General features: G+C 65.4%; 52 protein-coding genes (2 of these 52 running past the window's edge). 28 read left to right on the top strand and 24 right to left on the bottom strand.

Going from position 1 to position 56764, the window contains the following annotated elements; genetic code table 11:
- Together ABIB99_RS28770 and ABIB99_RS28765 are read right to left on the bottom strand one after the other, a co-directional pair.
- On the bottom strand, positions 1–323 hold the 5' portion of the coding sequence (locus ABIB99_RS28770; protein ID WP_063985415.1) for a hypothetical protein. It extends 208 nt beyond the left edge of the window; the window shows 323 of its 531 coding nt (coding positions 1–323); its start codon is at positions 321–323; its stop codon lies off the left edge, out of view.
- Between the two features lie 38 nt (positions 324–361).
- Complete coding sequence (locus tag ABIB99_RS28765) at positions 362–1909, bottom strand: acetolactate synthase large subunit (RefSeq protein ID WP_028151250.1); 1548 nt, start codon at positions 1907–1909, stop codon at positions 362–364.
- Between the two features lie 269 nt (positions 1910–2178).
- Between ABIB99_RS28765 and ABIB99_RS28760 the strand changes: the two genes are divergently transcribed.
- Positions 2179–2757: a L,D-transpeptidase gene (locus tag ABIB99_RS28760; protein ID WP_063985416.1), complete on the top strand. Its 579-nt coding sequence runs from the start codon at positions 2179–2181 to the stop codon at positions 2755–2757.
- An 84-nt stretch (positions 2758–2841) separates the two neighbouring features.
- The gene (locus ABIB99_RS28755; RefSeq protein ID WP_063985417.1) at positions 2842–3657 is read left to right on the top strand and encodes a DUF2927 domain-containing protein; all 816 of its coding nucleotides are present in this window, start codon (positions 2842–2844) and stop codon (positions 3655–3657) included.
- Between the two features lie 49 nt (positions 3658–3706).
- Here ABIB99_RS28755 and ABIB99_RS28750 read toward each other — a convergent pair whose 3' ends face one another.
- Positions 3707–4834 carry a threonine synthase gene (locus ABIB99_RS28750; protein ID WP_063985418.1) on the bottom strand — a complete coding sequence of 376 codons (1128 nt, stop codon included), beginning with the start codon at positions 4832–4834 and terminating at the stop codon, positions 3707–3709.
- Between the two features lie 383 nt (positions 4835–5217).
- On the opposite strand from ABIB99_RS28750, the gene ABIB99_RS28745 reads away from it, so the two are divergent.
- The 3 genes from ABIB99_RS28745 to upp are packed head-to-tail and all read left to right on the top strand — an operon-like array spanning position 5218 to position 8407.
- A complete protein-coding gene (locus ABIB99_RS28745; RefSeq protein ID WP_354178658.1) occupies positions 5218–6474 on the top strand; it encodes a GTP cyclohydrolase II in 1257 nt (418 codons plus the stop codon).
- A gap of 7 nt (positions 6475–6481) precedes the next feature.
- A complete protein-coding gene (locus ABIB99_RS28740; protein WP_354178656.1) occupies positions 6482–7720 on the top strand; it encodes a URC4/urg3 family protein in 1239 nt (412 codons plus the stop codon).
- 57 nt (positions 7721–7777) lie between these two features.
- On the top strand, positions 7778–8407 hold the full coding sequence (gene upp, locus ABIB99_RS28735) for a uracil phosphoribosyltransferase (RefSeq protein WP_014492299.1): 630 nt from the start codon (positions 7778–7780) through the stop codon (positions 8405–8407).
- Positions 8408–8473: 66 nt separating this feature from the next.
- On the opposite strand, the gene ABIB99_RS28730 is transcribed toward upp, so the two are convergent.
- Together ABIB99_RS28730 and ABIB99_RS28725 are read right to left on the bottom strand one after the other, a co-directional pair.
- A complete protein-coding gene (locus ABIB99_RS28730) occupies positions 8474–9586 on the bottom strand; it encodes a M48 family metallopeptidase (RefSeq protein WP_354121227.1) in 1113 nt (370 codons plus the stop codon).
- A 3-nt stretch (positions 9587–9589) separates the two neighbouring features.
- Positions 9590–10744 (bottom strand): YjgN family protein, encoded by a 1155-nt coding sequence (locus tag ABIB99_RS28725; RefSeq protein ID WP_502917516.1) that lies wholly within the window; start codon positions 10742–10744, stop codon positions 9590–9592.
- Positions 10745–11134: 390 nt separating this feature from the next.
- Here ABIB99_RS28725 and ABIB99_RS28720 point away from each other — a divergent pair, with 390 nt between their 5' ends.
- Both ABIB99_RS28720 and ABIB99_RS28715 read left to right on the top strand, forming a co-directional pair.
- Positions 11135–12400, top strand: a complete 1266-nt coding sequence (locus ABIB99_RS28720; RefSeq protein ID WP_354178653.1) for a cytochrome P450 — start codon at positions 11135–11137, stop codon at positions 12398–12400.
- Positions 12401–12454: 54 nt separating this feature from the next.
- A complete protein-coding gene (locus tag ABIB99_RS28715) occupies positions 12455–13729 on the top strand; it encodes a cytochrome P450 (protein WP_354178651.1) in 1275 nt (424 codons plus the stop codon).
- Between the two features lie 234 nt (positions 13730–13963).
- Here ABIB99_RS28715 and ABIB99_RS28710 read toward each other — a convergent pair whose 3' ends face one another.
- Entirely contained in the window at positions 13964–14884 is a 921-nt protein-coding gene (locus ABIB99_RS28710) for a LysR substrate-binding domain-containing protein (RefSeq protein ID WP_354178649.1), read from the bottom strand.
- Positions 14885–15009: 125 nt separating this feature from the next.
- Between ABIB99_RS28710 and ABIB99_RS28705 the strand changes: the two genes are divergently transcribed.
- From ABIB99_RS28705 to mdlC, 4 genes are all read left to right on the top strand, one after another.
- Complete coding sequence (locus ABIB99_RS28705; protein ID WP_354178647.1) at positions 15010–16179, top strand: acyl-CoA dehydrogenase family protein; 1170 nt, start codon at positions 15010–15012, stop codon at positions 16177–16179.
- A 9-nt stretch (positions 16180–16188) separates the two neighbouring features.
- Positions 16189–17292 (top strand): CaiB/BaiF CoA transferase family protein, encoded by a 1104-nt coding sequence (locus ABIB99_RS28700; protein ID WP_354178645.1) that lies wholly within the window; start codon positions 16189–16191, stop codon positions 17290–17292.
- Between the two features lie 15 nt (positions 17293–17307).
- Positions 17308–18159 (top strand): HTD2 family dehydratase, encoded by an 852-nt coding sequence (locus tag ABIB99_RS28695; RefSeq protein WP_354178643.1) that lies wholly within the window; start codon positions 17308–17310, stop codon positions 18157–18159.
- Positions 18160–18328: 169 nt separating this feature from the next.
- Positions 18329–19951 carry a benzoylformate decarboxylase gene (gene mdlC, locus ABIB99_RS28690; RefSeq protein WP_354178641.1) on the top strand — a complete coding sequence of 541 codons (1623 nt, stop codon included), beginning with the start codon at positions 18329–18331 and terminating at the stop codon, positions 19949–19951.
- 172 nt (positions 19952–20123) lie between these two features.
- Here mdlC and ABIB99_RS28685 read toward each other — a convergent pair whose 3' ends face one another.
- Positions 20124–20900 carry an SDR family NAD(P)-dependent oxidoreductase gene (locus ABIB99_RS28685; protein ID WP_354178639.1) on the bottom strand — a complete coding sequence of 259 codons (777 nt, stop codon included), beginning with the start codon at positions 20898–20900 and terminating at the stop codon, positions 20124–20126.
- 75 nt (positions 20901–20975) lie between these two features.
- Here ABIB99_RS28685 and ABIB99_RS28680 point away from each other — a divergent pair, with 75 nt between their 5' ends.
- On the top strand, positions 20976–21437 hold the full coding sequence (locus ABIB99_RS28680; protein WP_084795397.1) for a MarR family winged helix-turn-helix transcriptional regulator: 462 nt from the start codon (positions 20976–20978) through the stop codon (positions 21435–21437).
- A 139-nt stretch (positions 21438–21576) separates the two neighbouring features.
- Here the strand turns inward: ABIB99_RS28680 and ABIB99_RS28675 are convergent, their stop codons facing one another.
- Together ABIB99_RS28675 and trhA are read right to left on the bottom strand one after the other, a co-directional pair.
- The gene (locus ABIB99_RS28675; protein WP_028151266.1) at positions 21577–22371 is read right to left on the bottom strand and encodes an SDR family oxidoreductase; all 795 of its coding nucleotides are present in this window, start codon (positions 22369–22371) and stop codon (positions 21577–21579) included.
- Between the two features lie 93 nt (positions 22372–22464).
- Entirely contained in the window at positions 22465–23160 is a 696-nt protein-coding gene (gene trhA, locus ABIB99_RS28670; RefSeq protein WP_028151267.1) for a PAQR family membrane homeostasis protein TrhA, read from the bottom strand.
- 179 nt (positions 23161–23339) lie between these two features.
- On the opposite strand from trhA, the gene ABIB99_RS28665 reads away from it, so the two are divergent.
- The 4 genes from ABIB99_RS28665 to ABIB99_RS28650 all read left to right on the top strand — a co-directional run bounded on the left by ABIB99_RS28665 (position 23340) and on the right by ABIB99_RS28650 (position 27070).
- Entirely contained in the window at positions 23340–24809 is a 1470-nt protein-coding gene (locus ABIB99_RS28665; RefSeq protein ID WP_354178635.1) for a YcjX family GTP-binding protein, read from the top strand.
- Entirely contained in the window at positions 24806–25831 is a 1026-nt protein-coding gene (locus ABIB99_RS28660; protein WP_354178633.1) for a YcjF family protein, read from the top strand. Before ABIB99_RS28665 ends, ABIB99_RS28660 begins: the two co-directional genes overlap by 4 nt.
- A gap of 587 nt (positions 25832–26418) precedes the next feature.
- Positions 26419–26553, top strand: a complete 135-nt coding sequence (locus ABIB99_RS28655) for a hypothetical protein (RefSeq protein WP_256376432.1) — start codon at positions 26419–26421, stop codon at positions 26551–26553.
- 313 nt (positions 26554–26866) lie between these two features.
- Positions 26867–27070 (top strand): hypothetical protein, encoded by a 204-nt coding sequence (locus ABIB99_RS28650; RefSeq protein WP_354178631.1) that lies wholly within the window; start codon positions 26867–26869, stop codon positions 27068–27070.
- Positions 27071–27082: 12 nt separating this feature from the next.
- On the opposite strand, the gene ABIB99_RS28645 is transcribed toward ABIB99_RS28650, so the two are convergent.
- On the bottom strand, positions 27083–27325 hold the full coding sequence (locus ABIB99_RS28645; protein ID WP_166081584.1) for a hypothetical protein: 243 nt from the start codon (positions 27323–27325) through the stop codon (positions 27083–27085).
- Positions 27326–27581: 256 nt separating this feature from the next.
- Positions 27582–29111 (bottom strand): glycosyltransferase family 39 protein, encoded by a 1530-nt coding sequence (locus ABIB99_RS28640; RefSeq protein WP_354178629.1) that lies wholly within the window; start codon positions 29109–29111, stop codon positions 27582–27584.
- Positions 29112–29528: 417 nt separating this feature from the next.
- Between ABIB99_RS28640 and ABIB99_RS28635 the strand changes: the two genes are divergently transcribed.
- The 4 genes from ABIB99_RS28635 to ABIB99_RS28620 all read left to right on the top strand — a co-directional run bounded on the left by ABIB99_RS28635 (position 29529) and on the right by ABIB99_RS28620 (position 33658).
- On the top strand, positions 29529–31259 hold the full coding sequence (locus tag ABIB99_RS28635; RefSeq protein WP_354178627.1) for an adenylate/guanylate cyclase domain-containing protein: 1731 nt from the start codon (positions 29529–29531) through the stop codon (positions 31257–31259).
- A 469-nt stretch (positions 31260–31728) separates the two neighbouring features.
- Positions 31729–32928 (top strand): SorA family sulfite dehydrogenase catalytic subunit, encoded by a 1200-nt coding sequence (gene sorA, locus ABIB99_RS28630; protein ID WP_085399821.1) that lies wholly within the window; start codon positions 31729–31731, stop codon positions 32926–32928.
- Positions 32929–32940: 12 nt separating this feature from the next.
- Positions 32941–33249, top strand: a complete 309-nt coding sequence (sorB, locus tag ABIB99_RS28625; RefSeq protein ID WP_354178624.1) for a SorB family sulfite dehydrogenase c-type cytochrome subunit — start codon at positions 32941–32943, stop codon at positions 33247–33249.
- A gap of 208 nt (positions 33250–33457) precedes the next feature.
- Positions 33458–33658 (top strand): cold-shock protein, encoded by a 201-nt coding sequence (locus tag ABIB99_RS28620; RefSeq protein WP_008134691.1) that lies wholly within the window; start codon positions 33458–33460, stop codon positions 33656–33658.
- Between the two features lie 170 nt (positions 33659–33828).
- On the opposite strand, the gene ABIB99_RS28615 is transcribed toward ABIB99_RS28620, so the two are convergent.
- Positions 33829–34290 (bottom strand): Lrp/AsnC ligand binding domain-containing protein, encoded by a 462-nt coding sequence (locus ABIB99_RS28615; protein WP_038954741.1) that lies wholly within the window; start codon positions 34288–34290, stop codon positions 33829–33831.
- A 114-nt stretch (positions 34291–34404) separates the two neighbouring features.
- Here ABIB99_RS28615 and putA point away from each other — a divergent pair, with 114 nt between their 5' ends.
- The 3 genes from putA (at position 34405) to ABIB99_RS28600 (ending at position 39532) form a co-directional block, all read left to right on the top strand.
- Entirely contained in the window at positions 34405–37404 is a 3000-nt protein-coding gene (gene putA, locus ABIB99_RS28610) for a bifunctional proline dehydrogenase/L-glutamate gamma-semialdehyde dehydrogenase PutA (protein WP_354178621.1), read from the top strand.
- 116 nt (positions 37405–37520) lie between these two features.
- Entirely contained in the window at positions 37521–38726 is a 1206-nt protein-coding gene (locus ABIB99_RS28605) for a CaiB/BaiF CoA transferase family protein (RefSeq protein ID WP_354178619.1), read from the top strand.
- A gap of 158 nt (positions 38727–38884) precedes the next feature.
- Entirely contained in the window at positions 38885–39532 is a 648-nt protein-coding gene (locus ABIB99_RS28600) for a glutathione S-transferase family protein (protein ID WP_354178617.1), read from the top strand.
- A gap of 11 nt (positions 39533–39543) precedes the next feature.
- Here the strand turns inward: ABIB99_RS28600 and ABIB99_RS28595 are convergent, their stop codons facing one another.
- The 6 genes from ABIB99_RS28595 to ABIB99_RS28570 all read right to left on the bottom strand — a co-directional run bounded on the left by ABIB99_RS28595 (position 39544) and on the right by ABIB99_RS28570 (position 44904).
- Positions 39544–39711 (bottom strand): hypothetical protein, encoded by a 168-nt coding sequence (locus ABIB99_RS28595; RefSeq protein ID WP_014492272.1) that lies wholly within the window; start codon positions 39709–39711, stop codon positions 39544–39546.
- An 80-nt stretch (positions 39712–39791) separates the two neighbouring features.
- On the bottom strand, positions 39792–41342 hold the full coding sequence (locus tag ABIB99_RS28590; protein ID WP_354178614.1) for a hypothetical protein: 1551 nt from the start codon (positions 41340–41342) through the stop codon (positions 39792–39794).
- 93 nt (positions 41343–41435) lie between these two features.
- The gene (locus ABIB99_RS28585) at positions 41436–42407 is read right to left on the bottom strand and encodes a hypothetical protein (RefSeq protein ID WP_354178612.1); all 972 of its coding nucleotides are present in this window, start codon (positions 42405–42407) and stop codon (positions 41436–41438) included.
- A gap of 350 nt (positions 42408–42757) precedes the next feature.
- Positions 42758–43255: a TPM domain-containing protein gene (locus ABIB99_RS28580; protein ID WP_354178610.1), complete on the bottom strand. Its 498-nt coding sequence runs from the start codon at positions 43253–43255 to the stop codon at positions 42758–42760.
- 5 nt (positions 43256–43260) lie between these two features.
- On the bottom strand, positions 43261–44157 hold the full coding sequence (locus ABIB99_RS28575) for a TPM domain-containing protein (protein ID WP_354178607.1): 897 nt from the start codon (positions 44155–44157) through the stop codon (positions 43261–43263).
- 138 nt (positions 44158–44295) lie between these two features.
- Positions 44296–44904 carry a LemA family protein gene (locus tag ABIB99_RS28570; protein WP_071909659.1) on the bottom strand — a complete coding sequence of 203 codons (609 nt, stop codon included), beginning with the start codon at positions 44902–44904 and terminating at the stop codon, positions 44296–44298.
- Positions 44905–45075: 171 nt separating this feature from the next.
- Between ABIB99_RS28570 and ABIB99_RS28565 the strand changes: the two genes are divergently transcribed.
- The 3 genes from ABIB99_RS28565 to ABIB99_RS28555 are packed head-to-tail and all read left to right on the top strand — an operon-like array spanning position 45076 to position 48286.
- Positions 45076–45930, top strand: a complete 855-nt coding sequence (locus ABIB99_RS28565) for an enoyl-CoA hydratase (protein WP_354178605.1) — start codon at positions 45076–45078, stop codon at positions 45928–45930.
- Positions 45931–45934: 4 nt separating this feature from the next.
- Positions 45935–47074, top strand: a complete 1140-nt coding sequence (locus ABIB99_RS28560; RefSeq protein WP_354178603.1) for an acyl-CoA dehydrogenase family protein — start codon at positions 45935–45937, stop codon at positions 47072–47074.
- A gap of 15 nt (positions 47075–47089) precedes the next feature.
- On the top strand, positions 47090–48286 hold the full coding sequence (locus ABIB99_RS28555; protein WP_354178601.1) for an acyl-CoA dehydrogenase family protein: 1197 nt from the start codon (positions 47090–47092) through the stop codon (positions 48284–48286).
- 211 nt (positions 48287–48497) lie between these two features.
- On the opposite strand, the gene ABIB99_RS28550 is transcribed toward ABIB99_RS28555, so the two are convergent.
- The 3 genes from ABIB99_RS28550 to ABIB99_RS28540 all read right to left on the bottom strand — a co-directional run bounded on the left by ABIB99_RS28550 (position 48498) and on the right by ABIB99_RS28540 (position 52960).
- Positions 48498–50822, bottom strand: coding sequence for a xanthine dehydrogenase family protein molybdopterin-binding subunit (locus ABIB99_RS28550; protein ID WP_354178599.1), 2325 nt, complete (start codon positions 50820–50822; stop codon positions 48498–48500).
- A 229-nt stretch (positions 50823–51051) separates the two neighbouring features.
- Positions 51052–51930: a dihydrodipicolinate synthase family protein gene (locus ABIB99_RS28545; protein WP_354178597.1), complete on the bottom strand. Its 879-nt coding sequence runs from the start codon at positions 51928–51930 to the stop codon at positions 51052–51054.
- A 64-nt stretch (positions 51931–51994) separates the two neighbouring features.
- On the bottom strand, positions 51995–52960 hold the full coding sequence (locus ABIB99_RS28540; protein WP_063985453.1) for a VOC family protein: 966 nt from the start codon (positions 52958–52960) through the stop codon (positions 51995–51997).
- 200 nt (positions 52961–53160) lie between these two features.
- On the opposite strand from ABIB99_RS28540, the gene ABIB99_RS28535 reads away from it, so the two are divergent.
- On the top strand, positions 53161–54027 hold the full coding sequence (locus ABIB99_RS28535) for a S1C family serine protease (protein ID WP_063985454.1): 867 nt from the start codon (positions 53161–53163) through the stop codon (positions 54025–54027).
- A complete protein-coding gene (locus ABIB99_RS28530) occupies positions 54024–54395 on the top strand; it encodes a response regulator transcription factor (RefSeq protein WP_063985455.1) in 372 nt (123 codons plus the stop codon). The genes ABIB99_RS28535 and ABIB99_RS28530 overlap by 4 nt, the downstream gene beginning before the upstream one ends.
- A gap of 12 nt (positions 54396–54407) precedes the next feature.
- Here the strand turns inward: ABIB99_RS28530 and ABIB99_RS28525 are convergent, their stop codons facing one another.
- The 3 genes from ABIB99_RS28525 to ABIB99_RS28515 all read right to left on the bottom strand — a co-directional run.
- Positions 54408–55484, bottom strand: a complete 1077-nt coding sequence (locus ABIB99_RS28525) for a sensor histidine kinase (protein ID WP_354178594.1) — start codon at positions 55482–55484, stop codon at positions 54408–54410.
- A complete protein-coding gene (locus ABIB99_RS28520; protein WP_063985457.1) occupies positions 55471–56163 on the bottom strand; it encodes a response regulator transcription factor in 693 nt (230 codons plus the stop codon). The genes ABIB99_RS28525 and ABIB99_RS28520 overlap by 14 nt, the downstream gene beginning before the upstream one ends.
- A gap of 100 nt (positions 56164–56263) precedes the next feature.
- Positions 56264–56764, bottom strand: partial view of a hypothetical protein gene (locus ABIB99_RS28515; RefSeq protein ID WP_354178592.1) — the 3' portion only. 69 nt of this gene lie beyond the right edge of the window; 501 of the gene's 570 nt are visible here — the last part of the coding sequence; its start codon lies beyond the right edge, outside the window; it ends in the stop codon at positions 56264–56266.

Genomic DNA, 56764 nt, shown 5'->3' with positions numbered 1-56764 from the left:
AGCGAGGTGTGATTGCTCGCCTTGCGGATCTCGACGGCGAGCAGGTTGTTCGGGATCTCGCGCTGATGCACGACGACGTCGGGGTAGATCGATTTTCCCAGATGATCGTCGGTGGAGACGATGGTGCCGTGCGGCAGATGCAGCGTGCGCTCGCCGAGGCGGTCGTAGTTGCAATCGACTGACCAGCCGGCGAATTGCCGCTCCAGATAGACGGCGAAGCGGTGCGTCACCGCCCGCTCGCCGACGTCCTTTTCGAACAAGAATCCTTCGTGAGCGTAGAAGTCCCGGAGCGCCGCGATCACCTTGTTCAGCTCGGTCTGCATCTTGCCCCCCGGCCCTCGGCGCTCCCTGATGCTGCGCCCTACATCTGGACTTCGATCAGCCGCGGCCCGGGCTCGGCGACGGCTTCGGCCAGAGCCTTGTTGAACTCTTCGGCATTGGTGACGGCCCGGCCGGGGACGCCCATGCCCTTCGCCAGCGCGACGAAGTCCAGCGTCGGACGGTCAAGCCGCAGCATGTCGTTGGCGCGCTGGCCGGGCTCGCCGGCGCCGACATTGTCGAACTCGCCGCGCAGGATCTGGTAGATGCGGTTGGCGAACACGATGGTGACGATGTTGAGGTTCTCACGGGCCTGCGTCCACAGCGACTGGATCGTGTACATCGCGCTGCCGTCGCCGACCATGGTGATCACCTTGCGGTCCGGACATGCGATCGCGGCGCCGATCGACAGCGGCGTGGAGAAGCCGATCGAACCTCCCATGTTCTGGAGCCAGTCGTGCGGAGCGGCCGCCGCCGTCGGCGGGAAGAAGCCGCGGCCGGTGGTCAGGGATTCGTCGACCATGATTGCGTTCTCGGGGATGGCGCATGCGATCGCCTGCGCGATCGAGGCAAAAGTCAGCGCGCCGGTCGGCTTCACCAGCTCAGCCAAGGCCTGCGGCTTGACGTCCTTCGCGCTCGCCTTCACCGCGCCGGCCAGTGCTTCGAGCGCCGCGACCGAATTCTCGCCCCAGGAGGTCATGCGATGCACCTCGCAGCCCTCGGGCTTGAGCATGCTCGGCTTGTTCGGATAGGCGAAGAACGCCACCGGATCATCGGACTCGACTAGCACGATGTGCCGGAACTTCGCCAGCATCGGCAGCGCGTTCTCGATCACGTAATGAATGCGGTCGATCGAATAGCGGCCGCGGCCGCGCGCCATCTTGGGACGGAAGGTCGGGCCCATCACCGTGCAGCCGGTCTTGCCGGCGATACGCTCGGCCAGCGCCAAGCCCTGTTCGCTCAGCGCGCTGCCGGTCATCAACAGCAGCGTACCCTCGCCGTCGCCGTGCAGGATCTTCGCGGCCCGCTCGACCGCCTGCGGCGAATAGCTGGCGCGCTGCTGCTCGGCCGGTACCTCGGCGATGCCATCGGCCTCGTTCCAGGCGGTGTCGGCGGGCAGGATCAGGGTCGCGATCTGTGGCGGTGCGCTCTTGGCGGCGGCGATCGCCGCGGCGCCGTCAGCTGCAACCGATTTGGAGTCCGGCGAAGTGCGGACCCAGGACGACATCGGCCGGGCCAGGCCCTCGATGTCGGAGGTCAGCGGCGCGTTGTAGTCGATGTGGTAGACCGCATGCTGGCCGACGATGTTGACGATGCCGGAATTCGCCTTCTTGGCGTTGTGCAGATTGGCCAGGCCATTGGCCAGGCCGGGGCCGAGATGCAGCAGCGTCGAGGCGGGCGTGCCCTTCATGCGGAAATAGCCGTCAGCGGCGCCGGTCACCACGCCTTCGAACAGGCCGAGCACGCAGCGCATGCCCGGCACGCGGTCGAGCGCCGCGACAAAATGCATCTCGGAGGTGCCTGGGTTGGTGAAGCAGACATCCACCCCACCCTTGACCATCGTCCGCACCAGGCTTTCCGCACCGTTCATCCCAAAGCTCCCTGCAACCGGCAATATTCAAATGTCCGCTCGATCAATCATTGTTCGCCGCCTCCGTCAAAGCAATAGCCGGCATCGCTGGCCTGCTCCGCGCGACGATGCGCTTGTTTGGCTAATGCTTTCAGGCAAATTAGCGTGGTTGCCGGTTTGGTAACGCCAAACGTTAAGGATGATCTCCCTCACGGGGCCGTGGCTTGCGAAAAGCCCGCAAATATGGCCTGTAACTTCAGTTGAATCCGATTTTTTTGCTGGGGGAAACAATGATCCGATTTTTTGCCGCGCCGATTGCCGCCATCGCACTGCTGTCGGCCACCGCCGGCGGCGCATTCGCCGAGGGGTTCGACTCGCGCGAGATCATGGGCTTCGGCCCGAGCTTCTTCCGCGGCGGCTCTAGCCCGATCCCCCGCACCACCATCATGTACAACGGCAATTACGCCCCCGGCACGATCGTGGTGAACACGAGCGAGCGCCGCCTGTATCTGGTGCTCCAGAACGGCCAGGCGCTGCGCTACGGCATCGGCGTCGGCCGCGACGGCTTCCGCTGGGGCGGAGTGCACAGGATCACCGCCAAGAAGGAATGGCCGGACTGGACGCCGCCGTCGCAGATGCTGGCCCGCCGGCCCGACCTGCCGCGCCACATGAAGGGCGGCATCGAGAATCCGCTCGGCGCGCGCGCGATGTATCTGGGCTCGACGCTCTACCGCATCCACGGCTCCAACGAGCCGGAGACGATCGGCCAGGCCGTGTCCTCGGGCTGCTTCCGCATGACCAACGAGGACGTCAGCGATCTCTACAGCCGCGTCTCGGTCGGCACCAAGGTGGTCGTGCTCAACAACTAGCCGTCGGCGAACTGCGGGAACCCGCAGGGCGCGTGAATATGCGGTCTTGTGCGTCGCTGCCGAATACGGCAGCGTCGGGACGCAATGAGCGCATTGGCCCCGCCTTCGTCAGGCTTTCGCATCGCCCTGCTGGCGCTCGCCACTTTCGCGTTCGCCCCTGACACCGCTACCATCGCCGTCGCGGGCGAATTGCCCGCGATCGCCTCGCGCCAGCGCGCCGAGAAGAAGAGCTTCACCGACGGCGAGATCGTCGAAGGCTTTCTGAAGACGGCGTTCGGCGCCGAATACCACCTCGCCGGCCGCGTCGACCGCATCCGGAAATTCGACGGGCCGGTGCGCGTCTACGCCGAGAGCGAGCGCGCCGACCGCAAGACGCAGCTCGCCAAGGTCGTGGCCGACATCGGCAGGCGCGTGCAGCATCTCGACATCGCCATGATCGACACCAGCGAAGCCGCGAACGTGCGGGTGAAGCTGGTTCGCGACCGCGACCTGTTTCGGACGATTTCCAGCTTCTACGGCGCGGAGAAGGCGCGCGAGATCCGCACCTCGCTCGATCCGCAATGCCTGTCCGGCTTCCGCAAGAACGACAATTTCGAGATCGAGCATTCCGACGTGATCCTCACCGTCGACAACGGCGATTTCACCTTCCTCGACTGCGCCTATGAGGAACTGCTGCAATCGCTCGGCCCAATCAACGACACCGCGAGCGTGCCGTGGACCATGTTCAACGACAATGTGTCGATGGGCTATTTCGACGTCTACGACCAGTACATCCTCAACCTGCTCTACGATCCCCGCATCAAGGCCGGCATGACCGTGCAGGAGGTCAGGGCGGTGCTGCCCCAAGTGCTCGCCGATGTGCGCGCCTGGGTGAAGCGCGTGAATGATTTGAAGGAGTGAGGTACTGCTTACCCTCCCCTGGAGGGTAAGCGGCGCGCCTCCTCCGCCCCTACTGCACGAGATCGGCGACGGTGGTCGCGGCTTTCAGGCCGGTGCCGGTGAGGACCGCGACCGTGGTCTCGTTCGCCTTGATCGATCCGGCGCCGGAGAGTTTCTCAAGCGCAGCGGCCGCGCTGGCGCTGGTCGGTTCGGCAAACAATCCCTGCCGCGCAAGACGCCGCAACGCGGCGACGATCTCGTCCTCGGTCAGCGCAACGGTGCCGCCGCCGCTCTCGCGCAAGCTCCCGATGATCTCGCGCAGGCGCAGCGGATTCTTGATGGCGGTGCCTTCGGCGACGGTCTTGTTCACCTCGCGGGCGACCGGCGTGTCGACACCCGCCTTGAAGCTGGCATCGATCGGCGAGCAGTTCAGCGGCTGCGCCGCGAACAGGCGCGGCAGCTTCGCGATCTGCCCGGCTTTCAGCAGCTCGCGGAAGCCGAAGGCGCAACCGAGGAGGCTGCTGCCTGCGCCAACGGGAACGATGACGTTGTCGGGTGCGCGAAAACCGAGGTCTTCCCAGATTTCATAGGCGAGCGACTTGGTGCCTTCGAGGAAGAACGGCTGCCAGTTGTGGCTGGCATAGAAGGTCTGGCTCGACTGGCGGATGGCTTCGGCTTCCGACTCCTCGCGCGGGCCCTCGACGAGCTGAACCGTCGCGCCATAGGCGCGCACCTGCGCGATCTTGGCCGGCGACGTCGAGGCCGGCGCCAGGATCTTCACGCGCATGCCGCCGGCGGCACCCAACCCCGCCATCGACGAGCCGCCATTGCCCGAAGAATCCTCCAGTATCGCGTCGACGCCGATCTGCCGCAGGAACGACAGCATCACCGAAGAGCCCCGGTCCTTGAAGCTGCCGGTCGGGTTGAACCATTCGAGCTTGAAGAACGGACGCAAATCGCCCCAGTCCTGCTGGACCAGCGGTGTGCAGCCTTCGCCGAGCGTGATCGGCTTCTTGATCTCGACCGGCAGCGCCGCCCGGTAGCGCCAGAGCGAGCGCGTGGCGCCGTCAATGTCCGCGCGCGATATGCCTGGTCCCGGCGTCACCAGCAGCGGCGTGCGCTCATCCGAGCACCAGCGCGGCTGGTCCAGCGGATAGAGCTGTCCGTTGCGGGGGTCGATGTAGCTGGCGGTGGGCATGGCAGTCTCCAAGCGAGAGGCGACCTATTTGTCCGATTATGTGGGTCCGGTCCAGCCCAAGGCACCGCGGTGGCGCAACTTGCAGGACACCCTCTTGAAAACATAAAAAATAAAACTATTTCAAATCCTTAGACCTATCGCGCGGATCGAATAGCAGGGTTCGGCCGGGGCGAAGGCGCGGCATCCAGGCGAGCCCGACCGGCCCGTCGATGACGGGAATTTGGCCATGATCGCCTGCCCGGCGCGGTACCATTAACTTGTCTGTCGTCGCCAGCCGCTACAATATGTTGGATTGAGCTTGCATCGCCGGTGTTCGGCACCGGCAACGCAGGTGAGCCAGGCCCGTCCGAGCGGCGGGCCGTCGGCTTTTTGGGAGCCTGGACATGAGCCGCGCGAACCGTACCGATCACATCCGCCTGACCTCCCACCCGGAGCCGGGCAAAAAGGCCGCGTTTCCGATTCACTGGGGCGCAGCCGACGCGCGCGCCCGGGGGCCGATCATCGGCACGGTGTCGCGCGCTGGGGATCGCAACGTGATCGGCAGCCATGGCGGCTCCTACGCGATGTACCGGGCGCTCGCGGTGTCCGCAGGCGCGCTCGATCCGATCCGCCGGCCCGACCTCACCAACACCTTTCCGGCCGCGACCATCGGACCGTTCGAGCAATGGCGCGATCCCGACAAGATCGTCGCGCTCGATCCCTGGGGGCATCTCGTCGCGGAGAATTTCGGCAAGGACATCGCCGAGGGCGTCGACATCCGTCCAAGCATCGCGGTGACGCGCGCGCGGCTCGACCTGCCGGAGATCCGCGAGGCGCTCGCCGCAAAACGGCTGCGCGCCGACGGCGAGGTCGTGCACGCCAATGGCAGCGTGTCGGTGGTGAAGATCGCGATCGACCCGGTCTGGTACCTGCCGGGCCTTGCGACGCGCTTCGGCACCGGCGAGACCGAGCTGCGGCGCACGCTGTTCGAGCAGACCGCCGGCATGTTCCCCGAGCTCGTGACGCGGCCGGACATGAAGGTATTCCTGCCGCCGATCGGCGGCACCACCGTCTACATGTTCGGCGATGTGACAAAACTGCCGGACCACCGCACCAAGATCACCTGCCGCGTGCATGACGAGTGCAACGGCTCCGACGTGTTCGGCTCCGACATCTGCACCTGCCGTCCGTATCTGATCCACGGCATCGAGGAATCCGCGCGCGGCGCGCAGGAGGGCGGGCTCGGGCTCGTCATCTACAACCGCAAGGAAGGCCGCGCGCTCGGCGAGGTCACCAAATTCCTGGTCTACAATGCGCGCAAGCGCCAGGAGGACGGCGACGCGGCCGCCGCCTATTTCGAGCGCACCGAATGCGTCGCCGGCGTCCAGGACGCGCGCTTCCAGCAATTGATGCCGGATACGATCCACTGGCTCGGCCTGAAGCGCATCGATCGCTTCCTGTCGATGAGCGACATGAAATACGACGCGCTGACCTCGCAAGGCATCGACATCGTCGAGCGCGTGCCGATCCCGTTGGAGCTGATCCCGGCCGACGCCCATGTCGAGATCGCCGCGAAGAAGGCCGCCGGCTACTACACCACCGACATCGCGCCGGAGAAGGACGTGGACGGCGTGGTCGGGCGCTCGCTGGAAAAATACTGATCGCGCGATGGCGGACGTTTTGGAACAACAGGCCCGCTCGCTGCTCAGTGCAGCAGCGGTTCGCGCGCGTGCCGCAAAAATGCTCGAGATCGGCCTCGCCGGCGGGCTCCGGCACTTCACGATCGACCTCGACCGCATGGATGGCGTGGCGGAGGCCGTGATCGCGGTCACGCGCAAGGCCTATCCGACGTTGGACATCCCCTTCCATGCCCGCTGGCGGCATTTCGTGCTCGGCGGCGTCGATCGCTGGGCGGGCCTTGCCGACGAAGTATCGTGGCCGGATCGCGCGGCACGTGCGCGCGCGGAGTTCGACCTCGCCATCGTCAGCGTGCTGCTCGACGCAGGCGCGGGAGCCACGTGGCGCTATCGCGATGCCGTGACCGGCGAAAGTATCGGCCGATCGGAGGGGCTTGCCATCGCAAGCCTCGACATGTTTGCAGGCGGCCTGTTCTCCGGCGATGCGCGTGCGCCGTTCAGGGCCGATGCAGACGTGCTGGCGAAACTACCGCTCGCCTCCCTCACCTCGGCCTTTCAGGTGAGCGATGTCAATCCGCTGCTCGGTCTCGACGGACGCACTGATCTGCTGCGACGTCTGGGCAAGCTGGTTGCCGAGCGCGCGGACATCTTCGGCCTGCACGATACGCCGCGGCCAGGCGGCTTGTTCGATCACATCGCGGCACAGGCTGTGGGCGGCGCGGTCGCCGCGCCCGCCATCCTGTCCGCAGTGCTGAACCAGCTTGGACCGATCTGGCCGTCACGGCTCGAGCTCGCCGGGATTCCGCTCGGCGATTGCTGGCGTCATCCGGCGATCGGGGCGGACGACGGAACGGCAGGCCTCGTACCCCTGCACAAGCTGTCGCAATGGCTGAGCTATTCGCTGATCGAACCGCTGCAGCGCGCCGGCTTTGACGTCACCGACATCGACGGCCTGACCGGGCTCGCCGAATACCGCAATGGCGGCCTGTTCGTCGATCACGAGGTACTGCGCCTGCGCGATCGCGGCGATGCCGAGCGCGCGCATGCGGTGGATTCCCTGCTCGTCGTAGAATGGCGCGCGCTCACCGTTGCGCTGCTCGACCGGCTTGCGGGCAGCATCCGCGCCAGGCTCGGCCGCACGCCCGAGACCCTGCCCCTCGCGAGCATTCTCGAAGGTGGCAGCTGGGCTGCCGGCCGCGCCATCGCCTTCGCGCGCCGGCCGGACGGCGCACCGCCGCTCAAGGTGATCAGCGACGGCACGGTTTTTTAATCCATTCGTCCGCAGCGTAACCCATTGCGTATCGATGAATTTCAGGAGCATCCCATCATGGAAGGCGTCACGATCGTCGATCATCCGCTGGTGCAGCACAAGCTGACGCTGGTGCGGGACAAGTCCATCTCGACCAAGTCCTTCCGCGAGCTGATCAAGGAGATCGGCATGCTGCTGTGCTACGAGATCACGCGGGATCTGCCGCTCGCCGATACCGTCATCGAGACGCCGCTGGCGACGATGCATTCGGCCAAGATCGCCGGCAAGAAGCTGGTGTTCGTGCCGATGCTGCGCGCCGGCACGACCTTCGTCGACGGCATGATGGATCTGGTGCCGACCGCGCGCGTCGCCCATATCGGCCTCTACCGCGAGCCGCACAGTTTTGCCGCGGTCGAATATTTCTTCAAATCGCCGTCCGATCTCAGCGAGCGCCTGGCGATCGTGGTGACCCCGGTGGTCGCCACCGCCAACACGGCCGTCGCCGCAATCGACCGGCTGAAGGAGCGCGGCGCCAGGGACATCCGCCTCGCCTGCCTGATCGCGGCCCCTGAGGGGCTCGAACGGCTGCGCGGACTGCATCCCGACGTTCCGATCTGGACGGCTGCGGTGGATGAAGGTCTCGACGAGAACGGCTTTATCCTGCCGGGCCTCGGCGATGCCGGCGACCGCGCTTACGGGACGCGGTAGGCGCGGAGCTCTTTTTTTGCCGCGTTTTCTTCACGCGAACCGGTCGCCACTTCGCTCGAAAACGCTCTAGATCTTCCCGCTGCCGCAAATCAGCTTGAGCGACTGCCATTCCTTGTCCGTCAGCAGCGGCGGGCCGCTGGCGGGACGATCTTCCTTCGTCATGCGCGCGAGGCGGTCTTCGGTGAGCGGGTGGCTCGCCAGGATCGTGGTGAGGCCGGAGCCGCCTTCCTTGCCGGTGATGCGGAACATCAATTCGGCCGCGGGCTTCGGCGAGCGGCCGAGCTTGTGCATGATCTCGATCGCGAACGTATCCGCGGCGGTCTCGGCCTCGCGCGAATAGGAGGCTTCGACCACGCTGCGCGAGGCGAAGATCACGGCGGAGGAGCCGGTGACGTCGCCGAACAGCAGGCCGATCAGGAACGATGTGCCGCCGTTGTAGATCAGCCCGCGCATGTTGTCGTAATGCTTGAGATGGCCGAGCTCGTGGGCAAGGATGCCGGCGAGCTCGTCGGGGTTTTCGGCCTTGTCGACCAGGCCCCTCAGCACGTACACCTTGCCGCCGGGCAGCGCGAATGCATTCGGCACCGAGGTCGGCAGTACACCGGCCGTCATGGAATCGTCGTCGAGGCCGGCGGCATCGCGCAGACGATTGACCAGTTTTGTGAACGCGGCCTTGCCCGCGGGGTCTTCGCACGCCTTGCGGCCGAAGATGGTTTTCACCTGGACTTCGGAGGCGTCGCCGATGCGCCGTTCGATCGGCTTGGGCACCAGCGGCGCGAGCCGGTCGGCAGCGAGCGGCACACCGAACAGCACGACGCAAACGATGGAGACGGCGGCGGCCACCGACCAGCCGACGATCTTTGCGACACCGCGGCGCGACGTCTGGTGCTCGTCGAGACGCATGCAGCGGGCGGTCACGTCGGCGGCGAGCGCGGCGTCGCGAATTTCAAGCCGCGCCAGCGGCGGCGCGGATGTCGAGGCCAGGCGCAATATCCCGGCCGGACTGTCGGCGCGGCGAATGTCGGCATAGGTCCAGCGAACCGGCGCTCCGCCGTCCTCGACGATGTCGAGCGCGTCACCGAGCGCCAGCGACACCTCCCGCCTGCGGCTCGACACGCCGTCGAAGAAGATCGTCGGCTTGGCGGACTGCGCCGGAACCTCGGTGGACAACTCACTCACAGATCAGAATCCCGCGACATCGAGCCCATCGGCGAAGCCTTCGCCGAGCGCGCTGGCAAGCTCACCGCTGCCGCATACATCCGCCGCGGCTCCGATGTTGTGCACCTCGACGGTTTCCAGCACCTTGGCCCAGAGATCGCGCTGCAGATAGACCCGCATGACGATGTTGATCGCAAGGGCCACGGCGAAGTAGCCGATCACCATCATGACCAGCATCGGGATGCTCTTGCCGGCATTTCCGGGGCCGAAGACCTGATCAGCCGGAACGCCACTCAGCTGGACGACGAGTAAGGCGCCACCGCCCATATAGGCGGCGAAAATGGTCGAAAGCAGCATCCACCAGCCGATCACTTTCCAGTACAGGCCGTAGAACGCGTTGTGCGGCAACTCCGAGGACAGGCTGACACCGCCGATGCGGATGCCGTCGAGCCACCAGCGCCATTCACGCGCCTTGAATTCAGCATAGAAGAACGGGGCGAGCGGGAAGATCACGATTGCGATCGGGCTCAAGAGCCACAGCCACCAGCCGCGCTTGAAGAAGGTCCAGCCGTCGCCTTCGAAATCGCCGGGGAGATCGCCGTAATGGGTGTGCCGCATCTTGTAGCGTTCGAGCGACGCCTCGCGCCAGGGCAGCGCCAGGCCGAGGGTGAGGAACACCAGCAGGCCCCACGCCATGGCGCGGAACGAATAGGCCCAGCCCGAGCCGTCCATCCAGAACCGGACGCCGCGCCAGACCGTACGCGTCAGGCGATAGCGCCGCGCGCGAAAAATCGCGAACTGGCCGAAGGCATAGAAGCTGATGAACAGCGGCGTCGAGGCAAAGCCCTGCCAGCGCTCGAACTCGATGCCGATGAGAAAATAAGCGAGGTAGATCGGCACCAGGATCGCGAGCGCGAACAGGAAGCCGACCAGCAGCTCCTTGGCCCGGCCGGTGTATTCGGTCGCATCGCCGTCGACCGCGGTGTTCGTCCACAAATGACGGCGGATGTCGGTGACCAGCCAGAACCGGAAGAAGCCGAAGGTGACGAGCTCAAGCATGGCACCCTTGGTGACCATTTTGCGGAACTCGGAGCGGTTGCCGGTGAAGTCGACCCGCGTGGGCGGCAGCGGCGGGGGTAAGGGTTCGGACCCGATGGGGGCCCATTGCATGTCGTTCACGGCGGCAACCTCGGGGTGCGGACCTGATACGGTCAAACTATAGATCAGAGATTTGGTCGATCCCCAAGATGGCTGGGTTCGATTTACCTCGATTTCTCGCATGATTCCGCAGGCGCGGGGGTGCGGGAGATCACGTTGACACATCTGCGTGACGGTTGCTGATCCGTAGCCCGGATGGAGCGGAGCGTAATCCGGGACAGCGCCAATGGCGGCCCGAATCCCGGATTTCGCTCCGCTCCATCCGGGCTACGCATCTAGCCACCTCTCGCAAAGGTTGGATGTGGCAAAAGTCTCCCTTGCTCCGACGCAGACAACCGGCTGTAATTGCAAATCAAATACCGCAGCGCAGAATTCAACGAGAACGCGCGGTTCATGTCAGGGAGAGCGGTCATGCATGGGACCATCGAGAGCGCGGCGAAGCTCGACGAGCTACGCGCGCGCGCCACGTCACTGCCGCTGGAGCAGTTCGATCCGGGCGATCCCGAGTTGTTCAGGACCGATACGTTCTGGCCGTATTTCGATCGGCTGCGCCGCGAGGATCCCGTGCACTATTGCAAGGACTCGATGTTCGGGCCGTACTGGTCGGTGACGCGCTACAACGACATCATGGAGATCGAGACCAACCATTCGGTGTTCTCCTCGGCCTCCGCGCTCGGCGGCATCACCATCCGCGACATCGACCCGGACCTGCGCCGCGAGAGTTTCATCTCGATGGATCCGCCGCGCCACGCGGCGCAGCGCAAGACCGTGGCGCCGATGTTCACGCCGACGCATCTGGACAATCTCGCGCTCAGCATCCGCGAGCGCTCCGCCGAGTGCCTCGACAATCTGCCCCGCGGCGAGGTGTTCGACTGGGTCGACAAGGTCTCGATCGAGCTCACCACGCAGATGCTCGCGGTGCTATTCGACTTCCCCTGGGAAGACCGCCGCAAGCTGACGCGCTGGTCTGACATCGCCACCACGATTCCCGGCCCCGACGGCCTCGTCGCGACCGAAGACGAGCGGCAGGCCGAGCTGACCGAATGTGCGGGCTATTTCGCGCGGCTGTGGAAGGAACGCATCGAGCAGCCGCCGAAGAGCGACCTGCTCTCGATGATGGCGCATGGCGCCGCGACGCGCGACATGGATGCAAAAAACTTCCTCGGCAATCTCATCCTTTTGATCGTCGGCGGCAACGACACCACCCGCAACACGATGTCGGGATCGATCTACGCGCTGAGCCAGCATCCGGAGCAGTATCGCAAGCTGCGCGAGAACCCCGGCCTGCTCGACAGTTTCGTGCCGGAGGTGATCCGCTGGCAGACGCCGCTGGCGCATATGCGGCGCACCGCACTTGCCGACTTCGAGTTCCGCGGCAAGCAGATCAAGCAAGGTGACAAGGTCGTGATGTGGTACGTCTCGGGCAACCGCGACGAGGAAGCGATCGAAAAGCCCTACGATTTCATCATCGACCGCGCCCGCCCGCGCACGCACCTCTCTTTCGGCTTCGGCATTCACCGTTGCGTCGGCTTGCGGCTTGCCGAACTTCAGCTCAAGATTATCTGGGAAGAGATCCTCAAGCGCTTCGACCATATCGACGTGGTCGGCGAACCCAAACGGGTCTATTCGAGTTTCGTAAAGGGACTTGAAACCTTGCCGGTGAAGATTACGGCGTGAGATCACTCCCTCTCCCCGCTTGCGGGGAGAAAGAGAAACACTGGAGCTACGACCATGAACATCCAGACTCCGGTCAAAACCGACAACGCCGAACGCATGCGCAGGGCCCGCGAGGAGGCCTATGCGACGCCGCTGGCGCAATTCCACCCCGGTGCACCCAGGCTGTTCCAGGACGACACCTTGTGGCCGTGGTTCGAGCGGCTGCGCAAGGAAGAGCCGGTGCACTACTGCACCAATGCGCCGATCGAGCCGTACTGGTCGGTGGTGAAGTACAACGACATCATGCATGTCGACACCAGTCACGGCATCTTCTCCTCGGACTCGACGCTCGGCGGCATCGGGATCCGCGACGTGCCGCAGGGCTATGACTGGCCGAGCTTCATTGCCATGGACCAGCCGCAGCATTCGGCGCAGCGCAAGACGGTGTCGCCGATGTTCACGCCGACGCATCTGGACGAGCTGGCAAAACTGATCCGCCAGCGCTCGCAGACCGTGCTCGACAATCTGCCCCGCAACGAGACCTTCAATTTCGTCGAACGCGTCTCGATCGAGCTGACGACGCAGATGCTGGCAACCCTGTTCGACTTCCCCTGGGAAGAACGCCGCAAGCTGACGCGCTGGTCCGATGTCGCAACCGCGCTGCCCAAGAGCGGCATCGTCGCCTCCGCCGAAGAGCGCCGCCGCGAGATGGACGAATGCTACGCCTACATGTCCATGCTCTGGAACGAGCGCGTCAACTCCGCGCCGCGCAACGATTTGCTGTCGCTGATGGCGCATAACGACGCGACGCGCTTCATGGACCCCGACAATCTCATGGGCAACATCATCCTGCTCATCGTCGGCGGCAACGACACCACGCGCAACACCATGAGCGGCTCGGTGCTGGCGCTGAGCGAGAACCCGGACCAGTTCGACAGGCTGCGCGCCAATCCGGAGCTGATCGATTCCATGGTGCCCGAGGTGATCCGCTGGCAGACGCCGCTGGCGCATATGCGGCGTACCGCGCTTGCCGACACCGAGATCGGCGGCAAGCATATCAAGAAGGGCGACCGCGTCGTGATGTGGTACGTCTCGGGCAACCGCGACGAGGAGATGTTCGAGAAGCCGAACGACTTCATCATCGACCGCCCGCGGCCGCGCACCCATCTCTCCTTCGGCTTCGGCATCCACCGCTGCGTCGGCATGCGGCTGGCCGAGCTGCAGCTGCGGATCGTCTGGGAGGAGATGCTGAAGCGCTTCGACCGTATCGAGGTGGTCGGCGAGCCCAAGCGGATCTATTCGAGCTTCATCAAGGGCTACGAGTCGCTGCCGGTGAGGATTCCGGGGTAGGCCCCACTGTCATGCCCCGCGAAGGCGGGGCATCCAGTACGCCGCGGCCTCTCGGCTCGAGCACTGCAGCCTCTGGAATACTGGATTGCCCGCTTTCGCGGGCAATGACACCGACAGTGAGGCCAGGAGCGCCCCCTCACGCATCGTCCAGCCCAGCTATAAAATTCCGGCATGACAGGTCGCGCCAGATGCGAAGGCAAGTTGGCGCGCGGCTGTTCTAGGACACGCGTGCATCTAACTCAACTTGATGTCCCACAGGCCTTCCTTGCGGCAGGCAGCGACTTCCTCGCGCAAAAGCGTCGTGATGGCGAGCGACGCCGTTGAGGCCGGACGGTCGATCGGAGAGGCGAAAATGAGCTCGCGCGTCATCGGCTTGGATACGGGCGCGGTCTCCAGCCGTCCGTCGGCGACCTCGCCGTGGACCGACGAGGGCGGCAGCAGCGCGAAGCCGAGGCCTTCCTCGACGAGGCTCGTCAGCACGCGGAACGAATCCGCCTCGAGCTGGACGTCGAGCTTGATCTTGCGCTGGGCGGCGGCGTGCTCGATCAGCGCGCGGAGACCGTGGGAATGACTGGGCAGCACCAGCCGCTGGCGCAGCAGCCAGCCGACATCGACGCTCTTCTTGCGCGCGAGGCCGCAGCCGCGCGGGCCAACCGCGACGATATTGTCGCGGCCGAGGCTCTCCACGTTGAGATGCAGATCGGCGGAGCGGCCGTAGAGAATGGCCAGATCCATCTCGCCGCGATGCAGCCATTCGACCAGATGGCCGCTGTAGCTCTCGACGATGCGCAGCGAAATGCCGGGAAATTTTTCGACGCAGCGGCGCGCGAAGCGCGCCGACAGCACGCAGCTCACGGTCGGAACCAGGCCGAGCACGACCTGGCCGGACGGCGGCCCCTTGGTCGACTGGATATCGTCGCGGATCTGGTCGATCTGCCGCACGATGCCGGAGGTGCGTGCCAGCAGGAGACGGCCGGCTTCCGTCAGCACCATGCCGCGTCCGTTGCGGGTGAACAATTCGGTGCGCAACTCGTGTTCCAGCAGCTTGATCTGCCTAGAGAGCGCCGGCTGCGCCACGCGCAACGTGTCGGAGGCCTTGGAGAGGCTGCCGAGCTCCGCCACGCAACTGAAGGTCCTGAGCTGCCGGAAATCCATGCTTGCCAATCCTCGAAGGCTACTTCATACGCTATAGCAAATGAGCATAGGGGGCTGGCGATGTTTTCACAACGCCAGAGGATCGGCCGGCGTTATCTTGACTGCCGCTAGATACGGGAAACGCCATGAGTGAAGAACACCACACCGAAGATCACGCCGACATCCGCGAAGCCGTCGCAAAGCTCTGCGCGCAGTTTCCCGGCGAGTACTGGCGCAAGCTCGATCGCGAGATGGCCTATCCCAAGGCCTTCGTCGATGCGCTGACGCAGGCCGGCTATCTCTCGGTGCTGATCCCCGAGGAATATGGCGGCGCTGGCCTGAAGCTGTCCGCGGCGGCCGCGATCCTCGAAGAGATCCAGCGCGCCGGCTGCAACGGCGGCGGCTGCCACGCCCAGATGTACACGATGGGCACCGTGCTGCGGCACGGCAACGACGAGCAGAAGGCCAAGTACCTGCCGAAGATCGCCAGCGGCGAATTGCGGCTTCAGGCGTTCGGCGTCACCGAGCCGACCAGCGGCACCGATACGTCTTCGCTGAAGACCTTTGCGCGCAAGGAAGGCAACGACAGCTACATCGTCAACGGCCAGAAGATCTGGACCAGCCGGGCCGAGCATTCCGACCTGATGGTGCTGCTGGCGCGCACCACGCCGAAGGAGCAGAGCAAGAAGCGCACGGACGGGCTCTCGGTCTTCATCGTCGACATGCGCGAGGCCAAGAACAACGGCCTCGAGATCCGACCGATCCGCACCATGATGAACCACGCCACCACCGAAGTGTTCTTTACCGACATGAAGGTGCCGGCGGAAAATCTGATCGGCGAGGAAGGCAAGGGGTTCCGCTACATCCTCTCCGGCATGAATGCCGAGCGCATCCTGATCGCCGCCGAATGCGTCGGCGACGCAAAGTGGTTCATCGCGAAGGCCACGAACTACGCCAAAGAGCGCGCGGTGTTCGGCCGGCCGATCGGCCAGAATCAAGGCATCCAGTTCCCGATCGCCAAGGCCTACGCCGCGATGCGCGCGGCCGAGCTGATGGTGAAGGAAGCGACGCGCAAATACGAAGCCGGGCTCGACTGCGGCGCGGAAGCCAACATGGCCAAGATGCTCGCGGCCGATGCGTCGTGGGAAGCGGCAAACGCCTGCATCCAGACCCATGGCGGCTTCGGCTTCGCCGAGGAGTACGACGTCGAGCGCAAATTCCGCGAGACGCGGCTCTACCAGGTGGCGCCGATCTCGACCAACCTGGTGCTGTCCTACGTCGCCGAGCACGTGCTCGGCATGCCCCGCTCGTACTGAGGTCGCATCATGGGAGCATTGGACGGGATCAGGGTGATTGCGGTCGAGCAGGCGGTCGCGGCGCCGTTCTGCTCGTCGCGGCTGGCCGACGCCGGCGCGGAGGTGATCAAGATCGAACGGCCCGAAGGCGATTTCGCCCGCGGCTATGACGCGGCGGCCAAGGGCCAGAGCAGCTATTTTGTGTGGCTCAACCGCGGCAAGCAATCCGCCGTGGTCGACCTCGCAACGAAAGAAGGCTGCGCCGAGCTCGAGAAGCTGATCGCGAGCGCGGACGTGCTGATCCAGAATCTCAAGCCGGGCTCGATGGACAAGCTCGGCTTTTCGCGCGAACGGCTGCTGAACGACTATCCGAAACTGATCTCGTGCACGATCACCGGCTATGGTGACGAGGGTCCCTACGCGCACCGCAAGGCTTATGACCTGCTGATCCAGGCCGAAAGCGGCCTTGCCTCCATCACCGGCAACCCTGATGGCGCCTCGCGGGTCGGCATGTCGATCGTCGACGTCGCGACCGGCGCGACCGCGCATGCTGCGATCCTGGAAGCGCTGATCGCGCGTGGGCGCACCGGCAAGGGCTGTGACATCCGCATCTCGATGTTCGACGTGATGGCCGACTGGTGCACCGTGCCGCTGCTCAATTCCGAAGCTGGCAATCCGCCGAAGCGCATGGGCCTGCGCCATCCCTCGATCGCGCCCTACGGCGTGTTCACCTCGAAGGACGGCAAGGACATCCTGATCTCGATCCAGAGCGAGCGCGAGTGGAAGACGCTCTGCGTCAAGGTGCTCGACCAGCCCGATCTGCCGGCCGATCCGCGCGTCGCCAACATGGTCGAGCGCGTGCGCAACCGCGATTTCACCGACAAAACGGTCGCAGATATCTTCGGCAAGATGACGCGCGACGAACTGTTGAAGCGGCTGTCGGACGCCGACATCGCCTTTGCCGAGGTCAACACCATGGCCGACCTCACCAATCATCCGCATCTGCGCCGCATCGAGGTCGACACGCCGCAGGGACGTGTCAGCTATCCCGCGCCGGCGCCGATCATCGTCGGCGAGACCCGCAGCTATGGCGCCGTGCCAGGCATCGGCGAGCGGCCGGCCAAGAAGTCATAACAAGAGCGAGGCGTCATGACCGAGAAGCTCGACATCGATCACTTGCGGCAATGGATCGGCCGCAGCACCGAGGCCACCGACATCGTCACCGCGCAGCTCGTCAAGGGCCTGCGCGCGACGCTGTTCCAGGAGGTCGGCGAGCCCAAAGCGGGCGATGCCGCGCCGTTCACGGTGCATTGGTGCCTGGCGCAGCCGGTGTTTCCGATGTCGATGCTCGGCCCCGACGGCCATCCGACCCGCGGCGGTTTTCTGCCGCCGGTGCCGTTGCCGCGCCGGATGTGGGCCGGCGGCGAGATCGCGTTCCTGCAGCCGCTGCGCGTCGGCGACGAATCGACCCGAACGTCGCGCATTGCCGACGTCCAGGTGAAATCTGGCTCGACCGGCACGCTGTGCTTCGTCTCGGTCGAGCACAGCATCTCCTCGCCGCGGGGCGTTGCCATCCGCGAGCGGCAGGACATCGTCTATCGCGAGATGACGAGCAGCGCGCCCGCCGGCGCCAAGGCCCCGCCCCCGCCACCCAAGGCGCAGCACCGCGAGACCCACGTGTCTGATCCCGTGCTGCTGTTTCGTTATTCCGCGCTGACCTTCAACGGCCATCGCATCCATTACGACCGTGACTACGTCACCAAGGTCGAGGGTTATCCGGGCCTGATCTTCCATGGGCCGCTGCAGGCGGCGCTCATCGTCGAGATGGCGGCGAAGCTGCACGACGGCAAGGCGCCGAAGACATTCACCTATCGCGGCGTGCAGCCGCTGTTCGAGGGCACCGAGTTCTCCATCAACGCCAACGCGACCGAGGCGGGCCTGGAGCTGTGGACCGCGAATGCGGAGGGACAGCCGACGATGAAGGGCACCGCGGTGTGGTGACGCTCTCTCCTCGTCATTGCGAGGAGCTCGTGACAAAATTGCGGAGCAATTTTGCACTGAAGCGACGAAGCAATCCAGACTGTCACCGCCGAGGCAGTCTGGATTGCTTCGCTTCGCTCGCAATGACGGGTGAGGCTAGTAGCGGCAATCAATAACAGGGACGGAAACCATGGCCAAGAACGGCAAGAGCGGCAGCAAGTCCGTCACCGTGAAGCAGGCGACGCTCGATCTGCTGCGCTCGCTGGGCATCGACAGGGTGTTCGGCAATCCCGGCTCGACCGAGCTACCGTTCCTGAGCGACTGGCCTGATGACATCGACTACGTGCTGGCGCTGCAGGAAGCCTCCGCGGTCGGCATGGCCGATGGTTACGCGCAGGCGACGCGCAATGCGGGCTTCGTCAATCTGCATTCGGCCGCCGGCGTCGGCAACGCGCTTGGCAATATCTACACCGCGCACCGCAACCAGACGCCGATCGTGATCACCGCGGGCCAGCAGGCGCGCTCGATCCTGCCCTTGCAGGCGTTCCTCTATGCCGAGCGCGCCTCGGAATTCCCGCGGCCTTACGTCAAGTACAGCGTCGAGCCGGCCCGGCCCGAGGACGTGCCGGCCGCGATCGCGCGGGCCTATTGCACCGCGATGCAGCCGCCCTGCGGGCCGACCTTCGTTTCGATCCCGATCGACGACTGGGCGCATGCGACCGCACCGGTCGAGGCGCGCAAGGTCAGCCGCGAGATCGGGCCCGAGCCTGACGCGATGAAGGCACTCGTCGCCGCGCTCGGCTCAGCAAAACACCCTGCCCTCGTGGTCGGCCCCGGCGTCGACCGCGCCGGCGCGGTCGATTTGATGGTGCGCGTCGCCGAGAAGGCGAAGGCCAGCGTCTGGGTCAGCCCGTTCTCCGCGCGCTGCTCCTTCCCTGAGCGGCATCCGCAGTTCGCGGGCTTCCTGCACGCCTCGCCGGCGCAGCTGTCCGACGCGCTACGCGAGCACGATCTCGTCGTCGTCATCGGCGCGCCGGTGTTCACCTTCCATGTCGAGGGCCATGCCGCGATCTTCGATGGCGGCGCGACGATCTTCCAGATCACCGACGATCCGGATGCGGCCGCGGTAACGCCCGTCGGCACCAGCATCATCGCGACCATGAAGCCGGCGCTGAGCCTGCTGCTCGACCTCTTGCCGGAGAGCAAACGCGCGACGCCGAAAGGCCGCACGCTGCCGTCGGCACCGCAGGCCGCCGATCCGCTGCCGGTTGAATTCCTGCTGCATACGCTGTCGCAGGCGATGCCGGACGACGCGTCACTGGTCGAGGAAGTGCCCTCGCACCGGCCGGCGATGCAGAAGTTCATGCCGATGCGCGGCCAGGACAGTTTCTACACGATGGCGAGCGGCGGCCTCGGTTACTCGCTGCCCGCCGCGGTCGGCATGGCGCTCGGCAAGCCGAAGCAGCGGACGGTGTGCCTGATCGGCGACGGCTCGGCGATGTATTCGATCCAGGCGCTGTGGACCGCCGCGCAACGAAAACTGCCGCTGACCATCGTCGTCATCAACAATTCCGGCTACGGCGCGATGCGCTCGTTCAGCCAGGTGATGCAGGTGAGGAACGTGCCGGGGCTGGAACTGCCGGGGATCGATTTCGTCAGGCTCGCCGAGGGCATGGGCTGCCATGCGGTGCGGGTGAGCAAGGCCGCGGAACTGGGCGAGGCGCTCGAGCGCGGAATGGCGTTCGAGGGGACGAGCCTCGTCGAGGTCGTCGTGGATTCAGCGGTGCCGGTGCTGTACGGGCAGAAGCATTAGCTTTGTCGTCCCTGCCTAGTGCGCAATTGCGCACGGGGCGCAGGGAGCCATACCCACAAGGGGAAGTTTGACGAGGACTCGTGGTGGGCAGCTTCGCGCCACGATTACTCCCTGTGGTTATGGGTCCCCGCGTCGGCGGGACGACACCGAATTTGCCGCGACATCGCGCCAACTACGACGCCAAGAATCCCCCGTCCGCCGCCAGCACGTGCCCGACGACATAGGATGACGCGTCGGACGACAGCCACACCACGGCCTCCGCCACTTCCTCCGGGCTCCCCATCCGCCGCAGCGGCAGGCCCGCACTGACGGTCGCGACATCGCCGACGCCGGCGCGCAGCATCATGTCGGTGACGACGCGGCCGGGCGCGATGGCGTTGATGCGGATGCCGCGCGGGGCGTTCTCCATCGCGGCCGAGCGTGTCAGCGAGATCGCCGCCGCCTTCGAGGCCGAGTAGAGCGAGAAGCCGGGATTGGGATTGCGTACGCCGCTGACGGAGGCGTTGACGACGATGCTGCCGCGGCCCTGCGCCAGCATCGCCGGCAGTTGATGACGCAGGCACAGAAACAGCGCACGGACATTGGTGTCGAACACCGTGTCGTAGATCTCCGTGCCCTGCTCTTCCAGCGGCGCGCGGCGCTCCTGGAATCCGGCATTGTTGAAGGCGACATCGAGCCGACCGCAGCGCTCGACCGCCGCGCGAACCAGACGTTCGACGTCGTCCTCTCGCGTGATGTCGGTTTGGATCGCGATCGCGTCAGCGCCGAGCTCCCGGCACGCTGCGGCGGTGGCCTCGATTTCGGCCTCCCGCCGTCCCGCGACGGCAATCGCCTCCGCGCCTTCCGAGGCCATCCGCAGCGCCGTGGCGCGGCCGATGCCGCTGCCGCCGCCCGTGACGAGGCAGACCTTGCCTCTCATCCGCATCCCGGCCGGCACAGTTCCGCTCATGGCTCACTCCAAAACGCTTGCGCGCGACGTTGCGCGCATGTAGTTGTATGATACAACTATATGCCGGGAGTCAAGATGGCCGAGCTTGCGTTGATCGACGACATCCGCGCCGCCTCGCGATTGATGGTGCGGGAGCTCGGCTTCATGGATGCGACGGTGGCGGCCTCGGACTATCCGCCCTCGGCGGTGCACACGATCCTGGAGATCGGGATCCGCGGCCCGATGAATTCAGGCGAGCTCGGCGATTTCCTGCGCCTGGAGAAATCCAGCGTCAGCCGCCTAGTGCGCAAGCTGGTCGATTGCGGCGAGCTGCGGGAGACGCCTGATGAAGCCGACGCGCGCAGCAAGCTCTTGTCGCTGACGGCGAAGGGCCGGCGCACGCTGGAGGCGCTGCACGCGTTCGGCCGCCAACAGGTGCGCGGCGCGCTGGCCGCGCTGACAGAGACCGAGCAGCGCACGGTGCGCGAGGGCATGATGCTCTATGCCCGGGCGCTTCGGCAGAGCCGGATGGAGGATGAGGGGGAGTCGGCGGCGTAGCCGCATTCTCAGTGTCATCGCCCGCGAAGGCGGGCGATCCAGTATTCCAGAGACCGCTGTGATTCCTCGACAGGCCGCGGCGTACTGGATTCCCCGCTTCCGCGGGGAATGACAGCGGTGCGGGTGGCACCAGCCTACCCTACTTCCCGAACTCCTCCCGCATCTTCGCCTGGATCTTGGCCATGCCGCCGATCCAGCGGTCGTAATTCTCGGTCTTCTTGCGCATATAGCCGAGCACCTGGGGGTGCGGCAGGATCAGGAAGGTCTCCTGCTCGAGGCCGGCGAGCACGTCTTTCGCAACCTGCTCCGGCGTGAGATCGCCATCGCCGGATTGCGGGCCCTTCGGGATCGAGCGCAGCATGTTGGTGTCCACGCCCTGCGGGCAGAGGATCGAGACCTTGATATTGTCCGCCTTGTGCGAGATCGCGAGATTTTCGGCAAAGCCGACCGCGGCGTGCTTGGTGGTGGAATAGGCCGGGCTTCCGACCTGCGACAGCAGACCTGCCGCCGAGATCGTGTTGAGGAAATAGCCGCCGCCGCGCGCCTTCATGCGGGGAATGAGATACCGCGCCGCATAGACATGGGCCATGACGTGGATCGCCCAACTCCGCTGCCACGGCTCGTCGGAGGCGCCGCCGGCATTGACCGACATCGGATCGAAGCCGCCGCCGATGCCGGCATTGGAGCAGAACAGCTCGATCGGGCCGAACTGCCGTTCGGTCTCCTCGATGACGTGGGCGATCTCTTTTTCCTGCGCGACGTCGCATCGGAAGGCCGCGCCATCCACCGTGGCGGCGACAGCTCTTGCATTGGCGGCGTCCATGTCCGCGACGACGACCTTGGCGGCACCCGCCTTGTGGAAGGCCTCGCACAGCGCCTTGCCGATGCCGTTTGCGCCGCCCGTGACGACCACGACCTTGCCGGTCACCTGCATGCGACGTCTCCTCTTTGTCTTGTAGCGCTTCTCTTTTCGGATAGCGCTTCGCTATCTTATACCGCTTCGCTTATTCCGCTTCGCGGATCTTGCTCAGCTCAACACGAGGTCGAGCACCGCGGTATAATGGCACGCCGCGCCGGCCAAGACAAAGCCGTGCCAGATCGCATTCTGGAAGCGCAGCCGCCGCCAGGCATGGAAGATCACGCCAAAGCTGTAGAGCAGGCCGCCCGCAAGGATGAAGCCCAGCACCAGCGCAGGCAGCGCCTTGACCACGGCGTCGTAGACCATCACGCCGCTCCAGCCCATCGCGAGATAGATTCCGACTGCGACGCGGTCGAACCGGCCGGGGTAGAGAAGTTTCAGCACGATACCCAGGATCGCGACGCACCAGACGCCGCCGAGCAGCACCAGCGCGAACACACTGTCCCTCACCTCGAGGATGAACGGCGTATAGGTCGCCGCGATCAGCAGATAGATCGCGCAATGGTCGAACCGCCGCAGCAGCCATTTGGCCGGCGAGACCGGCCAGAGATTATAGGTCGCCGACAGCACCAGCATCGAGAGCAGGCCGGCGACATAGATCGAGACCCCGACGATGTTGGTGGCGTCGGCATAAACCGCCGTCAGCACCACCAGGACCGTAGCGGCGACGATGCCGCAGAACACGCCGATCGCGTGGATCACGCCGTCCGCGATCAATTCGGCACGGTCGTAGTTCCAGCCGATCGCGTCGGCCGCGGCGTGGACGGAGGTGGATGCGAGCTGTTTCAGCTGGAAGACGGTCATGGCAATCCGCAAGGCTAAGACAATGCCCTCTTGTAGGGTCTTTCGCGATCGGCGCATCGTTCAAACGGCTGATTTGCCGACAAAGGCGGTGGAAGTATGAAGCTTGATTTTCCCTACGCAATTGCCACTTTTGTGAACGGCTTCACTGTTCCGCCCGCCCCGAGATCAATCACGTTCATATGGCATTCAGTTTCCAGGATATGGTCGAAGAAGCGCGGCTGTCGGCCAGGGCGCTGATCGACTATGGTGAGCACTTCTTCAACCCGACGGTGCGTCTCGGGGTCACCGGCCTGTCACGGGCCGGTAAGACCGTATTCATCACCGCGCTGATCCACGGCCTCACCCGTGGCGGCCGCTTTCCGGTGTTCGAGGCCTATGCCTCGGGCCGGATCGCGCGGGCGCATCTGGCGCCGCAGCCAGACGACGCCGTGCCGCGCTTCGCCTATGAGAACCATTTGCGCGCGCTGCTCGAGGAGCGGCGCTGGCCGAACTCGACCGTCGACATCAGCGAACTCAGGCTCGTCATCGACTATCAGCGCCAGAACGGCGCCGATCGCACATTGACGCTCGACATCGTCGATTATCCCGGCGAATGGTTGCTCGACCTGCCGCTGCTCCAGAAGAGCTATGAGCAATGGTCGGCCGAAAGCCTCGCGCTGTCGCGCGAGGCGCCGCGCGCGCATCTTGCGGGGGATTGGCACGCGCATCTCGCGACGCTCAAGCCCGAGGCGCGCGAGGACGAGCAGGCGACGCTGACGGCGGCAAAGCTCTTCACCGGATATTTGCGCGCCTGCCGCGACGAGCGGTTCGCGATGAGCCTGCTGCCGCCCGGCCGCTTCCTGATGCCCGGCAATCTCGCCGACACGCCGGCGCTGACTTTTGCGCCGCTCGACGTACCCGTGGGCGGCCAGGCACCGGACGGCTCGCTGTGGGCAATGATGGTCCGCCGCTTCGAGGCCTACAAGGACGTCGTGGTGCGGCCGTTCTTCCATGATCATTTTGCCCGGCTCGATCGCCAGATCGTGCTGGCCGATGCGCTCGCCGCATTCAACTCCGGCCCCGAAGCGCTGCACGATCTCGAAGCCGCGCTTGCCGGAATTCTCGACTGCTTCCGCATCGGCCGCAGCACCTTCCTCTCCAGCCTGTTCCGGCCGCGTATCGACCGCATCCTGTTCGCGGCGACCAAGGCGGACCATCTGCATCATTCCAGTCATGACCGGCTCGAGGCGGTGCTGCGCCGCGCGGTCACCCGGGCAGTGGTGCGTGCGGAAGATACCGGCGCGGAGATCGACGTGGTGGCGCTTGCCGCAGTTCGCGCCACGCGCGAGGCCCAGGTCGCGCATGGCCGCGACAAATTGCCGTCGATCCTGGGAACGCCAGCGGCCGGCGAAAGCGCCGGCGGCGAGTTCTTTGACGGCAACACGGAGGTTGCGACCTTTCCGGGTGACCTGCCGCCGGACCCCGAGGCGCTGTTCAACGGCACCGGCGCATTCCGGGGCCTCGCGACCGAGGCCGCCGAGAAGAGCGATTTTCGCTTCCTGCGCTTCCGTCCGCCAAAGCTCGAACGCGAGGGCAATGACGAGCCGGCGCTGCCACACATCCGCCTCGACCGTGCCCTGCAGTTCCTGATCGGAGACAAGCTGTCATGAACGACCGATCCAAGCCGCGGCGGCCGGCGACGTTCCGGCTCGACGATCCCGGCGTCATCGTCACCGAAGCCGACGAGACCAGCCGGCTCGGACGCGCCACGATCCAGATCACGCCCGAGCACGATCCGCAGGCATTGCCGGTGCCGATCGAGGCCGCGCTTCCGGCGCGGCGCGGCTTTCCCTGGGGCACGCTGTTCTGGTCCGGGCTCGGCGGGCTGACGCTGCTCGGCACCGGGCTCGGCGTGGTCCGTCTGATCGAGGATCTGTTTGCGCGCAGCGAAACGCTCGGCTTCGTCGGCCTCGCATTCGCCTTCGTCACCGCACTGGCGCTCGCGGTGGTGATCGGGCGCGAGGCCTTTGGCCTGGCGCGCCTTGCAACCATCGAGAAGCTGCATGCGCGCGCGGCCGCGGTCCTTGCCAGCGACGATCGCAAGGAGAGCCGCGTGATCGTGCAGGACCTGCTGAAGATCGCGCACCAGAACCCGCAGCTCGCCCGCGCGCGCGCCACGCTGGAAAGCCACACCGGAGAGATCATCGACGGCGCCGACATGATCCGGCTTGCCGAGCGCGAACTGATGTCGCCGCTGGACGCGGAAGCGCGGCGGCTGGTGTCGTCGGCCGCACAAAAGGTCTCGATCGTGACCGCAGTTTCGCCGCGCGCGGCGATCGACGTATTGTTCGTGTTCGTGGCCGCGTTGCGCCTGATCCGTCAGCTCGCTTTTCTCTATGGCGGCCGCCCCGGCGCGCTCGGCATGATCCGCCTGCTCCGCCACGTGATCGCCCATCTCGCCATCACCGGCGGCATGGCCGCGAGCGACAGCCTGGTGCAGCAGATGCTGGGCCATGGGATTGCGGCAAAGCTGTCGCAGCGGCTCGGCGAAGGTGTGCTGAACGGATTGCTGACCGCGCGGCTGGGTCTGGCCGCGATCGACGTGACGCGCCCGCTGCCGTTCGCGGCGCTGCCGCCGCCAAAACTGTCGGACCTCGCGACGGATCTGCTGCGGAAGAAGGACGAGGAGTAGCGGCGCTATCCGCACCATCGTTCGCGCCATTCGCCGGACCGACACATGGCGCGCCGCCTGAATGAGCGAAGCTTAAGCTCGCGGTTCATCGGGAAAGTCAAAGCTGACAATGATAAAGCCGACCGCACCAAACACCAACAGCGCCAGGAACAGTGCCGCAACAGCAAAGGACCACACGAAAGGCTCCGAGCAGCTGAGTGCCATCCAATCGAGCCAACGAGCGGAATATCATCCCTCGCCGGCTGATCTGAGGCAGACCCGGACGGGGTTAAAGGGCAATTGTCCGGTAAAATGACCTTGCTCAGTCAAGCCGCACCTCGCAAGCGAACTATCGAGTTAGCCCTTTCGAGTATTGGAGGACTATGTGCCGCAGTTAATGGCAACTGAGCACAAGGAAGCGGCAATTCAAGTCGCCGCTTTCAAGTCAGCCTCTGGCCGCCCCATACCACGGCGCATCAGCCCGTTAAGAAACTGGTTACCAGTCAATGTCACCATTTGCATATTAGGCCGCCATATGCGGCGCGCATTCTGAGAACGTCTCAATATTTCGACACGCCCGGTTGGCGGTCTCTTTCAGGAGAGGCCCAATGTTTAAGGGCTTAATGGCAGCGCTTGTGGCGCTGATCAGCACACTGCAGCTGGATCGATACCTGACCAATGGTCGGTACACCGACGCGGCCACGGATATGCTGCGGCAAATCAGGCGCGCGTTTGGATTTTGAGATGCACTGGACGATTTGAGGCCGGTGATGAAGGGCATCCCATGGACTGATCTCGACGTGGAGGAGCAACGCGCCATTGCGATATTGGGCGCCGGGCTCCCGATCGAGCTGTGTGACCCCGTCGCTCTCCCAAGATTGAAGCGGCTCGGGCTGATCGCAGGGTCTCATTTGACCGCTGCTGCGCACGAGCTGCGGAGGCGCGTTGTTCTGGAAGAACTCAGTGCGCGGGATTGAGCCGCGTAACCAATTGGCACGCTCGATCCTCGGCTGGTCGGGAGTGCCTTGACGGGGCTAACAAGGCGTGGGGAGTTTGATGGCGGCAGGTGCAATTGAGCTGATCGTGGAGGGTTACGTTTCCCTCAGGGACCAAGCAGCTCTTGATGAGCTTCGGACACAGCGCCGCAAACTTATCGCAGATCTCGATGCTTGTACCGGGATCGACTGCAGGAGTACGATCCGGCAGATCGAGGAAGACATCGTCGTGATTGAGGCCGGGCTGGCGCGGTTGGCGGCCTAGTAGGCCGGATGCTCAGAGATTGCCCGGTGTCGTATCGGCAACGCTGCACTCGGTGTGGATCAGGTCCTTCTTGGTCACTCGCACGCTGCCAAGATAATAACCTCGCTCCTGGACGGCTGCCTTGATCTCGTCGCTGACCTTGAGAACTCTCGCTCTGCTCTTGCGCCATTTGTTGGAAGAGTAGAGCGCGGGCATCGGAGAGCCGTTGCTGACGACGAGGAAGTCCCGCTTGCCATTGCGATAGACATCAAACATGTCCTATCCCCGTAGATAATATCAATAAGAGAAAATATGTTTCGTCACGATAGCTCCAGCTTAGTGGCTTAAATGCTTGAGCGGGTGGTAATCTGGGATGGCGGCCTGTGAATGTCGGGACAAATGCTGGTTGCAGCTAAGCGATCAGCTCAGATTTCTGGTCTATGTTGTTATCATGCCACGCCAAGCCGCTTCAACGCGTGGCCTCGTTTGCCTTTGGGACCCCACAAGGGGAGAAGGGAAGAAGGGTGCCTCGCTAGGCGAGCGTACGTTTCTCGAATTCCCCCGCCAGCACCCGCCATTGAAACAGCGGCGAATCCGTTGGCGGCGAGAGTTCCGGCGTCCAGCCGGTGAGCTTCTCAATCACATAGGTGTCCGACAGAACGCCGCGCCAGCGACGTTCGACCTGGCCGAGCTGCTCGCGCTTCGCCGGGATCGATCCCCACACCGGTGCGCGATTGTCCGGCTCTCGCCCGACATAGATGCCCGCATGCCCGCTGATCCGATCCATGCCGGGATCGCGAAAATCCTGGAAGCGGCCGCGTTCGTTGATCTCGACGACGGGCACGCGGCCCCTGAACAACCAGCGCATCATCGCGTAGGTGCGATAGTCCGTGGTCGCGATCCAGGTCGCGCCGGTCTCGTCGAGCGCGGCCTGCGCACGCGCAGCGACCTGCTCGTAGCCGGCCTCGGCGCCGATCGGATCGATCTTGCCGAGGAGATTCCATGGCGCGGCGACGTAGTACAGGAACACGATGACGACGAAGGCGATCCCCGTGACGACCGCCGTGTTGAGCCAGAAGATGCTCGAGCGGATCATCCGCGCCGACCAGTGCTCGCGCGACAGCATGACGAGGTTGACCGCAGCGGCGGCAAAGCCGACCGGCCACATGAACATCGGCCAGGTGTCGCCGACCCTGAGCGTCGTCGACTTGAAGAAGAAATAGAGGAACGGCACCAGCACCGCGGTCGACAGCAGGATCGCGACCGGCTCGCGCGTGCGATAGCCGCGCCACGCCGTCATCACGAGGCCTGACAGCACGACCGGCAGCATGACGAAGCCGACCAGGCCGAATTGCAGGCCGATGTAGTCGCCGATCGTGCGCAGCGAGATGCCGTAATTGGCGGTGGCCCGCACGCCCTGGAAACGGAACGAGGCCCAGTCGTGCTGCGCGTTCCAGATCAGCACCGGGGAGAACACGACAATCGCGATCAGCACCGCGAGATAGGGGTAAGGACTGCGCAGCCAGCGCCAGCGCCAATCCGGCACCAGCAGAAACGCGGCGACCGCCGGCGCGAACATGATCGCGGTGAATTTCGACAGCATCGACAGCCCGGCAAACAGGCCCGCCGCCAGCCACCAGCGTCCATCGCCACTCTGCGCGAGCCGCACCAGGGCCCACATCATCGCCACCGCGAACGGGATCATGGCAACGTCCGGTGCGACCTTGGCCATCAGCAGGCCGTAATAGAGCGCAGCCTCCGGCATCAGCACCGCGAACATGATGGCGCGCGCATCGTGAGTGAGGCGGCGGACGATGTCGGCGAGCAGCAGCTGCGTGACCAGCATCGCGACGATGCCGCCGAAGCGGACACCGAGCATGGTGTCGCCGAAGATCGCGGTGCCAAAACGGATGAACCAGGCGATCATGGGGGGATGATCGAGGAAGCTGAGCGCTCCCTCCTTCGACCAGGTCCAGTAATAGGCCTCGTCGGTGCGCAATTCGATCGCGGAGGCGTAGATGATGCGCAGCAGCGTCATCGCGGCAATGACGAGCACGGCCATAACGAGGGGCCGGCGCACGGCGCCGGCTGGGGGCGTAGTGATATCGGGGGCTGTCGTCACGGCCGCGCTTTTCGCCAACCTGGGAGGGGGAGTCAATGCGGGGGGTGGTGCCGCAAACACCGATGTCGTCCCGGGGCGCGACGAAGTCGCGAGCCCGGGACCCATAGCCACAGGGAGGAGTCGTGGCGCGAACTGGTAACCACGAGTCTTCGTCAAATCCGATCCTGTGGCTATGGATCCCGGATCGGCGCGCCGCTTCGCGGCGCTTGTCCGGGACGACAGCGGTGGGTGTGGCGCGCGCCTTTGCCCACCCTACGGTTCGGTAACCTTGCCGCGCATGTGATCAGGCCAGCTGTCCGCCTCTGGAATTAAACGCTACGCTGGCTGTTCTCCTTCATGAACTGATACAACCGAATCATGGCCACTGCATCCTCACGATTGTCCGAACTTTCCCGCGCGACCAGCTTGCGGCAGGTTCGGCTGGTCTGCGGCGTCATCCTGTTCTCCTACGTGGTGAGCCATTTCCTCAACCATGCGCTCGGCAACATCTCGGTCGATGCCATGGAGATCGGCGTCTACTATCACACGGCGTTCTGGCGGTTCCTCCCGATCGCGATCGTGTTCTATACGGCCGCGCTCACGCATATGGGGCTCGGCATCTACGCGCTCTATCAGCGCCGCCAGTTCCGCTGGCGGACGATCGAGCCGCTCCAGCTCGTGCTGGGCCTGAGCATCCCCGCTCTCGTCATGGCCCATGTGATCGGCGTCCGGCTCGGCTACACGCTGTACGGACACCAGAAGCTCTATCCGCAGGAACTCTATCTGTTCTTCGTCACGTCGAACCGCATCTGGACCATGACGATCCTGCTGATCATCGCCTGGGTCCATGGCTGCATCGGCATCTATTTCTGGCTGCGCCTGAAACCGTTCTTCGCGCGCGCCGCGCCTTATCTGCTCGCCGCCGCCGTGCTGATCCCGACGCTGTCGCTGCTCGGCGTCTACCAGGGCGGACGCAGCGTCCAGGTCGAGGTCGACGACGGCGAATGGCGCACGCACAATCTCACCCGCCGCCAGCTCGGCTCGACCGCGGAAGCGGCGACGCTCGACCGCATCACCGGCGGCCTCACCATCGGCTATGTCGGCCTGCTCGGACTGGCGCTGGCGGCACGCGGCGTGCGCGCCTTGCGCGAGCGGCGCCGCGGCATGATCGCGCTGTCCTACGGCAACGGCAAGACGGTGCGCGTGCCGAAGGGTCTCTCCGTGCTGGAGGCGAGCCTGCGCCACAATGTGCCGCATGCCAGCGTCTGCGGCGGCCGCGCCCGCTGCTCGACCTGCCGCATCCGCATCATCGGTGACCATGCCGCCCTGCCCGAGCCGTCGCAGCGCGAGGCCTTCGTGCTCGCGCGCGTCGGCACTGCCGATCCCTCGATCCGGCTTGCCTGCCAGCTGCGGCCGGACTCCGACCTCTCCTTCTTCCAGCTGTTCACGCCCCACACGCATTCGGCGGACGGGCAGGCCTCGACGTCAGCCAGAATCGGCCAGGAGCGCTACCTCGTCAGCCTGTTCGTGGACATGCGCGGCTCGACGCAGCTTGCCGAGAAGCGGCTGCCATTCGACACCGTTTTCATCGTCAACCGTTTCCTCGGCGCCGTCTCGCGGGCCGTGATCGAGAACGGCGGCCAGCCGAACCAGTTCGTCGGCGACGGCATGCTGGCGCTGTTCGGGCTGTCAGCCGATCCGGAAACCGCCTGCCGGCAAGCGCTGAAGGCTGCCGCCGGCATCGCCACGCATATCGACGAGCTCAACGAGCTCCTGAGCCACGATCTCCGCCAGCCGATCCGCTTCGGCATCGGCATTCACGGCGGCGAGGTCATCATCGGCGACATCGGCTATCGCGATCACATCGTCTTCACCGCGCTCGGCGATGCCGTCAACGTCGCCGCCCGGCTCCAGGACATGACCAAGACACTGGCCTGCGAAGCAATCGTCTCGGAGGAGGTCCGCCGTACCGCGGGCCTTGCCGACGATGCGCTGCCGCAGCAGGAGGTCGCGATCCGCGGCCGCGACGAGCCCCTGGCCGTGCGCGTGGTTGCGGACACGAGGCAGCTGTCGGCGCTGGTTGACCGAAGCGAGCGCGTCGCAGCTTGATTCTTCACCTCTCCCCGCTTGCGGGGAGAGGTCGGATTGCGCGCGCAGCGCGGATTCCGGGTGAGGGGGAGCCTCCGCGAATCCAACTCTCACCTCGCTCGCGGAGACGGGGGGGGGGGGGGGGCCCCCCCCCCCCCCCCCCCCCCCGCGGGGGGGGGGGGGGGGGGCCGGCCCCCCCCCCCCCCCCCCCCCCCCCCCCCCCCCCCCCTCCGCGAATCCAACTCTCACCTCGCTCGCGGAGACTCCCCCTCACCCCAACCCTCTCCCCGCAGGCGGGGAGAGGGAGTGCACTTTCACTGCGGCTACAGCTCGGCAATCTCGTTACGAACGTAACACCGCGTTGCTGCAACGCAGCGACATGGGCCTGCTGCGAAAGCACGAATTGACTTCATCTCAATCGTTGCGACAGATGAGCGCGGGATCGCGGTGATGACTGCGGTCCAACGAAAAGCTCCGGGAGGAGACGAGAATGTTCGATCGACGCGACCTGCTCAAAGGAGCGGGCCTTGCCGCTATGGCGGCCACACTGAATTCCACCAGGGCGCTGGCACTCGACACCGTCACGCTTCCCTTCGCCAATGGCGAGCGGCCGCTGGTGAAATATCCGCAGAAGCGGCCGATGATCGGCCTGACCAGCCGGCCGCCGCAGCTCGAGACGCCGTTCGCGATCTTCAACGACGGTCCGATCACGCCGAATAACGCGTTCTTCGTGCGCTATCACCTCTCGGACCTGCCTTACAATCTCGATCCCGACAAGTTCACGCTCGAGGTCAAGGGCAAGGTCGACAAGCCGCTCAAGCTGTCGCTCAAGGACATCAGGAAAATGAAGGCGACCGAGATCGTCGCCGTCAATCAGTGCTCCGGCAACAGCCGCGGCTTCTCCGAGCCGCGTGTCGCCGGTGGCCAGCTCGCCAATGGCGCCATGGGCAATGCGCGCTGGCGCGGCGTGCCGCTGAAGGCCGTGCTGGAGATGGCGGGCGTGCAGAGCGGCGCCAAGCAGGTCACCTTCAACGGCATGGACGGCCCCGTCAGCGACAAGACGCCCGATTTCGTCAAGGCGCTCGATCTCGAGCACGCCACCGACGGCGAGGTGATGCTGGCCTATGGCATGAACGGCGAGGACCTGCCGTTCCTCAACGGCTTTCCGCTGCGCCTGATCGTGCCCGGCTATTACGGCACCTACTGGGTCAAGCACCTCAACGAGATCACCGTCATCGACAATGTCTATGACGGCTTCTGGATGAAGTCGGCCTATCGCATTCCGGACACGCCGAACAATGCGGTCGAACCGGGCACCGCGCCGAAGGCGACGATCCCGATCAACCGCTTCACCATCCGATCCTTCATCACCAGCGTTCCCGATGGCGCCAAGCTGAAGGCCGGCGGCACGACGCTGCGCGGCATCGCCTTCGACGGCGGCAAGGGCATCAAGGACGTCCAGGTTTCCACCGACGGCGGAAAGACCTGGGTCAGCGCCAAGCTCGGCAAGGATCTCGGCAAATACTCATTCCGTGAATGGAAGCTGCCGGTGAAGCTCGCGGCGGGCGCCCACGAGCTCAAGGTGCGCGCCACCGGCAATGGCGGCGAGACCCAGCCGGATGCGCCACGCTGGAACCCGGCGGGTTATCTACGCAACGTCGTCGAAACCGTCCGCGTGACCGTGGCCTGAGGGAGAATGATCATGCAGCGCACCGTTCTCCTCGCCATCTCACTCGTCGTCGCCGCAATGGTCGGTTCGGCACTTGCAGCGCCGATCAACTACAAGACGCCCGACGAGGTCGCCGCCTTCAAGCCGGGCCCCAATCTCGAGGTCGTGCAGGGCAATTGCAGCGCCTGCCACTCGGCCGATTACGTCAACACGCAGCCGCCGATGAAGGACAAGAAAGGTTTTTGGCAGGCGGAGGTGACCAAGATGATCAAGGTCTATGGCGCCCCGATCGACGATGCCGATGTCGGCAAGATCGTCGATTATCTGGCCGCGACTTATTGACGGATGGCGCGCGGCGTGCCGATCAATTGACCGCGAAACGGGCAAAATCGGCAAAAACGCTGCGAAGTTGAGCGGAATTCGGCGAAATGCCGATATGGTTTGAGCTACCAAGCCGGCCACATTCCGCGTATCCTGTTAGGACCGAACCGGCCGGTTGGCGGGGACTGGCGGTTCGAGATCTCGGAGGAAGACCCGCGGAGAAGACGTGATGGCTAAAGGTACGGTCAAGTGGTTCAACCCGACGAAGGGTTATGGATTTATCCAGCCTGCGTCGGGCGGCAAGGATGTGTTCGTGCATATCTCGGCAGTGCAGAAAGCCGGTCTGTCGTCCCTGAACGAAGGACAGACGGTGGAATACGAAGAGATCGCAAACCGGGGCAAGACCTCCGCAGAGAACCTCAAAGTATAAGCCCGGCAGCCTTTGCTGCCTCCCGGATCTGTCCGGGAGCCGGGCCAAAAAAATTTTAGAAGACGGCCAGTGCATTCGACGACAGGCGTTGCGATTGCACACGGAGAGCTATTTTCCTGCGAAGACCGCTCGTTCAACGCCACAGCAATGACAATCGCGACGGCCCTTCGTTAGTCCACCGGCAATGGTGCGTCGCGCTTGATCTCTTCCATCACCGCATAGGTTCGCGTCTCGCGCACGCCCGGCATTGACAGCAACGTCTCGCCGAGGAAGCGTCGATAGGCGGTCATGTCCGCAAGCCGCGCCTTCACAAGATAGTCGAAGCCTCCTGCAACCATGTGACACTCCAGCACCTCGGGTGCGAGTTTCACCGCGCGCGCGAACCGCTCGAAATTGTCCGGCGTGGTCTTGTCGAGCAGCACCTCGACGAACACCAGAAGACCCAGGCCGAGCCGGTGCGGATTGAGCCGCGCGCCGTAGCCCTCGACAAAGCCCTCCCGCTGCAACCGCTTCAGCCGCTCGCCGACCGAGGTCGGCGACAGCCCGATGCGCTCGGCGAGCTCGACATTGGCGATGCGCCCGTCCTGCTGCAGAATTGAGAGGATCTTCCGGTCGATTCGATCGAGTTCCATATTTTATGTGGCCAATGTACCAATGATCTTCATTTCCTAAGGCAAAATGGCTAATTTGTCTATCGAACTACGGCCTAGCGGGCCTTATCCTGAATTTGAGCCACAGGACACGCCATGCCGAACATCCCGCCGCCCTTCACCGCCCCCTATGCGCCCGATGATGCCGAGATTGCCGCGCGACTCTTGCCCGCTTCGCATCTCGGCCCGCCGCAGGAGGCGCGGATCGACCGCACCGCGACGCGGCTGATCGAGGCGATCCGCAAGCGCGACGACCGGCTTGGCGGTGTCGAGGACATGCTGCGGGAGTTCGCGCTCTCGACCAAGGAGGGGCTCGCCCTGATGGTGCTGGCCGAGGCGCTGCTCCGCGTGCCCGACGCACGCACCGCCGACCAGTTCATCGAGGACAAGCTCGGCGAGGGTGACTTCATCCACCACGAGACCAAGTCCACCGCCTTCCTGGTCAACGCCTCGGCCTGGGCGCTCGGCCTGTCGGCGCGGGTGATCCAGCCCGGCGAGACGCCCGACGGCACCATCGGCCGGCTGGTGAAGCGGCTGGGCGCGCCGGCGGTACGCACCGCCACGCGCCAGGCGATGCGGCTGATGGGCAACCATTTCGTACTGGGCGAGACCATCGAGCAGGCGCTGGAGCGGGGTAAGCCCCGCTCCGGTCAAAAGACGCGCTACTCCTTCGACATGCTCGGCGAAGGCGCGCGCACCGCGGCGGACGCTAGGCGTTATTTCAACGCCTATGCCAGTGCGATCGAGACCATCGGCAAGGCGGCGGGCAGCCATCCCCTGCCCGACCGTCCCGGCATCTCGGTCAAGCTCTCGGCGCTGCATCCGCGCTTCGAGGCGATCAGCCGCGCGCGCGTGATGGCCGAGCTGGTGCCGCAGCTGTTGGACCTGGCGCAGCGCGCCAAGGCCCATGATTTGAACTTCACCGTCGATGCCGAGGAAGCCGACCGGCTGGAGCTGTCGCTCGACGTGATCGCGGCAACGCTCGCCGATCCCTCGCTCAGCGGCTGGGACGGCTTTGGCCTGGCGATCCAGGCCTATCAGAAGCGCGCCAGCGCCGTGATCGACTATGTCGACGCGCTGGCGCGCGCGCATGACCGCAAGCTGATGGTGCGGCTGGTCAAGGGCGCCTATTGGGACACCGAGATCAAGCGCGCGCAGGAGCGCGGGCTGGACGGCTATCCCGTGTTCACGCGCAAGGCGATGACGGATCTGAACTACGTTGCCTGCGCGCAGAAGCTGTTGGCCCTGCGGCCGCGCATCTTCCCGCAATTCGCCACCCACAACGCGCTGACGGTCGCGACCGTGCTGGAGCTTGCGCAAGATGGCGGCGGATTCGAATTCCAGCGCCTGCACGGCATGGGCGAGGCGCTCTACGAACAGCTCGCCAAGGATCATCCTGATATCGCCTACCGCACCTATGCCCCGGTCGGCAGCCATCGCGACCTGCTCGCCTATCTGGTGCGGCGGCTGCTCGAGAACGGCGCCAACTCGTCGTTCGTGGCCCAGGCGGCCGACTATCGTGTGCCGGTTGTGGCGCTGTTGCAGCGTTCGGCCGATGCCATCGTCCGGCCGCAAGCGGCGGCCCATCCCAGAATTCCGCTGCCGGGCGATCTGTTCGCGCCGGAGCGGCGCAATTCGCGCGGCGTCGAATTCGGCGCGCGCGCGGCGCTCGACCGGCTGCTGGCAGACGTGAAGGCCGAGGCAGCCGGCCTGAAGCCGATCGCGGATGCAACGGCGGGTCAGGCCAATGCGGCGGTAACGGCTGCGCGCGCCGGTTTTGCCGCCTGGAGCCGAACGCCGGCGGCCACGCGCGCGGCCGCACTGGAGCAGGCCGCGCATCTGTTGGAGAGCCGGAGCGCCCATTTCATCGCGCTGCTGCAAGCCGAGGGCGGCAAGACGCTGGACGATGCGCTGTCGGAGCTGCGCGAGGCCGCCGACTTCTGCCGCTACTATGCCGCGCAGGGCCGAAAGCTGTTCGGCGTTGAGGCCGCCATGCCGGGCCCGACCGGCGAGAGCAATGCGCTCGCGATGCGCGGCCGCGGCGCCTTCGTCGCGATCTCGCCGTGGAATTTCCCGCTGGCGATCTTCCTGGGCCAGGTCACGGCGGCGCTGATGGCCGGCAACAGCGTCCTCGCAAAACCCGCCGAGCAGACGCCGCGCATCGCGCGTGAGGCCGTAGCGCTGCTGCACGAAGCAGGCATTCCCAAGAGCGCGCTGCATCTCGTCACCGGCGACGGCCGCATCGGTGCCGTGCTGACCGCGCATGCCGACATCGCCGGCGTCGTCTTCACCGGCTCGACCGAGGTCGCACGCCTGATCAACCGGACGCTCGCCGCCAAGGACGGGCCAATCGTGCCGCTGATCGCGGAGACCGGCGGCATCAACGCCATGATCGCGGATGCGACCGCGCTGCCGGAGCAGGTCGCCGACGACGTCGTGACCTCGGCCTTCCGCTCCACCGGCCAGCGCTGCTCGGCGCTGCGGCTGCTGTTCGTGCAGGAGGATGTCGCCGACCGCATGATCGAGATGATCGCGGGCGCGGCGCGCGAACTCAGGATTGGTGATCCCGCAGATGTCGCGACCCATGTCGGTCCGGTGATCGACACCGAGGCCAAGCAGCGCCTCGATGCGCATATCGCGCGGATGAAGAGCGAGGCGCGGCTGCACTTTGCCGGCACGGCGCCCGACGGCTGCTTCGTCGCCCCGCACATTTTCGAGCTCAAGGACGCCGGCCAGCTCACCGAGGAGGTGTTCGGACCGATCCTGCACGTCGTGCGCTATCGCGCGGAAAACCTTGACCGCGTCCTGCAGGCGATCGAGCGCAGCGGCTATGGACTCACGCTCGGCATTCACTCCCGGATCGACGACACCATCGAGGCGATCATCGATCGCGTCCAGGTCGGCAACATCTATGTCAACCGCAACATGATCGGCGCCGTGGTCGGCGTGCAGCCATTCGGCGGCAACGGCCTGTCCGGAACCGGCCCGAAAGCGGGCGGCCCGCATTATCTCGCACGCTTTGCGACCGAGCAGACCGTGACGATCAACACCGCGGCAGCCGGCGGTAATGCCGCGCTGCTTGCGGGGGAAGAGTGAGGCCCTGCGCCTGGCGCCGTTGCATCCCGGCAAAACATCGGTCTAATGCTGCCATGACTTGGCCCGCGCCAATTCCAGCGCGCGGGAAACAACAAGAGCGAGGGAGCTACGCCGCGATGGAAAAGGGCATTTTTGCAGGGCTCAAGGTTCTGGACTGCGCGAGCTTCATCGCAGCGCCCGCTGCCGCAACCGTGCTGTCGGATTTCGGCGCTGACGTCATCAAGATCGAGCCGCCCGGCGCCGGCGACCCCTATCGCAATCTGCCGAACATACCGGGCTATCCCACCGGGGAGCACAATTTCGCCTGGCTGCTGGAGGCCCGCAACAAGAAGAGCATCGCGCTCGACCTCGCAAAGCCGGAGGCGCAGGCCGTGCTCTACAAGCTGGTGGAAGAGGCCGACGTCTTCATCACCAACATGCCGCCGCCGGTGCGCACCAAGCTCGGCATCACCTATGATCACCTCGCCCATCTCAACGACCGGCTGATCTACGCCTCCTTCACCGGCTATGGCGAGAAGGGCGAGGAAGCCAATAAGCCCGGCTTCGACAGCAACGCCTATTGGGCGCGCTCCGGCCTGATGGACCTCGTCCGCGCCGACACCCACACGACGCCGGCCCGCTCGGTCGCCGGCATGGGCGACCATCCCTGCGCCATGGCGTTCTACGGCGCCATCGTCACCGCGCTCTATCAGCGCGAGAAGACCGGCAAGGGCTCGCATGTCGCCTCCAATCTGATGGCGAACGGGGTGTGGGCCGCGGGCACGCTGGCGCAGGCAAAACTGTGCGGCTCCAAGTTCGCCGAGAGGCGGCCGCGCGAACGTGCGCTGAACGCCGTGGCCAACCACTACCAGTGCAAGGACGGCCGCTGGTTGATCCTGTCGCTGCTGAGCGAGGAGAAGCAGTTTCCGATACTGGCCAGATGCCTGGGACGCGAGGACCTGATTGACGATCCGCGTTTCGCCACCAAGGCCGACCGTCACGCCCGTTCGGTCGAACTGATCAAGATTTTTGACGAGACCTTCGCCACCAGGGATCTTGCCGAATGGCGCAAGATCCTCGACGGCAACGGCCTCGTGTTCGGCATCGTCGGCATTCTCGACGACATCCCCAACGACAAGCAGATGCTCGACAACGAGGTGCTGGTGCCGTTCGAGAACGACACCATGCTCACCATCTCCAGCCCGATCTGGATCGACGGCGCCAAGAAGGTCCAGCCGCGCAAGCCGCCCGCCGTCGGCGAGCACAGTGACGAGATTTTACGCCGGGCGGGATACGACGAGAAGGCGATCAAGCAGCTCCGATCGTCGGGAGCTGTTGGTTAGGGTTGGCACGCTCCCGCAATCTCGTCATTGCGAGCGCAGCGAAGCAATCCAGAATCCCACCGCGGATACATTGCTGGATTGCTTCGCTGCGCCCGCAATGACGGCGCGGGATGATCTCGCTATAGACTCACGGCAACATCGCGTCTCGTGAGGCCCTCATGCCCAACTACCGCCTGCACTACTTCCCGGAATCCGGCAACAGCTACAAGCTGGCGCTGATGCTGACGCTTTGCGGCGAGAGGTTCGAGCCGGTGTGGACCGATTTTGGCGGCGGCGTCACGCGCACGGCGGAATGGCGCAAGGCCGTGAACGCGATGGGCGAGATTCCCGTGCTCGAGGTCGACGGCGTGAAGATGACGCAGACCGCGCCCTTGCTGCTGAAGCTTGCCGAGCAGTACGGCCGTTTCGGCGCCGAGACCGAGGACGAGAAGTTCGAGCTGCTGCGCTGGCTGTTCTGGGACAACCACAAGCTCACCGGCTACATGGCGACCTATCGCTTCATGCGGGCGTTCACCGAGAAAAACGATCCTCAGGTGCTGAAGCATTTTCGCCGGCGGCTCGAGGACTTCCTCGGCATTCTCGACGGACATCTCCAGCACAATGCCTTCGCGATCGGCACGAGGCCGACGGTCGCCGATATCTCGATGATGGCCTATCTGCACTATCCGAGCGACGAGCACGGTTTTGATTTCGCGGCGAGCCATCCTGCCATTCACGCCTGGCTCGGCCGCATGGCCACCCTGCCCAGCTGGAAACCGGCCTATGAGCTCTTGCCCGGCAAGCGGATGACGAACTACGCGAAGTGAGGGCGCTGGCACTAACCCCTCAGCGCCAGCCAGCCGAGCGTGAACAAAATCCCGCCGACGATCACGACCACCGCGACCGCCCAGGTGCTGACGCGGATGCTGCCGGTGACCTGCTTGGCTTCCTCATTGCGCGCGATCTCGCGATTGCGCTCCTTGTCGGCGTCGCTGGTCTCAGTCATGGGTCATCCAAACCGGTTGCGGGTTTTATCTGGCGCGTGATCTCTTCGAAAAACCGCTACACACTTTTCCGGATCACGCGCTAACGTGTCTTGATGAAGCACATGCCGATGCGGCTCGATGCCGCGGCAGCCTGACAGGTGAGACCTTTAGCACAGCTCCATGACGTAAAACTCTTATCCGGCGCTCCCGATCCCGCGTTTTGCAGGGCACAATGGGCACCCCAGCCATCCTGATATTCGGTGCCGGCCAGCTCGCCGCTGCCGCGGGTCTGCGGCCGGCTGGCAAATCCGCGTGAGAAATCAGGGCGTTTTCCCGCGGCGAATGCGGTCAGGATGTCGCGGCGGCGGACCTGGTCGCCGAAGAAATGCGGCGAGGCCGGCACGATGGTGGAGTTCGACGGCTTGTCCGCAAGCCAGTCGACGCCGGGGAAGTGGAAGCCGCCGATACCGCGGGTCTGGTGGCAGCCGGCGCAGGTGACGTCGTTGAGGCGGCGCTGGAAGCCCGCGATCGAGCGGATGTTCTGCATGTCGATGCCACGCGCCGCCGCCTGCTTCAGCGCGCCGACCACGTCGTTGTCGGTGAAGACCTGCTCCCCCTTGTTGTTGTCCCTGTCCTCCCCTTGCACCATGCCGAACTCCGGCTGCAACGGCGAAGCGTCAAGGCCCGCCGGCGTCGGCACCACCGCGGCCTTGGCCAGGAATGTCTCGGGGATCAGCACCGTGCCGCGATCGAACTCGCGGAGATTTTCCGGCGCAAGCAGCCAAGCCTTGAAGTCACGTCGAAGATCGTTGTCGGCGAGGATGCGGTCGCGATCGATCTGGTTCTCCAGCGTCGATTCCGCGAACGTCTTCGTCGCGGCGTTATACTTGAACACCTTGAGCAGATAGTCGGAGCGGAAATCGTGCAGTGCCGATTTCGGCGCGATGGAGATCTGGATATTGGTCTCGATGCGGTCGAGCATGGCGTCGGAAGGGGAGATGCCGCCGCCGATCAGCCCCTGCCAGTCGCCATTGTCGAGCCAGCGCCGCGCGACCTCGGCGCAGGTGACCGGCTTGCCGCTCGCGTCGGTCTGGCGCGCATCGCGTGCCTTCATTACCAGATTGAACGTCATCGGCAGGCGCGTCGCGGTCTTGCCACCTTCCGGCTTACTCTCGAAACGCACCAGCCGATAAATCAGCCTGATCTCGCCGCACGACTCCTCCGAGACATAGGCGCGGTCCATGCGATTGACGATGCCCGCCAGCACGAAGCGGGTGTCGCGGGATTTAAGATTGGCCCGATCGAACAGCTGCACGTCAAAGCCTTCGCCGACGCCGATGGTCTCGGTCGGGTACGCCGCCTTCTGCCTGATGACGTAACGGTCGAACTCCGCATCGATCGCCGGCGGAATCTCCTTGAGCTGGGACAGCGACGAGAACAGCAAATCGGTCGTCAGCGGAACGTTTGCGTTCCGCTCCGGCCATAGCAGGCGCGAGATCGTCAGCGAATCGTTCTGGTCGAGCTTGCGGAGCAGATCGGGATCGATGATCGCCGTGCCGCGCGTCAACGGCGCGTTCTCCGCTGCGAAAAGCGAAACAGTCCCGCCAAGCAAGACGGCGGCAGCAACGAGAATTCGCAACGCGCGGCTCATGCCTTCAGTAACACCGCGTAAGCCGGCCTATTCAAGTCAAAAGGCGCCTCACATGGTGGTGAAGCGCCTCTTTGAAGAGCGGATATCGAACGCTCAGCGTGCGACGATCAGGCCCTTGCTGGTGACGACGACCCAGCGGCCGTCCTGACGGCGGATCGCATCGACGCGGCCAATTCCGGGGATGGGGTCACCGGCATAGACCTCGTAGAGGCCGCCGCGGCCCTCGATCAGTGCACCGCCATTGGCGACGTCGCGCAGCACCCAGCCGTCGATCGTCGGCAACCGGCCGACCTCGGTCTTGGGCGCGGCTGGGGCCGGAACCGGTGCGGCGGCGGCGGTCGCAACCTGGGTCGGCGCGATCGAGCCGGTGGTCTCCTTCGCGGCCGCTGCTGCGGCCTGCGCGGGGGCCGCGGGCGGCGTGGCGCGGAGCTTGTCGACGGTCTCGGATAGCTTTGCGATTTTGGCCATCGGCTCGGCCTGGGCCTTCTCAAGCTTGTCGAGGCGGTCATTGGCGCGATTGAACTGGCTGAGGCCAGTCTTGGAGGTGTGCTCGACATTCGCCTTCAGTGCGACGACATCGGCATCGATCCGGGCAACCGAGGATTCCAGCGCGCTGGTGTCGGCGACCTGCGCCGGCGCGGGGGCCGGGACTGCGAAGTGCATCATGCCCGCAGTCGCGAGCGCGCCGCTGATGGCGCCGACGCTGGCTGCAATCGCCACCACCGCGGCCATCGCCGACAGGCGGCGCTTGTCGCCGGTCTCGCGCGGCTCGTCCGCCTTCACATGCGGGGCAAACTCCTCGCGCTCCCAGGAGCGCTCCGACGGTGCCATGACGATGAGCTTGCCGGGCTTCGGCTCGGGCTTGGTCTCGGCCCTGGTTTCGAACTTCGGCACTTCGATCCGGGGCGGCTCGACCTTCGGGGCCTCTGCCTTGACTGGATCAGGCTTGGGCGGCGACTCATGGTCGGGGGCGATCGAGGGGGCCTCGATGCCGGCAGCCTCGACGGCCTGCGGCGCGGTCGCAGCTTCCACGACGCTCGTATCCTGGGCAGCCTGCTCAGCCATTGGTTCGCTCACAGTTCGAATACTCCACTCTGGATTGACCTTTTGGTAACTTTCATTGCTTGCGAAATCCTTACTTCGGGACCCGCTTACCGAAATTTTAGGAAGTCATCCGGGGCCGAATTTGGCCGGGAACGTGGAACCGGTGTGGCGGGCGTGAAACAAATTGTAAGCCGGGGAAGATGAACGGCCGCGGAATGGCTGCCTCCACACCGTCATTGCGAGCGCAGCGAAGCAATCCAGAATCTTTCCAAGGCCGCAGTCTGGATTGCTTCGTCGCAAGAGCTCCTCGCAATGACGGAGTGGGCGGCGCCCACTCCGTTCACGTCACCGCTCCGCCCAATCACTATCCGTCACATCACGACCGGCGCATCCGGCAGCTCATTCGCGTGCGGGCCTTGCGGCGGGAAATGTCGCGCCAGCTCGCGCGACACCGCCGCGATGCCGCCGATCACGCCGCGCTCGAACTCGCCGGAGGCGAACTCGGCCTCCATCGCGCGGCAGATGCTCTCCCAGCCCTCGTCACCGACCTTCGCGTGAATGCCGCGGTCGGCAACGATCTCGACGTCGCGGTCGGCGAGCAGGAGATAGATCAGGACGCCGTTGTTGTGCGCGGTGTCCCAGATACGCAAGTGAGAGAACACATCGAGCGCGCGCTCGCGGGCCGCCTGGTTGCGGAAGAGCGGTGCGCCATCGAGCGCACCTTCGACCACGAAACGTACCTGTCCGGAATGCGTGGTTTCACCCTGCTTGATCGCCTGCTCGATGCGGGCGAGCACCTTTGGCGGAAAGATTTGCTTCGCCCGCCAATGATGCTGCACGAGGTGTCTGGCAATGCGCTTGATGCTCATGACCGCTACCAGCTCCCCGAGGCGCCGCCGCCGCCAAAGCTGCCACCACCGCCGCTGAAGCCGCCGCTGTCGCTGGACGACGATCCGCTGCTCCAGCCGCCCCCCGAAGAGCCGCTCGACCACGAGCCGCCGCGCGACGATCTCGTGGCTGGCGCCATCGCCGCAAACAGATCGGCGATGAAGCCTATGACGAAGCCCAGCGCTCCGAGCGCGAGCGCGATTGCAAAGGACCCGAGAATGAGCCAGGTCAGCGCTGCGATGATGCCGCCTGTCGCCAATGAGCCAAGCAGCCGCCCCAGCATGGCCCGGAAGAAGCCGCCGACCCCGATCGAGGCGAACAGCGTCACAATGAACAGCGGCGCAATATCGTCCAGATTGCCGAAATTCACAGTCGGCGAAGGTACTGGCAGCGGCTCGCCGTCGATCACCCGCATCATGCGATCGACGCCATCCGAGATACCGCCGGCGAAATCGCCCGTCCTGAATTTCGGTGTGATGATCTCGTCGATGATGCGCCGGGACGTCACGTCGGTGAGTGCGCCTTCGAGGCCGTAGCCGACCTCGATGCGCAAATGCCGGTCGTTCTTGGCGACGACGAGGATCGCGCCGTCGTCCACCTTCTTGCGGCCGATCTTCCAGGCGTCTGCGACGCGGATGGAGAACTGCTCGATCGTCTCCGGCTGGGTCGTCGGCACGATCAGCACGGCGATTTGGCTGCCCTTGCGCGTCTCGAAATCACGTAGCTTTTGCGACAACGCGGCGATGTCGGCGCTCGACAGCGTGCCGGTCTGGTCGACCACGCGACCGGTGAGTTGGGGGATGGCGACATCGGCGAAGGTGGGTAACGAGCAGCCAATCAGCAGCACGAATGCGATAAGCGCCCGCCACACATTCGCTGTCATCGCCCGGCTTGACCGGGCGATCCAGTATTCCAGAGACGCCAGAGGACTACGGAGGAGCCGCGGCGTACTGGATTCCCCGCCTTCGCGGGGAATGACGGCGGTGGGTGGGGCTGGGCGCATTCGCAAAATCGAACGCACTTACTTCGACGGTGCCGGCGCCGGATTGAAATCGACCTTCGGCGCGGTCGAGATTTCCTTCTCGTTGTCGACCGCGAAATTCGGCTTCTCCTTGTAGCCGAACATCATCGCGGTGAGGTTGCTCGGGAAGGAGCGAATGGTGACGTTATAGTCCTGCACCGCCTTGATGTAGCGATTGCGCGCGACGGTAATGCGGTTCTCGGTGCCTTCGAGCTGCGACATCAAATCCTTGAACAGCGCGTCCGACTTGAGCTGCGGATAGTTCTCGGTGACGACCAAGAGACGTGACAGCGCGCTGGAGAGCTCGCCTTGGGCGGCCTGGAACTTCTGGAAGGCGGCGGGGTCGTTCAGCACCTCAGGCGTCGCCTGGATGCTGCCGACCTTGGCGCGCGCATTAGTGACGCCGAGCAGCACGTCCTTTTCCTGCTGCGCAAAACCCTTTACCGAGTTGACGAGATTGGGCACGAGATCGGCTCGGCGCTGATACTGGTTCACGACCTCGGACCAGTTGCCCTTGATCTGCTCGTCCTCGCTCTGGATGGCGTTGTAGCCGCAATTGGTCAGGCTCAGCGAGGCCAGAGCCGCCAGCACGGTCAGGATCTTGCGCATCAAATTCCTCCCGGTGAAATCTGGCGTAAACTATCAGATTGAACGCGCGGGGTGCCAGACATCTTGTGCCGGCGGCGCGAAAAGCGACCGACTGACGCAAGCCCCTTGCCTATCCCTGGCCGACATAGTCAACTTGAGCAAAACAAGAACGGAAACGCCAAGGGGAACGCGATGAGCTCGTTCGAGACCATCCTCGTGGAGAGGCCGGAGCCGGCGATTGTCCGAATCGTGATGAACCGGCCCGAGGCGCGCAACGCTCAGAACCTGCAGATGACCTACGACCTCAACGCCGCCTTCGACGAAGCGGTGCAGGACGACGCGGTCAAGGTCATCATCCTCGCCGGCAACGGGCCGCATTTCTCATCGGGCCACGATCTGCGCCCCGGCGACAAGAACGCCGCAGGCGTCGATTTTCCGCCGATAGGAAATTGGGGTGGCTTCGCCGAACAAGGCGCGCATGGCCGCTTCGCGCGCGAGCAGGAAATATATATCCAGATCACGCGGCGCTGGCGCAACCTGGCCAAGCCGACCATTGCCGAGGTGCACGGCAAGTGCATCGCCGGCGGGTTGATGCTGGCCTGGGCCTGCGACCTCATCGTCGCCAGCGACGATGCTCAGTTCTGCGATCCCGTGGTGACCATGGGCGTCTGCGGGGTCGAATGGTTCGTGCATCCCTGGGAGCTCGGCCCGCGCAAGGCCAAGGAATTCCTGTTCACCGCCGACGCATGGAGTGCGCAGGAGGCGCATCAGCTCGGCATGGTCAACCGGGTCGTGCCGCGCGCGGAGCTTTCAGCGTCGGTGCTGGAGCTGGCGCGCCGGATCGCCTCAAAGCCGTCCTTCGCGCTGAAGCTGACCAAGGAAGCCGTGAATCGCTCGGTCGATGTGATGGGCCAGCCCGCCGCGATCGACCAGGCCTTTGCGCTGCATCAGCTCTGTCACGCCCATAACCTTCAGCAGTTCGGCATGGTGGTCGATCCATCAGGACTGCATCCCTCCGTGCGCAAGCCGCCGGCGGCCGCGGAGTAACGACATGGACCTCAACCTGAGTGACGAGCAACGGCTGCTGCGCGAAAGCGCGGAGCGCTTCGTGGCCGAGAGCTACGATGCCGATCACCGCCGCAAGATGGCGAACGACCCGCTCGGCTTCAGCCCAGCGGTCTGGAAGCAGTTCGCCGAGCTTGGCTGGCTGGCGCTGCCGATTCCCGAAGACTACGGCGGGCTCGGCGGCGGCGCGGTCGAGATCGGCATTCTGATGGAGGCCTTTGGCCGCGGGCTGGTGTCGGAGCCGTATGTTGCAACGGTGGTGCTTGGAGCCTCGCTGATCGACAAGTGCGGCAGCACCGCGCAGAAACAGGCGCGGCTGCCGAAAGCCGCGGATGGATCGCTGAAGCTCGCCTTTGCCCATTCCGAGCGCGCAGCGCGCTTCGATCTCGCCAAGGTCGCGACCGTCGCCCACAAGACGGCGCAAGGCTGGCGCCTTGCCGGCAACAAGATCGCCGTGCTCGACGGCCACGCCGCCGACGAGATCATCGTCTCCGCGCATATCCACGATCACAAGGGACCTTCGGGACGGATCGGCCTGTTCCTGGTGCCGGCGAAGACGCCGAGCCTCGCCATCAGCGACTATGAGCGTCTCGGCGGCGGACGGGCCTGCAACATCGAACTATCAGGCGTCGAGCTACCGGAGGACGCTCTCCTGGGTGACGGACACGACGCCCTGCCCGCGATCGAATGGGCCGTCGATCGCGCCATGGCCGCGCTTGGCGCGGAAGCCGTCGGCATCATGCAGACGCTGCTCGACACCACCTTGGAATACACCAAGATCCGAAAGCAGTTCGGCCGGCCGCTCTCGGCCAACCAGGTGATCCGCCACCGCCTCGCCGACATGGCGATGCAGGTCGACGAGGCACGCTCGATGGCGCTGCGCGCCGCGCTGAAGGTGGATAGCCCGCCGGTCGAGCGTGCCCGCGCTGCCTCCGGTGCGAAAGCGAAGATCGGCAAATGCGCACGCTTCGTCGGCGAGCAGTCGATCCAGCTTCATGGCGGCATGGGCGTCACCGAGGAGCTCGAGGTCGGCGCCTATTTCAAGCGGCTGGTCGCCTTCGACACGCTGTTCGGCGGCAGCGCGCATCATTACGGCCGCCACGCCCAGCTCGGCCGCACGGCCTGACACAAGGAGCGCATCATGGACCTCTCGTTCAACACCGAGGAGCGCGCCTTCCAGGACGAGGTACGCGGCTTCATTGCGAAAAACCTCACCGAGGAGATGAAGCGCGCAACCGCGCTGACGCCGTCGGTGTTCTCCGACCCTGATATCGGTATGGCCTGGCAGCGCGCGCTGCACCGGCAGGGCTGGGGCGCACCGGGCTGGCCGGTCGAACATGGCGGCCCTGATTGGACGCCGGCACAGCGCTGGATTTTCGAGACCGAAAGCGCGCGGGCCGGCGTGCCGAACGTCAACGTGATGGGCGTCAAGATGGTGGGACCCGTCATCATCGGTTTCGGCTCGGCGGCGCAGAAGAATTTTTATCTGCCACGCATCCTCTCTGGCGAGGATTATTGGTGCCAGGGCTATTCCGAACCGGGCTCCGGCTCCGACCTGTCCTCGCTGAAAACGCGCGCGGTGCGCGACGGCGACGACTACATTATCAACGGCACGAAAATCTGGACCACGCATGCCCACCACGCCAACCGCATGTTCGCGCTGGTGCGCACCAGCGACGGGCCGCGGCAGCAGGACGGCATCAGTTTTATTCTCATCGACATGACGACGCCGGGCATCACGACGCGCCCGATCCTGACCATCGGCGGCGACCACGAGGTCAACCAGGTGTTCTTCGACGACGTGCGCGTGCCCGTGGCCAACCGCGTCGGCGACGAAGGCAAAGGCTGGACCTACGGCAAATATCTGCTCGAGTTCGAGCGCGGCTCCGGCATTGCGTCAGCGAAGCTGCGCGAGGGGCTTAAGGCGATCGCGGAGCTGGCCGAGTCCGATCTGACGGGCCGCGCAATCGACAGCCCCGATATCGCCGTGCGCATCTCCGAGGTCGAAATCGACATCGACGCACTGGAGATGACCGAGCTGCGCGTGCTGTCGGCGCTGCAGACCGGACAGAATCCCGGCGCAGTGTCGTCGATCCTGAAGCTGCGCAACAGCGAGATCCGGCAGGCCGTGACGCGGCTGGGGGTCGACGTGATCGGTCACGACGCGCTCGCGGTCGAGCCTATGCGCCCGCTCTACAAGCTCAACCACGCGCCGGCGACGCCTGAGGAGATGCTGACGGTGGTGCCGGAATATCTCAACGGCCGGGCCTACACGATCTTCGGCGGCACCTCGGAGATCCAGCGCGACATCATCGCGAAGATGATGCTGGGGATTTGAGCCACGCTGGCGCCTCGCACTCGCTGTCGTCCCGGACAAGCGAAGCGCAGATCCGGGACCCATAACCACAGGGTGAGGTTATGGCGCGAGCTGGTCACCACGAGTCTTCGCCAAACCACTTCCTGTGGTTATGGGTCCCGGGTTCGCGCGTTGCGCGCCCCGGGACGACAGCTGGGTGTGTGGCGACAGCCGACGTAACAACGCGCCCCGCTTAGCCCGCCACCTTCGCGTCCCGGATCGCCTTCCAGATCTTCTGCGGCGTCAGGGGCGTATTCAGCTGGGTGATGCCGAGCTCGGCGAGTGCGTCCATCACGCCATTGGTGACGCAGGGCGGGCCGCCGATGGCGCCGGATTCGCCGCAGCCCTTGGCGCCGAGCGGATTGGTGCGGCAGGGCGCGGAATCGTCCAGCGTCACCACGATCGGCGGCACGTCGTCGGCGCGCGGGATGCAGTAGTCCTGGTAGCTCGCGGTGAGGAGCTGACCGTCGGCATCATAGGAGACGCCCTCATACAGCGCCTGGCCGATGCCCTGCGCGACGCCGCCATGGATCTGGCCGGTGACCAGCATCGGGTTCACGGCAACGCCGACGTCGTCGACGGTGGTGTAACGCACGACCTTGGACACGCCGGTCTCGGGGTCGATCTCGACCTCGCAGATATGCGTGCCGTTCGGCCAGCTCGGGCCATCGACCTCACCTTCGGAATCTACGCTGAGCTTGGCGCCGCCTTCCTTCTCGGCGAGATCGAACAGGCTGATGCGGCGGTCGGTGCCGACCACGGTGAGCATGCCGCCCTGATATTCGATGTCCTCGACCGAGGTCTCCAGCACGTTGGCGGCCTTCTCGCGCGCCTTCTGAATCAAATCGTTGGAGGACACCGCGACCGCCGTGCCGCCGACGAACAGCGAGCGCGAGCCGACGCTGCCAAAGCCCATCGCGAGATCCGTGTCGCCCTGGACGACGTCGATCTTGTCCATGGCAATGCCGAGCGTGTCGGAGATCATCTGGGTGTAGGTGGTCTGCAGCCCCTGCCCCATCGCCATGGTACCGGAATGCAGCACGACGCGGCCCTGCGAGGTCGCGTGCAGGCTGACCTTCTCGGTGTGCGCGCGGCCGCCGGTCCACTCGATGTAGGACGTGAGCCCGCGTCCGTAGAGCAGGCCCTTCTTCTTCGCCGCCTTCTTGCGCGCGGCAAAGCCGTCCCAGTCGGCCAACTTGACGGCGCGATCGAGCATGTGGGCGAAGGCGCCGGAATCGTAAACCTGGCCCGCGGCGTTGGTGTAGGGCAGCTGCGCCGGCTTGATGTAGTTCGCTTTCCGGATCGCACGCGGATCCATGCCGATCTTTCGCGCGGCGGCGTCGAACAGACGCTCGACGATGAACACCGCTTCAGGCCGGCCCGCGCCGCGATAGGCGCCGACCGGCGCGGTGTGGGTCATCACCGACTGCACCTCGAAATGCACCAGCGGCAAATCGTAGACGCCGGTCTGCACAAACGGCCCGAGCACCAGCGGAATGATGTTCGCCGCACCCGAGGAGTAAGCGCCGGTGCAGCCGATCGACTTGACGCGATAGGCCAGCACCTTGCCCTTCTCGTCGAGCGCGAACGACGCGGTCGAGGTGAGATCGCGGCCGTGGGTGCCGCCGACGAATTCGTCGGTGCGGTCGCCGCGCCAGCGGATCTTCCGGTTCAGCTTGGTCGCGGCATAGGCGACGATGCCGTCTTCCGGATAGAGGTTGGTCTTCTGGCCAAAGCCGCCGCCGATGTCGCCGACCAGCACGCGGACGCTGTCCTTGGGGCGCTTGAGCACGGCTTCGGCCAGCACGTCGCGGGTCGAGGCCGGCGTCTGCGACTGCACGTGCAGGAGGAGACGGCCGGTCTTCTTGTCGATCTCGGCAATGGTCGAGCGCGGCTCCATTGCCGACGGCACGAGACGCTGGCTGACGATGTCGAGCTCGACCGTATGCGCAGCCTTGGCAAACGCCTCGTCCGCCTTGGCGGCATCGCCATAGCTCATCGCGCCAACGATGTTGTCGGGCGCCTCCGGCCACACCACGGGCGCGCCGGGTTTTACGGCCTCGACGGGATCGACCACCGCGGGCTGCACGGCGTATTCGATCACGATCGCTTCGGCCGCGCTCTGTGCTTCCGCGCGGGAGGAAGCAACCACCGCCGCAATCGCTTCGCCGGCGTAGCGGACGATCTCATGGGCGAGCAGGCGGCGCGGCGGCACCGTCATCGGCTTGCCGTCGGGGCGCTTGAAGATGCTCAGGGTCGGAATGGTGCCGATATCGTCCTTGACGAGGTCAGCGCCGGTGTAGATCGCGGTGACGCCCGGCATCGATGCCGCAGCGCCGGTGTCGATCGAGACGATCTTCGCGTGGGCATGCGGCGAGCGCAGCACATGCAACCACAGCGCGCCTTCCTCCGGCTTGTCGTCGATGAACTGCCCCTTCCCGGTGAGCAGCCGCTGGTCTTCCAAACGCTTGACGGGCTGGCCCGCTCCGAAACGCAAATTGCCGGGAAGAATGTTCATTCCGTGGGGTCCTCAGGGTCTTTTCGAAACTGCGGGCAGCCTTTTAGCGGATCGATCGGAGGCATACCAGCCGCGGTTTTGGGCGGGATATCCACGATTTCGGCATGCCGTCCCGCAAATCCGCGATTCCGTAGGGTGGGCAAAGGCGCGCTTGCGCCGTGCCCACCATCACCCAACGGACGCGACAAGGATGGTGGGCACGCTACACTTTGCCCACCCTACGGCACCGCTACGGAGAAAGCTCCCTCAACGCCGCTTCCACGACCTTGCGGGCGTCGGCGGTCAGCGCGGCCTGCGGCAGGACGGGATCGCCGACGTCGTAGCCCTGGATCGCCAAGCCCGCCTTGATGCAGGCGGCGAGGTTGAAGCGGGCGAAAGCCTCGTTGATCCGCCACAGTCTGCGCTGGAGCGCCATGGCCTCGTCCCAGCGGCCGGCCTTGCAGAGGTCGTAGAGCGCGACGCTCTGGCGCGGGATGATGCAGGCCGGTCCCGCCATCCAGCCGAGCCCGCCGATCAGCATCACCGCCGCCGGGATATGGGCGGAAGCCGAGAACACGCGCAAGGCATCGCCGCGGCGGTTCATGATCGAGAGCAGCCGGCCGGTATTGGTCGAGGCGTCCTTGATGTAGCCGATGCGCGGATGTTCAGCGAGGCGCGCGATGATGTCGAGCGTGAGGTCGGAGCGCTGGAATTGCGGATTGGTGTAGATGACGACCGGGATGTCGACGGCATCCGCGATGGCGCGGAAGTACGATTCGACCTGGGCATCGGCGAGCGGAAAGTACGCTTCCAGGATCGCCAGAATGCCGGTTGCGCCGAGCCTCTCGTAGGCCTTCGCCTGCGCCACTGCGTCCGCCGTCGAGGTGGAGGCGACGCCGGCCACGACCGGCACACGGCCCTTCGCCGCCTCGATGGTGGCCCGCACGATCGCGGTGCGTTGCGCGGCATTGAGATAGGCAAATTCGCCAGTCGAACCCAGCGGCGTCAACCCGTGCACGCCTGCGCCAATCAAATCGTCGCAGAGCTTGCCGAGGACTTCGGTGCGCACCGTGCCATCGGCATCGACGGGCGAAACGAGATAGGGAAAGACGCCGTGAAAATCGGGCATGTCAGGCTGAACCCCGCAAAACTGGCTAGCGCCTGACCGGTCATAGCAATGCCCGCGCCAGCGATCAAACCCTGATCAGGCGCACCCGCGTGCCCCAGGGATCGACGGCCTCCAGACCGTTGGCGAGCGCTGTGACCTGCGCACCGCCCTTGCGCAGGCGTTCTTCCTGCGCGGCGAGAATGTCCTGCTTCGCCATCACCAGCGAGAACCAGGCAAGCCCCGTGGTCTGATCGTCGCGTTGGCCGGCCCCCTGGCTCTGCCAGACGTTCATGCCGAGGTGATGGTGATAGCGGCCCGACGACAGGAACGCGGCGCCGCCACGGCGGCGGGTCGGATCGAGGCCGACCGTGCCGTGATAGAACCGTTCGGCCTCGGCGAGATCGCCGACACGCAGATGCATGTGGCCGACGCGCAGACCGTCCGGCGCCTTGGCGTAGTCTGCCACGCGCGTGTTGGTCAGCGACAAGAGGTCAGGGATGTTGAGCTCGTCGCTCGCCATCTTCACGCTGCCCTCGCTCCACTGCCATTGCGAGGGATCGCGGTCGGCATAGACCTCGATGCCGTTGCCTTCGGGGTCGTCGAGATAGACGGATTCACTGACGAGATGATCGGCAAAGCCCGACAGCTTCACGCGATGCGAGGCGGCGTGCACCAGCCAGCGCGCGAGATCTTTGCGCGACGGCATCAGGAAGGCGGTGTGGTAGAGGCCCGCGGCGTTGCGCGGCTCGATCGCGGCCTCGGGACGGGCTTCCAGCACGAGCAGCGTGATGCCGGCCGTGCCGAGCGTCGCGGCGGTCGCGGAGCGCTCCATCACGGTGAGCCCGATCACGTCGCGATAGTAGTCCGCGACCTTGTCGAGGTTCTTGACCCGGAGCGTCACCATGCCCACCCGCATCGGCGTGCGGCTGGCATAGGTCGGCCCGCCGCCTTGCGGCATGCCCTCGGCCCGAGCGGCGGCGGCGGCCGCCATCGCGAGCGAGGTCGCACCGGCGAGTTGAAGCAGGGTGCGGCGGGTGAGGTCGACGGTCATCGGTCGGGGCTCGCTGGAAACGCTGGAGGTCGTACAGTGCAATTCCTGGATTGCTACACGTTCCCGTGAAGGCGTCCCAATCACATGTTCGTCGGCCGCGGCCCTGCGGAGGCCGGTCCGCCCCGTCTGTCCTGGCCACCCGGCCAGTTTCGCAATCGCCCGCGACATCCCAGATTGAGGATAATCTACAGGAGCCTTCCATGACCGACCCCACTCCTCTGTCGTCCCTTTCGTCCGCGCTCGCGGATGTCGTGGCGCGCACCGCGCCGTCCGTCGTCGCCGTGCATTCGCATCGCTCCCGCGCCACCGGCTTCGTCTGGAAACCCGGCTTGATCGTCACTGCCGACGAAGCGCTGGCCGACGAGGGCGATATCCAGATCAGCCTCCCCGACGGCAGCAATGCTGCCGCCACAATCGTCGGCCGCGACCATACGACCGACATCGCGCTGTTGCGCACCGATGCCAGTCTTGCGCCGGTCAAGCTGGCCGCGACCGTTCCGCCCCTCGGCACGCTGTCGGTCGTCGTCGCCACCGATCGCGATGCGCCGAGCGCGGCGCTCGGCATGGTATCACTGTCCGGCAAGAGCTGGCGCTCCTTGCGCGGCGGCGACATCGATGCGCGTATCGAGCTCGACGTGCGCCTGCGCTTCGCGCAGCAAGGCGGGCTCGCACTCGACGCAACAGGCGACGCCTTCGGCATGGCCGTGCTCGGGCCGCGGCGGGTCCTGGTGATCCCGACGGCGACAATCGAGCGGGTCGCGGCACAGCTCGAGGCGCGCGGTCGCATCGCCCGCGGATATCTCGGCCTCGGGCTCCAGCCGGTGCGGCTCGACGATGGCATCGGTGCGATGGTGATGAATGTCGACAAGGCCGGTCCTTCGGCTGCGGCCGGCATCCGCCAGGGCGACGTCATCGTGGCGGTCAACGGCCAGAAGCTCTCCGGCGTGCGTGCGCTGTCGCGGACGCTGGGACCTGCGAGCGTCGGCACGGTGGTCGATGTCGCGGTGCGCCGCGGCGGCGAGCCAGTCAGCTTCAAGGTCACGATCGGCGAGAGGCCGGAGGCGTGAGCGAGGACAACGCGCCCGAGATCGTGCTCGCCCTGGAGATCGACGATCCCGCCCTCGCCGATCGCCTGGCGGTCTTGCTCGGCAACATCGCCGGGCTTCGGCTCGCCGCGCCCGGCGAGGCCGCCACGGCGACGGTCATGGCCCGCGATCCGCGCAGCATGCCGGACGACATCGCGCTGACGCAGCGCGAGCTCGATGTCCTGGCGCTGATGGCGGAAGGCGCGTCCAACAAGCTGATCGCGCGCCAGCTCGGCATTTCCGTGCACACGGTCAAATTCCACGTCGGTTCGCTGCTCGATAAGCTGGATGCCACCGGCCGCACCGACGCGGTCGCGCATGCGGCACGCCGCGGCGTGATCGAGCTATGACGCCGTCAGCTCCTATCGCGCTGGTGTCGCCGGGAAGCTGAGCCGGACCGTGAGGCCCGGCGCATTGTCGTGCAGTGCAATCTCGGCGCCATGGAGACCGGCAACGGCCGCGACCAGGCTCAAGCCCAGACCGTTGCCCGGCGTGTAACGACTCTGTTCGAGCCGGTAGAAGCGCTTGAACACGTGATCGCGCTCTTCGGTGGGAATGCCCGGACCATCGTCGGCGATCGCGATCACCGCTCCGCCGCCGGCACTGCGACAGGTCACGGTGACCTGCCCGCCCGCGCGGCCGTGCTTGATCGCGTTGTCGACGAGATTGGCGATGGCGTCGAACAGCAGGTCGCGGTCCCCCGTAATCGCAACCTCGCGGTCGCCGTCAAGGCTGAGGCGGGTCGCGACCTGCTCGGCCGCGGCGTCGTAGAGCTCGACGACCTCGCCGGCAATCTCGGTGAGGCTCAGCGTGCGAAACGCGCTCCGGCGGGCGCGGGTCTCGATCTCCGAGATCCGGGTGATGGAAGCGAACATGCCGAGCACGGCGTCGAGATCGGCGATGGTATCGCCAATCAGCGTCGCATCGGCCTCGCCATTTCGCGGGGTGTGATAGGCCTTTTCCAGCCGGCCGCGCATGCGTGTCAGCGGCGTGCGCAAATCGTGGGCGACGTTGTCGCTGACCTGCTTGACCTCACCCATCAGCGTCTCGATGCGGTCGAGCATCTGGTTGAGGTTTTCGGCGACGCGGTCCCACTCGTCGTGACTGCCGCGCAAGGGAATGCGCCGGTCGAGCCCCGACAGCATGATGGCGCGGCTGGTCGCATTGATCTCCTCGATCCGTCCGACCGTGCGCCGCGTCACCAGCACGGCCGCGACCCCGGCCAGCACGGCCAGCAGCACGGCGACGGCGACCATCGCGAGCTCGATCATCGCGGTGAAGCCGCTGTGATCGCCGGCGTCGCCGACCCGGCCCTGCACATAGGCAATCGTGCCGAAATAGACATAGGCCATGATCGCCGCGACGATCAGCCCGAACGTCGCGATCGCGATCAGCGCCAGACGGAAGGTCGAGGAGCGGAGCGTCTTAGCCAGGAGCACGGATGCAATATCCGATGCCGCGGATGGTATGGATCAGCGGATAGGCCTGGGCATCGTCGACCTTGCGGCGGACGCGCCCGACATAGACGTCAATGATGTTGGTGGAGGGATCGAAATGCAGGTCCCAGACATGCTGGAGCAGCATCGCCCGGGAGACGACGCGGCCTTCGTTGCGGACGAGATATTCGAGCAGCTGAAACTCGCGCGGCAGCAGCGGAATTTTCCGGCCGCGCCGGCTGGCGTTGCGCGCGATCAGGTCGATGGCGAGATCGCCGACCCGCAGGATGGTTTCCTTGGCGACGGTCTCGCTGCGCCGGCCGAGCGCCTCGAGGCGCGCCAGCAGCTCGACGAAGGAGAACGGCTTGACGAGATAGTCATCGCCCCCGGCGCGCAAACCGCGCACGCGGTCGTCAACCTCGCCGAGCGCGGAGATGATCAGGAAGGGTGCGGCGATGCCGTCGTCGCGCAACTGGCGCATCACGGCGATGCCGTCGATGTCGGGCAGCATGCGGTCGATGGTGATCACGGCATAGTCGCGGGCGACGCCGTGGCTCAGGGCTTCACGACCCGTCGCGGCAAGATCGACGTCGTAGCCCGAGGTGGTGAGTTCCTCGACGAGCTGGCCTGCGGTTTCCGGATCGTCCTCGACGACCAGGATGCGGCGGTGACCTCCGGTCATGCAAAACTCCGCGCGACGATCGCCACCAGACTATCCCGTTCCGGGGCTGAGCGGAACCGCCCGGTGGCGATCGCGACAATGGTGCGGTACCGCGATGCGACTACCAATAGTCTCCGCACACATTGACCCATTGCCATCCATAGGGCGTCAAGCTCCTGCGCCAGCAACCATCGTCGTAATAGTTGGCATAGTTGGCATAGAAGAACGGCGCGCCGACGAAAGCGAACCGGTTGAAGCGGTGACGGTGGAAGAAGGCATGGCGGCCAATGAACGGCCTGCCGTGCCAGCCCGGGCCAGCAAACCGCGGGCCGAAAGCGGCGCGGGTCGCTAATGGTGCACCGGCAAAGCGCGGCCCGATGGCGGCGCGGGCAGCCATTGGCGAGCCGACGAAGCGGGCGCCACCGAAACGAGCACCACCGATGCCGCCAAATCGCATGCCGCCGCCACCCATACCGCCGACGTGCATACCGCCGCCGAAGCCACCCGCATGCATTCCGCCGCCACCGAAGTGTCCACCACCGCCAAAGCCGCCATGTCCGCCACCGCCGAAGCCGCCACCGCCGTGGCCTCCGCCACCGCCACCGCCACCACGGGCAAGCAC

Origin of the sequence: Bradyrhizobium sp. LA6.1 (genome assembly GCF_040547805.1) — a bacterium.
Taxonomy (GTDB): Bacteria; Pseudomonadota; Alphaproteobacteria; order Rhizobiales; family Xanthobacteraceae; genus Bradyrhizobium; species Bradyrhizobium barranii.
The sequence above is the reverse complement of the archived record's forward strand: the minus strand, read 5'-3'. Positions and strand labels throughout refer to the sequence as shown.

Coding starts and splice junctions, on each gene's coding strand:
- ABIB99_RS28555 (WP_354178601.1), top strand. CDS start 47,090: ATGGACCTCTCGTTCAACACCGAGGAGCGCGCCTTCCAGGACGAGGTA.
- ABIB99_RS28675 (WP_028151266.1), bottom strand. CDS start 22,371: ATGCAGGTGACCGGCAAGGTCGTGGTCGTCACGGGCGGCGCAAACGGC.
- ABIB99_RS28545 (WP_354178597.1), bottom strand. CDS start 51,930: ATGCCCGATTTTCACGGCGTCTTTCCCTATCTCGTTTCGCCCGTCGAT.
- ABIB99_RS28560 (WP_354178603.1), top strand. CDS start 45,935: ATGGACCTCAACCTGAGTGACGAGCAACGGCTGCTGCGCGAAAGCGCG.
- ABIB99_RS28650 (WP_354178631.1), top strand. CDS start 26,867: ATGGCGGCAGGTGCAATTGAGCTGATCGTGGAGGGTTACGTTTCCCTC.
- ABIB99_RS28565 (WP_354178605.1), top strand. CDS start 45,076: ATGAGCTCGTTCGAGACCATCCTCGTGGAGAGGCCGGAGCCGGCGATT.
- ABIB99_RS28700 (WP_354178645.1), top strand. CDS start 16,189: ATGGGAGCATTGGACGGGATCAGGGTGATTGCGGTCGAGCAGGCGGTC.
- ABIB99_RS28600 (WP_354178617.1), top strand. CDS start 38,885: ATGCCCAACTACCGCCTGCACTACTTCCCGGAATCCGGCAACAGCTAC.
- ABIB99_RS28665 (WP_354178635.1), top strand. CDS start 23,340: ATGGCATTCAGTTTCCAGGATATGGTCGAAGAAGCGCGGCTGTCGGCC.
- ABIB99_RS28595 (WP_014492272.1), bottom strand. CDS start 39,711: ATGACTGAGACCAGCGACGCCGACAAGGAGCGCAATCGCGAGATCGCG.
- ABIB99_RS28705 (WP_354178647.1), top strand. CDS start 15,010: ATGAGTGAAGAACACCACACCGAAGATCACGCCGACATCCGCGAAGCC.
- ABIB99_RS28615 (WP_038954741.1), bottom strand. CDS start 34,290: ATGGAACTCGATCGAATCGACCGGAAGATCCTCTCAATTCTGCAGCAG.
- ABIB99_RS28750 (WP_063985418.1), bottom strand. CDS start 4,834: ATGCCCACCGCCAGCTACATCGACCCCCGCAACGGACAGCTCTATCCG.
- ABIB99_RS28740 (WP_354178656.1), top strand. CDS start 6,482: ATGGCGGACGTTTTGGAACAACAGGCCCGCTCGCTGCTCAGTGCAGCA.
- upp (WP_014492299.1), top strand. CDS start 7,778: ATGGAAGGCGTCACGATCGTCGATCATCCGCTGGTGCAGCACAAGCTG.
- ABIB99_RS28635 (WP_354178627.1), top strand. CDS start 29,529: ATGGCCACTGCATCCTCACGATTGTCCGAACTTTCCCGCGCGACCAGC.
- mdlC (WP_354178641.1), top strand. CDS start 18,329: ATGGCCAAGAACGGCAAGAGCGGCAGCAAGTCCGTCACCGTGAAGCAG.
- ABIB99_RS28605 (WP_354178619.1), top strand. CDS start 37,521: ATGGAAAAGGGCATTTTTGCAGGGCTCAAGGTTCTGGACTGCGCGAGC.
- ABIB99_RS28520 (WP_063985457.1), bottom strand. CDS start 56,163: ATGACCGGAGGTCACCGCCGCATCCTGGTCGTCGAGGACGATCCGGAA.
- ABIB99_RS28720 (WP_354178653.1), top strand. CDS start 11,135: ATGCATGGGACCATCGAGAGCGCGGCGAAGCTCGACGAGCTACGCGCG.
- trhA (WP_028151267.1), bottom strand. CDS start 23,160: ATGACCGTCTTCCAGCTGAAACAGCTCGCATCCACCTCCGTCCACGCC.
- ABIB99_RS28540 (WP_063985453.1), bottom strand. CDS start 52,960: ATGACCGTCGACCTCACCCGCCGCACCCTGCTTCAACTCGCCGGTGCG.
- ABIB99_RS28585 (WP_354178612.1), bottom strand. CDS start 42,407: ATGGCTGAGCAGGCTGCCCAGGATACGAGCGTCGTGGAAGCTGCGACC.
- ABIB99_RS28680 (WP_084795397.1), top strand. CDS start 20,976: ATGGCCGAGCTTGCGTTGATCGACGACATCCGCGCCGCCTCGCGATTG.
- ABIB99_RS28660 (WP_354178633.1), top strand. CDS start 24,806: ATGAACGACCGATCCAAGCCGCGGCGGCCGGCGACGTTCCGGCTCGAC.
- ABIB99_RS28640 (WP_354178629.1), bottom strand. CDS start 29,111: ATGGCCGTGCTCGTCATTGCCGCGATGACGCTGCTGCGCATCATCTAC.
- putA (WP_354178621.1), top strand. CDS start 34,405: ATGCCGAACATCCCGCCGCCCTTCACCGCCCCCTATGCGCCCGATGAT.
- ABIB99_RS28580 (WP_354178610.1), bottom strand. CDS start 43,255: ATGAGCATCAAGCGCATTGCCAGACACCTCGTGCAGCATCATTGGCGG.
- ABIB99_RS28765 (WP_028151250.1), bottom strand. CDS start 1,909: ATGAACGGTGCGGAAAGCCTGGTGCGGACGATGGTCAAGGGTGGGGTG.
- ABIB99_RS28655 (WP_256376432.1), top strand. CDS start 26,419: ATGTTTAAGGGCTTAATGGCAGCGCTTGTGGCGCTGATCAGCACACTG.
- ABIB99_RS28620 (WP_008134691.1), top strand. CDS start 33,458: ATGGCTAAAGGTACGGTCAAGTGGTTCAACCCGACGAAGGGTTATGGA.
- sorA (WP_085399821.1), top strand. CDS start 31,729: ATGTTCGATCGACGCGACCTGCTCAAAGGAGCGGGCCTTGCCGCTATG.
- ABIB99_RS28715 (WP_354178651.1), top strand. CDS start 12,455: ATGAACATCCAGACTCCGGTCAAAACCGACAACGCCGAACGCATGCGC.
- ABIB99_RS28570 (WP_071909659.1), bottom strand. CDS start 44,904: ATGCGCAAGATCCTGACCGTGCTGGCGGCTCTGGCCTCGCTGAGCCTG.
- ABIB99_RS28745 (WP_354178658.1), top strand. CDS start 5,218: ATGAGCCGCGCGAACCGTACCGATCACATCCGCCTGACCTCCCACCCG.
- sorB (WP_354178624.1), top strand. CDS start 32,941: ATGCAGCGCACCGTTCTCCTCGCCATCTCACTCGTCGTCGCCGCAATG.
- ABIB99_RS28710 (WP_354178649.1), bottom strand. CDS start 14,884: ATGGATTTCCGGCAGCTCAGGACCTTCAGTTGCGTGGCGGAGCTCGGC.
- ABIB99_RS28645 (WP_166081584.1), bottom strand. CDS start 27,325: ATGTTTGATGTCTATCGCAATGGCAAGCGGGACTTCCTCGTCGTCAGC.
- ABIB99_RS28575 (WP_354178607.1), bottom strand. CDS start 44,157: ATGACAGCGAATGTGTGGCGGGCGCTTATCGCATTCGTGCTGCTGATT.
- ABIB99_RS28695 (WP_354178643.1), top strand. CDS start 17,308: ATGACCGAGAAGCTCGACATCGATCACTTGCGGCAATGGATCGGCCGC.
- ABIB99_RS28755 (WP_063985417.1), top strand. CDS start 2,842: ATGAGCGCATTGGCCCCGCCTTCGTCAGGCTTTCGCATCGCCCTGCTG.
- ABIB99_RS28760 (WP_063985416.1), top strand. CDS start 2,179: ATGATCCGATTTTTTGCCGCGCCGATTGCCGCCATCGCACTGCTGTCG.
- ABIB99_RS28590 (WP_354178614.1), bottom strand. CDS start 41,342: ATGAGCCGCGCGTTGCGAATTCTCGTTGCTGCCGCCGTCTTGCTTGGC.
- ABIB99_RS28550 (WP_354178599.1), bottom strand. CDS start 50,822: ATGAACATTCTTCCCGGCAATTTGCGTTTCGGAGCGGGCCAGCCCGTC.
- ABIB99_RS28685 (WP_354178639.1), bottom strand. CDS start 20,900: ATGAGCGGAACTGTGCCGGCCGGGATGCGGATGAGAGGCAAGGTCTGC.
- ABIB99_RS28535 (WP_063985454.1), top strand. CDS start 53,161: ATGACCGACCCCACTCCTCTGTCGTCCCTTTCGTCCGCGCTCGCGGAT.